Raw genomic sequence first — 56,600 nt, 5'->3', positions numbered from 1 at the left:
CGGCAAGCAAACGACCCGAAACCGAACATGTGAAGCCTCCCGTGCGTATGGCCCTCCCCGACCCGCTACATCGGTATATCAGAATGGTGACGAATTGGCACCAAATCGTGACCTATCGAACCCGGGTCACGCCTTGACGAGCACCCGTTCGGCGTCCTCGTCGTGCTGGTGAACCTTCGCGTACACGGCGAACGAGCCCACCTCGGCCACGCCCAGCAAGATCACCGGCCACACCGCGCCCGCTGCCGCGCTCAAGCCAAGGCGCTGGCCGGCCGGGCGGCGCTCGTCACCGAGACGAGCGCTGGCGACGAACACCACGACGGCCGCGATGGCCGCGGCGGTGCCGTACGCGGTCACGAGAGTGGAGACCACGATGTACCCCCTTCGTCGATTGGCTGTTGGCAAATGGGGTGCCCGCTACCGTTCCGCTCCAACCCCGCCGATCAGCCGGCGGCGGCCCGTAGCTTCTCCAGCAGTGGTTGCGCCGCCTCGGCGAGGAACCGGTCCTGCCCCTCGTCGCCGACCTGCACCAGCGCGATGTCGGTGAACCCGGCCTTCCAGTACTCGCTGACGGCCTCCACGATGGCGTCCAGGTCGGGCCCACAGGGAATGGACGACGCCACGTCCTCCGGCTTGACGAACTGGGTGGCACCGGCGAAACCGGCCGTCGTCGGCAGGTCGGCGTTCACCGACCAGCCGCCGGCGAACCAGCGGAACTGTTCGTGCGCCCGTGCCACCGCGGCACTCTCGTCGGGATCCCAGCAGATCGGGATCTGTCCGATGACCCGGGAGTCACCGGGCAAACCGGTACCCCTGCGGGCGCCGTGCCACCCGTCGACCAGGTCCTTGTCTGGCTCGACGGCGATGAGGTGCTCGACCAGCGGCGAGAACGTCTCGACCGAGCGGTCGCCCGATACGGCGGCGGCGATGGCCACGGGTACCTCGGGCAGGTCCCACAACCGGGCCGAATCCACCTCGAAGTACTCGCCCTTCCAGTCCACCAACTCGCCGGTGAACAGCTCCTTGATGATCTGGACCGCCTCGCGCAGCATGTCCTGGCGGCGCTTGATGGTCGGCCACCCCTTGCCGACGACGTGTTCGTTCAGGTTCTCGCCACTGCCCACGCCGAGCGTGAAGCGTCCGTCGGCGAGGATCTGCAGGGTGGCCGCCTGCTGGGCGACGATCGCCGGGTGATAGCGAACGGTCGGGCAGGTGACGTAGGTGAGGAGTTCGACCCGCTCGGTGGCGTGGGCTACTGCGCCCAGCACCGTCCAGGCGTTCGGGGCATGCCCCTGCGCCGAGAGCCACGGCGAGTAGTGGTCACTACTGACCTCGAAGTCGAAACCCAGCCGCTCCGCCGAAACCGCATATTCCACAAGCTGTTTCGGGCCGCTCTGCTCGGTCATGAGGGTGTAGCCAAATCGCGTCATGATTGACGCCTACCCGCGGACGGACGCGGGGAAAACTCGCTACAGGCGTTCCTTCACCGCGGCCGACAATCTGGCACCGTCGGCCTTGCCCTCGGCGGTCGCGGTCGCGGCCGCCATCACCTTGCCCATCTGCTTGAGGCCGGGCCGCTCACCGATCTCCTCGGCGACCTGAGCGATGGCGGTATCGACCAGGTTGGCCACCTCGTCGTCGTTCAGCGGCGTGGGCAGGTAGTCGTCGATGACCTGGGCCTCGGCACGCTCGTTGGCGGCCAGGTCGCCACGGCCGTTGGTGACGTAGACCTCGGCGGCCTCGCCCCGCTTGCGCGATTCGCGGGCCAGCACCTTGAGCACCTCGTCGTCGGTCAGCTCGCGGACCTTGTCACCGGACACCTCCTCGGCCTGGATCGCCGCGATCACCATCCGCAGCGTGGCCGTGGTCAGCTTGTCCCGCGCCTTCATCGCGACCGTCAGATCGGCGCGCAACTGGTCCTTGAGTTCCGACATGGCGTAGACGCTACGCCCGGCCCGGTGCACGTCGGCGGGACACGTTGTCATTCGCATCGGCTATCGACAGGATGGTGGGCATGAGCAGCGACGCCGGAGGTCTGATGCCGCCGCCGCCCGGTTACTACCCGCCACCCGGTCATCCGCCCCAGGGTTACCAAGCCCCACCGGGTTACCAAGCCCCGCCGGGTTACCAAGCCCCACCGGGTTACCAAGCCCCGCCCGCTCATTACCCTCCACCCGGATATCCGCCTGCCGGTTACTACCAGCCCCCCGGCTACCCGCCCCCCGGCCATCCACCAATGGGGCCGCCCCCGGCACTCAAGCCAGGCGTCATCCCACTGCGCCCACTGAGCCTGTCCGACGTCTTCAACGCGTCGATCACCTACATCCGCGCCAACCCCAAGGCCACCCTCGGGCTGACGACCATCGTCGTGGTGGTCGCCGAGGTGGTGGCGCTGCTGATCCAGATCGGGCCGCTGGCCGGGTCGGGTCTGCTGACGCCGTCGGCGACGGGCGGTCTCGGGCAGACCGGAACCTCCGAGATCTCCGACTCGGCGACCATCGGACTGCTGCTGTCCAGCGTCGCGGGGTTCGCCACGACCGCGTTGGCCGGCATCGTGCTCAGCGGTCTGCTCACCGTGGTGATCGGCCGCGCGATCTTCGGCTCGTCGATCGGCATCGGTGAGGCGTGGCGACGGGTCCGCGGACGGCTGTTGCCGCTGCTCGGAGTCACCGCCCTGGAGGCGCTCGGCGCCATCGTGCTGATCGGCGTCACGGCCGGGTTGATCGCGGCGGTAGGCCAGATCGCCGGTGGTCCAGCGGCGTTCATCGTCGGCGCGCTGGTGGTATTGGTGTTGGTTGCCCTGCTGGTCTACCTGTATACGATGCTGAGCTTCGCGCCGACCCTGATCGTCTTGGAGCGCATCGGGGTGATGGCTGCCATCGGCCGGTCATTCGACCTGGTCCGCCACGACTTCTGGCGGGTGTTCGGCATCCGGCTGCTCGCGGCGGTGGTCGCGGCCGTCGTCTCGGGTGCGGTGACGGTGCCCTTCAGCTTCGTCGGGCAGATCATGCTGATCGTCGGCGAGTCGACGACCACCACGGTGATCGGCGTCATCCTCGTCGGCATCGGCAGTGCCGTCGGCCAAATCATCACGGCGCCCTTCAACGCCGGTGTCGTCGTGCTGCTCTACACCGACCGCCGTATCCGGGCCGAGGCCTTCGACCTGGTGCTGCAGACCGGCGTCACCGGCGCAGTTACCTCCACCGACGACCTGTGGCTCACCCCGCACCACTGACGTGTCAACCATCGACATAGACCGCGACGCCGCGCGCGACGCCGCTCAGCACGAGCTGAGCAAGCCCGGCTATCCGCGGGGATCGCTGACCGACGAGCTGTCGCGGCTGCTCGACGACCTGGTCTTCAAGATCCTCTCCGGCGGCGCCTCGGTACCCGGTGGCTGGCTGACGATCACCGTGCTGCTGATCATCGTGGCGGTCGCCGTCCTGGTGGCGGCCCGGGTCGCCCGGCGCACGATGCGTACCGGCCGCCGCGCTGCGGGCGTGCTGTTCGAATCGGGCGAGATGACCTCGGCACAGTTCCGCGCTGCCGCCGAACAGGCTGCCGCGCTTGGCGATTGGGCCTCGGCGATCCAGCATCGCGTACGCGGCGTGGCCCGCCGGCTCGAGGAGACTGCGGTGCTCGACCCCGTACCCGGCCGCACCGCCACCGAGCTGGCCCGCGACGCCGGGGTCGCGATGCCCGGGCTGTCTGTCGAATTGCGCCGGGTGGCAGTGGCATTCAACGACGTCACCTACGGTGAGCGGCCGGGAATCGAGCCGGAGTACCTGATGGTCGCCGATCTCGATCGCCACCTGCTCGCGCACGCCGGCGCGGGCCAGCCGGTGAGCGGTGCTGCGGAGTCGGCCGACGGATGGGCCGAGGTGCGATGACCGGCGCCGCGCCCGCCCCGGTACGCAGGTGGAGCACCCTGCGCTGGGTGCTGCTGGCGGTACTGATCGTCGTCGGCGTCTCGACCGTGTCGGCATTGCTCGCAGGTCCCCGCATGGGCGGCCGGATGGATCCCGACGCCACCACGCCCGAGGGGGCCCACGCGCTCGTCGCGCTGCTTCGCGACCACGGCGCCGACGTCGTCACCGCCGACGACCTGGCCTCGGTCGAACGGTCCGCGACGGCGAACACCCTGCTGCTGGTGGCACCGACGCCGTACCGCGTCGGCGCGGAGGGGCTGCAGCGGCTGCTGGCGTTGCCGGGTGATCTGCTCCTGGTCGAACCGCTGTCCAGCACCCTGGAGGCGCTGGCTCCGCACGTGCGTACCGCGACGGCCGGGACGTTCGGCGGCGAGCCAAACTGCGACCTTCGCGAGGCCACCAGGGCGGGCCGGGTGCAGCTCGGCTTCAGCGAGACCTACGAGGCGGCCGACGGGCAGCGTGACGTGACCCGGTGCTACGACGGCGCGCTGGTCCGCTACTCCGAGGGCGGGCGAACCGTCACCGTCGTCGGGACGGCCGACTTCATGACCAATTCCGGTCTGCTGCAGGAAGGCAACGCCGCGCTCGCGATGAATCTGGCAGGCTCCCAGCCGAGGATCATCTGGTACTCCCCCAAGCGCATCGCCAACGAATCCGACGGCGCCACCTCGATCATGGACCTCATCCCGGCCCGGGTCGGCTGGATCGTCCTGCAGCTCTGTCTGACCGTCGCGTTCGTGGCGCTGTGGCGCGGCCGCAGGATGGGGCCGCTGGTCGCCGAGGATCTACCGGTGGTGGTGCGCGCCTCGGAGACCGTCGAGGGCCGCGGCAGGCTCTACCGGTCGCGGCGGGCCCGCGACAGCGCCGCGTCGGCACTGCGGGCGGCCGTGCTGAGCCGAGTCCTGCCCCGGCTGGGGCTCGGGACCGCCACCGACCCGGCTGCCGTCGTCGACAACGTGGCACGCCGCGTTCACCAGGACCCCGCCACCGTGGGCCACGCCCTGTACGGTCCAGAACCCGCCGACGACGCAGAACTCGTCGAACTCTCCCGACTACTGGACGACATCGAAAGGCAGGTCACCACCCCGTGACGACGACGGACCCGGCGCCGACCCACGAAGATGCCCGAAACGCGTTGTTGGCGTTGCGTTCCGAGATCGGCAAGGCGGTGGTCGGTCAGGACGCCGTGGTGAGCGGTCTGGTGGTCGCACTGCTCTGCCGGGGACACGTGCTCCTGGAGGGCGTGCCAGGTGTCGCCAAGACGCTGCTGGTGCGGACGCTGGCCGCGGCGTTGCAGCTGGACTTCAAACGGGTGCAGTTCACCCCGGACCTGATGCCCGGTGACGTCACCGGATCCCTGGTGTACGACGCGCGCACCGCGGAGTTCGAGTTCCGGGCCGGGCCCGTGTTCACCAATCTCCTACTGGCCGACGAGATCAACCGCACCCCGCCCAAGACCCAGGCCGCGCTGCTGGAGGCGATGGAGGAACGGCAGGTCAGCGTCGACGGCACGGCGCGGCCGCTACCCGACCCCTTCATCGTCGCCGCCACGCAGAACCCCATCGAGTACGAGGGCACCTACCAGTTGCCGGAGGCGCAGCTCGACCGCTTCCTGCTCAAGCTGAACGTACCGCTGCCGCCACGTGACCAGGAGATCGCGATCCTATCCAGGCACGCAAGGGGTTTCGATCCGCGTGACCTGTCGACGATCCGACCGGTGGCTGGTCCGGCCGAGCTCGCCGCGGGGCGCGACGCGGTGCGCCAGGTGCTGGTGGCCGACGAGGTCACGGGTTACATCGTCGACATCGCGGGCGCCACCCGGCGATCACCGGCCCTGCAGCTGGGGGTCTCGCCGCGTGGTGCGACGGCACTGCTGGCGACCTCGCGATCGTGGGCGTGGCTGTCCGGGCGCCATTACGTCACCCCCGACGACGTCAAGGCGATGGCCAGGCCCACGCTGCGGCACCGCATCGCCCTTCGGCCAGAGGCCGAGCTCGAGGGCGCGACCGCCGACGGCGTACTCGACGGCATCCTGTCCGCGGTCCCGGTACCGCGCTAGTGGTCATCACCGGCCGCGTCGGCCTGGTCGCCCTGATCTGCGTGCTGCCAATCGCCGTATCACCATGGCCCGCAACGGCCTTCGTGATCCTGCTCGGCCTGCTGCTACTGTCCGTCATCGTCGACGTGGCACTGGCGGCCAGCCCGCGGCGGTTGCACCTGCACCGGTTCGGCGACGTCACGGCGAGGCTGGGCGAGCCCGTCGATGCGGTGTTGGTCGTCGAGAACCTGGACCGTCGCCGGTTCCGTGGGGGCGTGCGCGACGCGTGGGTCCCCTCGGCGCGCGCCGAGCCCCGCAGTCACCGGCTCGACATCGCTGCGGGACAACGGGTTCGGGTCGTCACCACGCTGCGGCCCGTGCGCCGCGGCGAGCAACGCTCGGCGCTGGTGACCGCGCGGTCGGTGGGCCCCCTCGGGCTGGCGGGCCGACAGGTTTCGCGGGAGGCACCCGCGCAGGTGCGGATCCTGCCGCCGTTCCTGTCGCGCAAGCACCTCCCGTCGCGGCTGGCCAAACTCCGCGAGCTGGATGGGGCGGTACCGGTGCTGATCCGGGGCCAAGGCACCGAATTCGACTCGCTGCGGGAATACGTCGTCGGCGACGACGTCCGGTCCATCGACTGGCGGGCCTCCGCCCGGCGGGCCGACGTCGTGGTGCGGACCTGGCGTCCGGAGCGCGACCGCCGGATCGTCATCGTCCTCGACACGGGCCGCACGTCGGCGGGCCGGGTCGGCGTCGACCCCACGGCCAGCGATCCGAGCGGCTGGCCACGGCTGGACTGGTCGATGGACGCGGCATTGCTGTTGGCGGCGTTGGCTTCTCGCGCGGGTGATCACGTCGACTTCGTCGCCCATGACCGCGTGCCGCGCGCCGGCCTGTTCGGGGCGTCCCGCAGCGAGTTGCTGCCCCAGCTGGTGACGGCCATGGCGCCGTTGCAGCCCGCCCTCGTCGAGTCCGATGCCCCGGCGATGGTCGCCGCGGTGCAGCGTCGCGTCCGGCGCCGTGCGCTCGTCGTCCTGCTGACCGACCTGAACCCGTCGGCTCTCGACGAGGGGTTGATGGACGTCCTGCCACGGCTGACGGCCAAGCATCAGCTGATGGTCGCTGCCGTCGCCGATCCCCGGGTGGACCGGCTGGCGGGCGGCCGTTCCGACGCCGCCGAGGTGTACGACGCCGCGGCCGCCGAACGCTCGCGCAACGACCGCGGCGCCATCGCGAACCGGTTGCGGCGCCACGGTGTCGACGTCGTCGACGAATTGCCCGCGGACTTGGCGCCCGCGCTGGCCGACCGCTACCTGGCGATGAAGGCCAGCGGCAAGCTCTAGGCCCTGGCTAACCGGTGGGCATCACGTCCGGCGCGTCGTCGACGTCTCCGGTCTCGCCGGCGCGCGCGGCCCGGCCCCCGAAGTGCACGACGTAGGCCAGGAACCCCAGCTCGGCGGCCACCCCGATCCCCACCCGCGCAAACGTCGGCAGCGGCGACGGCGTGACGAAGGCTTCGATCACACCCGAGATCAGCAGCACGACCACGAGCCCGACGGCCACCGACACCACCGCACGCCCCTGCTCGGCGAGCACCTGAGCCCGCGGCCGGTCCCCCGGTGCCACCACCGACCAGCCCAGCCGCATCCCCACCGCGCCGGCCAGGAACACCGCGGTCAGCTCCAGCAGACCGTGCGGGGTGAGCAGACCGAGGAAGACGTCGCCCTTGCCTGCATCGAACATCAGCCCACCCACCACCCCGAGGTTGGCGGCGTTCTGGAAGAGCACGTACGGGATCGGCAAGCCGAGCAGGATTGCGAAGCCGATGCACTGGGCGGCCACCCACGCATTGTTGGTCCACACCCGCAGCGCGAAGGAGCCGGCCGGGTTCTCGCGGTAGTACGACGCGAATTGGCGGTCGACGAGGTCCGCGATGTCCGACGGGGTGCCGACGGCGGCCTGCACCTCGGGATTGCCCGCGACCCACACCCCCAGCACTGCCGCGACGGCGAAGAACACGATCGCCGACCCGAGCCACCACCGCCACGCGCGATAGGCGACGACGGGGAACGACACCGTCCAGAACCTGGCGAACTCACTCCACAGCGGCGCGTGGGCGCCCGTGACCGCCGCCCTGGCGGTCGCGACCAGCCCGGAGAGCCGGCCCACCAGCACGCCGTCGGTCGACGCGCTGCGCACCATCGACAGGTGGGTCGACACCCGCTGATACAGGTCGACCAACTCGTCTACCTCGGCGCCGGTCAGTTTGCGGCGACGCTTGACCAGGTCCTCCAGCCGGTCCCATGCGGGCCGGTGAGCCAGCACGAAGGCGTCGACATCCATCGGTCGAATCCTAGTAGCGTGACTTCTCGTGATCGCCCAGCCGGAGTCCATGGTCACCGGCGATGCCGTGGTGCTCGACGTGCAGATCGCGCAGTTGCCCGTCCGCGCGCTGGCCGCGCTGATCGACCTGGCGGTCATCGGCATCGGCTACGTCGCCGGGGTGGTGCTGTGGGCCGTGACGATCTACGACTTCGACGAAGCTCTGTCGGCCGCGGTCCTGGTCGTGTTCACCGTCCTGACCATCGTGGGCTACCCCGTCGTGTTCGAGACCGCGACCAGGGGGCGTTCGCTGGGCAAGATGGCGCTCGGGTTGCGCGTCGTCTCCGACGACGGTGGCCCGGAGCGGTTCCGCCAGGCGCTGTTTCGCGCGTTGGCGGGGTTCATCGAGATCTGGATGTTCGCCGGCGGGCCCGCGGTGATCTGCAGCATGGTCTCGGCGAAGGGCAAGCGGCTCGGCGACGTCTTCGCCGGCACCATGGTGATCACCGAGCGGGCGCCGAAGCTGCCAGCGCCCGTGCCGATGCCGCCGGTGCTCGCCTGGTGGGCGTCCTCGCTGCAGCTGTCCGGACTGCGGCCCGAACAAGCCGAGCTGGCCCGGCAGTTCCTCTCCCGCGCCGATCGCCTCGAGCCCGCCATCCGCGCGCAGATGGCGCATCGCATCTGCACCGACGTCGTGGCCCAGGTGTCGCCGCCACCGCCGCCGGGAGCGCCCGCGCCCCTGATCCTTGCCGCCGTACTGGCCGAGCGGCACCGCCGCGAGCTCGCCCGGCTGCGCCCCGACACCCCGGCTCCCACGGGGCCGCTCTGGCACCCGCCACCACCGCAGGCACCGCCCGCCCCACCACCACCACCACGATCATCACCCGGCCCGGTCCAACCAGGGGGGTTCACCCTGCCCGATTGAGTGGGACACCATTGTCTCACTTTGGCGCATCAGTGCTACATTGAGAGGCATGAGCGCACCGTTGCCGATCGAGGGTGGCCCGCGGACCAGGACCCGCCGGGCGATCCTCGATGCGGCGATGACCGTGCTGGCCACCAACCCCGGCGCCTCGCTCGGGGACATCGCAACTGCGGCCGAGGTCGGCCGCAGCACCCTGCACCGGTATTTCTCGGAGCGCTCCGACCTGTTGCGGGCGCTGGCCCTGCACGTGCACGCCATCAGCAACGCGGCCATCGCGCACGCCGAGCCGGACTGCGGCCCTCCCGTCGAGGCCCTGCGCCGCGTCGTCGAGTGTCAGCTGGACCTCGGCCCGATCGTGCCGTTCGTCTACAACGACCCGGCCCTGCTGGCGGACCCCGAACTGGCGGCCGAACTCGACACCGGCGACGAGGTGATCGTCGAGGTGCTCGACCGGGCGGCCACCCAGGGTGCCCCCGGGCCACCGGAGTGGCCCCGGCTGGTGTTCTGGGCCCTACTCAACGCCGGTTACGACGCCGCCCGCCGAGGCACCCCCCGCGTGCAGATCGTCGACGCCATCATGGCCAGCCTCACGCAGGGCACCATCAATCCCAATCAGCCGTGACGTCACCGGCTTTGCCCGAAATAGGAGCACTCGAATGTCCAGCCACCTGGACGTCAGCCCGACGTCCACCCCCACCCCGCGGCGCGCCTGGGTAGCGCTCGCGGTCCTCATGCTGCCGGTGTTGTTGATCGCGGTCGACAACACCGTGCTCGCCTTCGCCTTGCCCAGCATCGCGCAGGACTTCCGTCCCGCCGCGACCACGCAGCTGTGGATCGTCGACGTCTACTCCCTGGTGCTGGCCGCGCTGCTGGTGACCATGGGCAGCATCGGCGACCGCATCGGCCGACGTCGGCTGCTGGTGATCGGCGCCGCCGGCTTCGCCGTGGTGTCGGCCATCGCGGCGTTCGCCCCTAGCGCCGAATACCTGGTGGCGGCACGCGCGCTGCTCGGCGTCTTCGGCGCGATGCTGATGCCGTCGACGCTGTCGCTGATCCGCAACATCTTCACCGATGCGTCGGCCCGCCGGCTGGCCATCGCCCTGTGGGCCTCCTGCTTCACCGCCGGGTCGGCACTGGGCCCGATCGTCGGCGGCCTTCTGCTGCAGCACTTCCACTGGGGCGCGGTGTTCCTGGTCGCCGTGCCGATCCTGCTCCCGCTGCTGGTGTTGGCGCCGCGACTGGTGCCGGAGTCCAAGGACCCCCATCCGGGCCCGCTGGATCCGTTCAGCGTGCTGCTGACGCTGACCACCATGCTGCCGATCGTGTGGGCCATCAAGTCGACCGCGCACGACGGCGTCTCGTGGCTGGCCAGTGCCGCTCTGGTCGTCGGGGTTGGCTCCGGCGTGCTGTTCGTCCGTCGCCAGCGCCGCACTGCCACACCGATGTTGGACGTCGCGCTGTTCACCTACGGTCCGTTCTCGTCGTCGATCCTGGCCAACTTCCTGTCGATCGTCGGCCTGATTGGGTTCATCTTCTTCATCTCCCAGCACCTGCAGCTGGTGCTGGGGCTGAGCCCGCTGGCCGCCGGTCTGGTCACCCTGCCAGGTGCGGTGCTGTCGATGATCGCGGGTGTCGCCGTGGTGCCACTCGCGAAGCGCTTCGCGCCCCACGTCCTGATGGTGGTGGGCCTGGTACTCGTCGCTGCCGGCTTCGGAGCCATCCTGGCCTTCCGGCACGACCTGACGGTGGTGGCCGTCATCGTGTCGTTCGTCATCCTGGAGATCGGCGTCGGCATGTCCCAAACGATCTCCAACGACACCATCGTGGCGTCGGTGCCGCCCGCGAAATCCGGTGCGGCATCGGCAGTCTCGGAAACTGCCTACGAGCTCGGCGCAGTCGTGGGCACGGCCACCCTAGGCACCATCTTCACCGCGTACTACCGCGCCAACGTAGAGCTGCCCGGTGGCCTGACCGACCTGCAGAGCGCCGATGCCCGCGAGAGCATCGGCGGCGCAACGTCGGTCGCGCAGACGCTGCCTCCTGCGCTGAGCCACCGGTTGCTGGAGTCCGCACGGGGGGCGTTCGACGCCGGCATCGGTCCAACGGCGACCATCGCCGCCGTGCTGGTGCTGATCGCGGCGGCCGTCGTCGCCATGACGTTCCGCAACGTCAGCGCTGATGCGAGCCGACCAGCATCAGCGCCGAACCCAGCAGCGGAGCCGCCGTTCGAACGTGGTTCCACACTGTCCGCGGGGTCGGGTAGGCCTGCCATTCCCGCAACGCGTCCGCTGCGGATGGACCCGGTGGATCCAGCGCCGCCAACCGGTCATTGAGCGGCACGTTGCACGCGATGGTGACGACGTCAGCCCCGGCCGGCTACCGGGCCGGTGCCTCTGCAGGGGGCGCCGTGGGCGGCACGGCGGGCTGACTCCGCTTCACGACGGTCCCCGCGACGGTCGTCGCCGCGATGGTCAGCAGCGCGCCGAGGATCAGCGCCGAGGGCTCTCCCGGGCCCAACAGCTTGAGCTGCGTACCCAACGTGGCCGCGGCGACGGGGACACCGAGCTGGGCCGCGGCCATCACGCCCAGCGCCAGCGGCTGCCCGAAAACCCTTCCCGCACAGTGCACGAGCACCGCACCGGCCCCCAGCGCAACCCCCAGCCCGATGAACGCGGGACGTTCACCGAGCTCGCGCACCTGTAGTGAAGCCCCAAGCCAGACGAAGAACAACGGCCCGAAGAACCCCTCGGTGATGCCCAGCAGCTGGCGGGCCAGCCGGCGCGGCTCGCCGATGCCGTTGACCACCAGGCCGAGCGCGAAGCCCGCCAGCATGATCGACACGTGCGTGGAGGTGGCCACCGCAGCCAGTGCGAACAGCATCAGCAGGCTGAAGCGCAGTTCGAGGGCGAGCTGGTGCCGCTTGGAGTACTGCCGCAGCCGCTTGCGGGTGCCCCGGCGTTCGAAGTAGCGCAGGACGAGGAACAGCGCGCCACCGCACACGGCGATCACCGCGGCGCCGACGGCGGCCCGCGGCGCGCGGGAGGGGTCGATCACCAAGGGCAGCAACACGATCGAGGCCGCATCGGCGATCGCGATCTGAGCCTTGACCGAGAGCACCGGCGCCCCGGTGAGGTGGAATTCGTCGATGATCGGCAGGGCCACCGCTGCCGATGACGACGCCATCAGCACTGCGTACAGCGCCGCGTGCCCGGTGCCGAACGCTCTGGCCAGCACCACGCCCAGCACGGCGGCGACGACGCCGACCAGCACGGCCCGCGCCACCGCCTTCGGGATGCCGGCGCGCAGCGTGGTGTCGCGCACCGGAACGTGGGTGCCGACGACGAACATCACCAGCGCGAAGCCGATGTCGGCCAGGAGCGTGAAGGTGGGGTCCCCGGGGTCGACGACGCCGAAGCCGGTCCGGCCGATCACCATGCCGGCGACGAGCTCGCCGATGATCACCGGTATGCGCAGGCCGGGCACGGCCACCAGCAGCGGCCCCGCCATGCCGACCAGGACCAGCAGTGCCAGGGTGTGAAACCCGAAGCCCGACACGTCAGCTCGTCACGATTGCCACGACACCAGCCGGCACGGGATGGGGGTGTTCTCGTCGACCAGGTAGCTCGCGCAGACTCGGTGATAACCGTCGGCGATTTGCAGTGGGACGCCCTCGACGGCGTTGCCCCGCACCAGCAGGATCGGGGAGAGCTTCTTCCCGTCGGCGATCTTGGCCAGGTCGCTCTTGACGTGGGCGTTGGTGTCGGGCAGCAGCGGCAGGCCGGCCGCCCGCAGGATGTCCTTGGCCTTGCGGGGCTCGGTCTGGGCCGACTTGAGCGCGTCCACCGTCTTGGCGGTCGCCTCGGACTCGCCGACGAGGCTCAGATAGTCCGCGGCAGCGGAGTAGTCGTGATCCTCTGGTACGTCGAGCCACTTGACAGCCATCGGGACACGATAGACCGGCTGGCTGTCAGCGCGGTGTTAGCTCGGGATCCAGTTTCCGTGGAACCCAAAGGGCACCCGCTGCGGCAGCTTGATGGTGGCGACGGGGTCGCCGGCGAAGTCGGCGGCGTCCAGGATCACCAGGTCGCTTCCGTCGCGGACGGGATCGTAGACGTATCCCAGGTAGTAGCCGGATGATTCGTCGGCCGGTCCCTCCGCAGGCACGAACACGGCCTCCCCGGGCACTCCCGGTGTGGCCGCCGCGCCGAACCGGTGCGCCACCGCGCTGCCACTGGTCAGATCGTGGCGGACCAGCTCGTCCTTGCCCACCGAGACGGCGTAGCGCGCGGGCAGCCCGGCGAGCCGGTCGTCGATGCGGGGGAACTCCACCGCCCGCTCGTCGAGCCGGCTCTCCGAGACGGTGCCGGTGGACAGGTCGATCGTCCACGTCCACATCGCCGCGTCGGCGTCGAAACCACCATCATGGCGCCATAATTCGGGATAGCGTGCGGCTTGGAGGACGATGCGGTTACCCGCGTCGTAGGCGTTTGCGACGTGGAAGACGTAGCACGGGTCGACGTCGAACCAGCGGATCGGCCCGTACGGATCGTCGCGGCGCATCACCCCGAGGCGCGCGCCGTAGTCGTCGCTCCAGCGGAACGGCATGCCCCCGCTGGCGGCGGCGTCCACGTCGAACACGATCGGCAGGTCCATGAAGACGACGTGTGCTGCGGTGAGGGCGAAGTCGTGCATCATCGTCAGGGCCTTGACGTCCACCGGCCGGTCGATGGTCAGCACGCCGTCGGCGTCCACCCGGTGATAGGTGACATAGGGCTCGAAGAGGTTGCCGTAGCCGAAGAAGTGCATCTCGCCGGTGATGGGGCAGATCTTCGGGTGCGCGGTCATCGAGTCCACCAGCTTGCCACCGAAGTCGTAGGCCCCCACGGTCTCGAGGTCGTTGGTGATCTCGTACGGCAGCGAGGACTCGACGAGCGCAAGGGTCTTGCCGGCGTGGTTGACCACGTGGGTGTTGGACACCGCCGAGCGCAGGTTGCGCGTGCCGTCGGCGTTGTAGAGCGGGAAGTCGTCGTCGAAGCTATCGGTGCGCACCCAGCGGTTGCGGTACCAGGCGGCGCGGCCGTTCTCGACGCGCACGCCGTGGATCATGCCGTCACCGGTGAACCAGTGCCCGGTCGCTTGCCGCGGGTTGGGACCGTTGCGCAGGTACCAACCGTCGAGTTCCGGCGGAATGGCGCCCTCGACGGGCAGGTCGAATTCGGTGAGTTCGGCTTCGACCGGTGCATAGTTGCCGCGCTGGTAGAAGTCGCCGGTGCCAAGCAGTTCGGCCTCCGCGCGTTCGGCAGTGACGTCGGTTTCGGTCATGTCTGTCTCCCTGAGCTGAGGGGCTGATTCGTCCACCATGACACTCCAGAAGTGACATGTCAATAGTGGAATGTTGGGCGGTTCCGCTCCTACCGGCCCGATTCCTGGGAAGATGGCCTGATGTCGGCCCGCCGCCACTCCGCGCTGCTGTTCAAGCTCGCGGTCAACCGCGGTGACCCCGCTGCGCAATCGATCGTCGACGAGTTGCGCCGCGTCATCCTCGACGGCGCCGTACCCCCGGGCACCCCGATCCCGGTGGGTGAGGTCGCGGACCTGTTCGGCGTCAGCCACATCCCCGTCCGCGAGAGCCTCAAGACCCTCACCGGGGAGGGCCTGGTCGCGCACCAGGCCAACATCGGCTATGCCGTCGCGCAGCTCACCGCCAGCGAGCTGGCCGAGATGTACATCGTCCGCGAGACGCTGGAATCCGCCGCACTGTCGGCCGCGATCGTCCGCGCCACCGACGCCGACTGCGCCCACGTCACGGAGGCCAACCGGCGCCTGGAGCAGGCCGTTGCCGACGACGATCCGCATACCTATCACCGGCAGAGCCGCATCTTCCACATGGGCCTGGCCCGTCCGTCGGGGATGCTTCGCCTGATCCACATGCTCGAATCTGCCTGGAACATAACCGAACCCGTACAGGTGATGGTGCACGTCGAGCACGCGCAGCGTGCCCAGCTACACGAGGACCACCAGGAGATGCTGGCCGCGTTCCTCGCCCGCGATGCCGACCGCCTGCTGACCTCCAGCGCCGCGCACCACCGCAGGCTCAACGAGGTGGTTGCCACGCTGCCGGCGAATTCGGGGCTGGCCGACTGACCACGGCGTCGCGGTCGCGCCCAAGATATATCTTCGGCGCAACGGTCCTGCAACAACTCCCAGCTAGCTTTTGCCAATCGTCATGCACTAGTCGCACGAAGAGCAGGAGCCAGGGATGACCGACGTCAAAGAGCCGCCGCCCAGTGCCGTGGTCGCCGCGGGCGACATCGTGGAGGCTGCCGGCCATCCCGTCGGCGGCGGTCTGATCAAGGACCACTACGACCCGCGCCTGACCAACGAGGACCTCGCACCCCTGGCCAAGCAGTCGTGGTCGTCGTACAACATCTTCGCGTTCTGGATGTCCGACGTGCACAGCGTCGGCGGGTACGTCACCGCGGGCAGCCTGTTCGCGCTCGGCCTGGCCAGCTGGCAGGTGCTCATCGCGCTGCTGGTGGGCATCACGATCGTGTACTTCCTGTGCAACCTGGTCGCCAAGCCCAGCCAGCAAGCGGGCGTTCCCTACCCGGTGGTGTGCCGCAGCCCCTTCGGGGTGCTTGGTGCCAACATTCCCGCGATCATCCGCGGCCTGATCGCGGTGGCGTGGTACGGCATCCAGACCTACCTCGCGTCGGCTGCGCTGGACGTGGTGCTACTCAAGCTCTTCCCGGGACTGGCGCCCTACGCCGACGTCGACCAGTACGGCTTCACCGGTCTGTCGTTGCTCGGCTGGGGCAGCTTCACGCTGCTCTGGGTGCTACAGGCCGCCGTCTTCTGGCGTGGCATGGAGTCCATCCGCAAGTTCATCGACTTCTGCGGACCGGCCGTCTACGTCGTGATGTTCATCCTCTGCGGGTACCTGCTGTGGAAGTCCGGCTGGCACGTCAGCCTCGACCTTGGCGGTGAGAAGAAGGGCAACTCACTGGTCATCATGCTCGGCGCGATCGCGCTGGTGGTGTCCTACTTCTCGGGCCCGATGCTCAACTTCGGTGACTTCGCTCGGTACGGCAAGAGCTTCAAGGCGGTCAAGAAGGGCAACTTCCTGGGTCTGCCGGTCAACTTCTTGGTGTTCTCGCTGCTGGTGGTCATCACCGCGGCGGCGACGGTGCCGGTGTTCGGCGAGCTGATCACCGACCCGGTCGCAACGGTGGCCCGCATCGACAGCGTGACCGCAATCGTGTTGGGCGCCTTGACGTTCAGCATCGCGACGATCGGCATCAACATCGTCGCGAACTTCATCTCCCCCGCCTTCGACTTCTCCAACGTCAGCCCGCAGCGGATCAGCTGGCGGATGGGCGGCATGATCGCCGCGGTCGGCTCGGTGCTGCTGACACCGTGGAATCTGTACGGCAACCCGGAGGTCATCCACTACACGCTGGAGACGCTCGGCGCGTTCATCGGCCCGCTGTTCGGCGTGCTGCTCGCGGACTTCTACCTGGTGCGCAAGCAGAAGATCATCGTCGACGACCTGTTCACCATGTCCACGACCGCCAACTACTGGTACAAGAACGGCTACAACCCGGCGGCGGTGGTGGCGACGCTGATCGGCGCCATCCTGGCCATGGCGCCCGTGCTGCTGGGTGGCGTCTTGTTCGGCATGGCAGGTGCCGCGCAGTACAGCTGGTTCATCGGCTGCGGCGTGGCGCTGGTCATCTACTACGCGTTGGCCACCAGGGGACCGTGGCGGATGACCGCGCTGGCGCTGGCCGAGGGCGCCACGCTGGTCGACGCGGAGAACGAGTCGATCTAACCCCTGCGACACACCCGTACGGGCCGACATTCCACAACTGGAATGTCGGCCCGTAGGCTTGGTGGGTGAGCCTTCGCTTCGCGGCCCTCGGCCTCCTCGCCCAGCAACCGGGCAGCGGTTATGACCTGCTGCGCCGGTTCGAGAACTCGATGGCCAACGTCTGGCCCGCGACCCAGAGCCAGCTGTACGGCGAGCTGAACAAACTCGCCGCCGACGGGCTCATCGAGGTGGGCGAGATCGGGCCGCGGGGACGCAAGGAGTACCGGGTTACCGAGGCTGGACGTGCCGAACTGGTGCGCTGGGTGACCAATCCGCAGGACGATCCCCCCTATCGCAGCGCGTCGCTGCTGCGGGTGTTCCTCCTTGGCGAGATCCCCGCCGACCAGGCCCGCGAGTACCTGGCCGGATTCGCCGCGCACGCCGATTCCGAGTTGCAGCGCCTCCGCGAGCTACGTGATGCCCTGGCGCCGTGGGGTGACGGTGACGCCGAGTTCTTCGGCCTTGGCGCGCTGGAGTACGGCCTCGGCGCAGCGGAGATGGAGGGCCGCTGGGCACGGTCCCTGATCGCGGCCCTCGACGAGCGGCAGGGCAGGTGCCAAACCCCCTGACGCTCACCTGACGCGAACCAATGGTTGCATCGCGATAGTTTCCGATATATCGTCAACGTATCGGAAGCGCATTCGGCGTTTCCCAGCGAAGGAGACACCACCCATGAACACCCCATTCACACCCCCCAACGGCCCCTTCTCGGGCCAACCCCAGGCGACCGGCTTCGGCTTCGGTTTCGGACCCGTAGACCGCCGCGCCATCCACGAGCACCGGCGCCACGCCCGACGGGCCTTCCGCAACGAGTTCCGTGACGCGGTCCGCAGCCACGACGACGGCCATGACGGTCCGTTCGACGGCGCCTTCGGACCAGGCGGCTTCGGGCCCGGTTTCGGGCCCGGCTTTGGCCGTGCGTTCGGCGGTCCCGGCTTCGGCGGACCCGGCTTCGGTCGCGGCCCCCGCGGCGGCGGTCGAGGACGCGGCCGGGGCAGGCGTGGCGACGTCCGCGCCGCCATCCTCACGCTGCTCACCGAACGACCGATGCACGGTTACGAGATGATCCAGGAGATCGCCGAACGCAGCCAGGACCTGTGGAAGCCCAGCCCCGGCTCGGTCTACCCGACCCTGCAGCTGCTGGTCGACGAGGATCTCATCGTGGGCACCGAGAGTGACGGCAGCAAGAAGCTGTTCGAACTCACCGATGCCGGCCGGGCCGCCGCCGAGAAGATCGAGACGGCCCCGTGGGACGAGATCACCGAGGGCGCCGACCCCGGCGCCGTGAACCTGCGCAGTGCCGTCGGCCAGCTGATGGGCGCGGTCAAGCAGTCCTTCTTCGCGGCCAACCCCGAGCAGCAAAAGCGCATCGTCGACGTCGTCAACAACGCCCGCCGCGAGATCTACGGCATCCTCGGCGAGTCCGAGTAGAAGATTCCGCCAACGAATGGGGGCGCATTCGGATTGAATGCGCCCCCTTCGCGGTTGGATCACTTCATGACGACCTTTCAGCTCGGAGAATTCACCGTCGACCGCGTCGGCTTCGGCGCGATGCAGCTCCCCGGCCCCGGTGTGTTCGGTCCCCCGCGCGACCACGACCAGGCAATCGCCGTGCTCCGGCGCGCGGTCGAGCTCGGCGTCGACCACATCGACACCGCCCAGTTCTACGGTCCCGACGTGGCCAACGCCCTCATCCGCGAGGCGCTGCACCCCTACGCCGACGATCTCGCGCTTGTCAGCAAGGTCGGCGCTCGGCGCGATGCCGAGGGCAACTGGATTCCCGCGGCCGAACCCGAGGACCTGCGCGCCGACATCGAGGTCAACCTGCGCGAGCTGGGCGTCGACCAGCTGGCCGCGGTCAACCTGCGCATCCACTCCGGTGACCCGAACTCGGTTGGCCCCGTCGACCACGACCTGTTCGACCGGCAACTGACCGCCATGATCGCCGCCCGTGACGACGGTCTGATCGGCGGCATCGGCCTGTCCAGCATCAGCGCCGAACACCTGCGCATCGCGCTGGACCGCACCGAGATAGTCACCGTCCAGAACGCATACAACCTGGTCGACCGGACCTCCCAGCCGGTGCTGGACCTCTGCACCGCACACGGCATCTCGTTCGTGCCGTTCTTCCCCCTCGGCTCCGGCTTCACCGCCGAGAACCCGGTCCTCGGTCATCCGGTGGTGACCAAGGCCGCCGCGGATCTCGGGTACACCCCCGCCCAGATCGCGCTGGCCTGGACGCTGGCCGCCGCCCCCAACGTGCTGCTGATTCCCGGCACGTCCTCGGTCCGGCATCTGGAGGAGAACCTCGCGGTACGCGACATCGCACTCCCCGCCGACGTCGTCGACGCGATCTCGGCAGGCTGATCCGGGTGCCACCGTCCCCCGGCCGCCTCGACCGCATGCCCCGCGGCGGGCCCGACGCGTCCTGCCTGGACCGGCTGCTGCAGACCGACCGGCAGGAGTATCTCGACCGCGAGGACGTCGATCCGAAGGTCAAGCGAAGCGTGATCAGGGCCTTGGAGCTGACCGGGGAGTGGTTCGGCAACCACCAGAGGTTCGCTCATCTGGTGCTCGACGAGGTGGCCGAGGTTCCCGACCCGCGCATTCTCGAGCTGGGGGCCGGCCACGGCGGGCTGTCGGCGAAGGTGCACGAGATGCACCCCACCGCGCGCCTCACCGTGACCGACGTGTCGCCGGAGTCCGTGGCGGCGATCGCGGCGGGCCCACTGGGCCGCGACCCGCGTGTCGCGGTGCGCACCATGGATGCCACCGACGTCGACGCCCCCGACTCGGCCTTCGACCTGGCGGTGTTCGCGCTGTCGTTTCACCATCTGCCGCCCGCGCTGGCTTCCCGCGTGCTCGCCGAGGGCACCCGCGTCGCCGACAAGCTGGTGATCGTCGACCTGCCCCGGCCGCCGGCGCCGCTGCACCTGCTGCGGTTGGCGACGATGCTGCCGCTCGCTCCGTTCGTCCCCTTCGTGCACGACGGGGTCATCAGTTCGCTGCGCACCTACAGCCCATCGGCGCTGCGGGCACTGGCCGCACACGCCAGCCCCGACATCGAACTGGAACTTCGCGGCGGTCTCATCAGTCCGCAGGTCGCGGTGGCGTCGCGTCGCTAGGCTCGGACCATGGGTGACGGCTATGGGTGACGGCCATGGGTGACGGCCATGGGTGACGAGGTCACGCAGACCGAATACAGCCGCGAACACCGCCAGCAGTACCGGCGGAAGGTCCAGCAGAGCCTGGACGTCTTCGAGACGATGCTGGCCCAGGCCAGCTTCGAGTGCGAACATCCGTTGACGGGCATGGAGATCGAATGCAACCTCGTCGACGGTGACTATCAGCCCGCGATGAGCAACCGGGAAGTGCTTGCCTCGATCGCCGATCCGGCGTTCCAAACCGAATTGGGCGCCTACAACATCGAATTCAACGTTCCCCCGCGGCCGCTGGGGGGACGCTCCGGGGTGGAGCTCGAACGTGACGTGCGAGCCAGCCTCAACGCCGCCGAGACCAAGGCCAACTCCAACGGCGCTCACATCGTGATGATCGGGATCCTGCCGACGCTGATGCCGGAGCATCTCTCGGCGAACTGGATGAGCGAGTCCACCCGCTATCAGGCCCTCAACGACTCGATCTTCACCGCCCGCGGTGAGGACATCGTCATCGACATCAGCGGGCCCGAACGCCTGACGCTGCAGTCGGCCTCGATCGCCCCCGAATCTGCTTGTACCAGCATGCAATTGCACCTCCAGGTAGCACCGGCGGAGTTCGCGCAGAATTGGAACGCCGCCCAGGTGCTCGCCGGGCCGCAGCTGGCGCTGGGAGCCAACTCGCCGTACTTCTTCGGCCACGAACTGTGGGCCGAGACGCGCATCGAACTGTTCGCCCAGGCGACCGACACCAGACCCGACGAGCTCAAGACCCAGGGCGTGCGCCCGCGAGTGTGGTTCGGCGAGCGGTGGATCACCTCGATCTTCGACTTGTTCGAAGAGAACGTCAGGTACTTCCCGTCGCTTCTTCCCGAACTGTCCGACGAGGATCCGGTCGCCGAGTTGGCCGCCGGACGCACCCCGACGCTGTCAGAACTGCGGCTGCACAACGGCACGATCTACCGCTGGAACCGTCCGGTCTACGACGTTGTCACCGTCGACGGCGTGGCGCGACCGCACCTGCGCGTCGAGAACCGGGTGCTGCCCGCCGGCCCCACGGTGGTCGACATGCTGGCCAATTCGGCGTTCTACTACGGCGCACTGCGGGCCCTGTCCGATGACGATCGGCCCATCTGGAGCAAGCTGAGTTTCGCTGCGGCAGAACGCAACTTCCTGGCCTCGGCCCGCGACGGCATGGACGCCCGGCTCTATTGGCCCGGCCTCGGCGAGGTGACGCCCGACGAGCTGGTGTTGCACGAGCTGCTGCCCCTCGCCCACGAGGGATTGCGGCGCTGGGGCGTGTCGGCCGACGTCAGCGACCGCTACCTGGGTGTCATCGAGGGCCGGGCGAAGACGGGTCGCAACGGCTCGGCCTGGCAGATCCAGACGGTGCATGCGCTGCAGCGGCGCGGCCTGGCGCGGCCGCGGGCCCTGGCGGAGATGCTGCGGTTGTATTGCGAGCGGATGCACGACAACGAGCCCGTCCACACGTGGGACGGCCCGGACTGATTCCGGGCGTAGCGTGGAAGGCATGAGTGATTCCACCGACTCCAACGTGATGGATTGGGACAGCGCCTACCGCGGTGAGAGCACGTTTCAGGGGGCACCGCCGTGGAACATCGGCGAGCCGCAGCCCGAACTCGCCGCGCTGATCGCCGCCGGCAAGGTCACCGGTGAGGTGCTCGACGCCGGCTGCGGATACGCCGAGTTGTCGCTGGCGCTGGCAGCCGACGGGTACACCGTCGTCGGCATCGAGCTGACGCCGACGGCGGTGGCGGCCGCCAGGAGGGCCGCCCTGGACCGCGATCTGCCCAATGCGACGTTCGTGCAGGACGACATCACGACGTTCACCGGTTTCGACGGCCGTTTCGACACGATCATCGACTCGACGCTGTTTCACTCGCTACCCGTCGAGGGCCGCGAGGGGTACCAGCGTTCGATCCACCGGGCGGCCGCCCCCGGCGCCCGGTACTACGTGCTGGTGTTCGCCAAGGGCGCGTTCCCCGCCGAGCTGCAAGAGAAACCCAACGAGGTCGACGAGGCCGAACTTCGTGCGGCAGTGGGCAAGTACTGGGAGATCGACGAGATCCGCCCGGCGTTCATCCACGCCAACATGCCGTCCGGACAGAATGCACCCTTTCAGCTGCCGCCGCATGATCGCGACGAGAAGGGCCGGATGAAGATGCCGGCATTCCTGCTCTCGGCGCACCGGGCCGCCTGAGGTCAGTCAGCGCCGAGGTCCCGACGGAATCCGTTGGCAATCACCAGGTGTCGAGGTCTAAGCTCGTCGGTCGAGGACAGTCCAAGACCCAGCAGCGCGGAGTCGATGCCGCTACGAATGATGTCCAGCACGTTCTCGACGCCCGCCTGGCCGCCGGCGGCCAGCCCCCAGAGGTAGGCCCGGCCGAGCATCACCGCACGGGCGCCCAACGCCAGGGACTTCACCACGTCGCTGCCGCGGCGGATCCCGCCGTCGAGCACGATCTCGACCTGCGCCCCCACCGCCTCGGCGATCGCCGGGAGCGCGCGGACCGGCGCGGGGGTGCCGTCGAGGTTGTTGCCCCCGTGGTTGGAGACCGAGATGGCGGTGACACCGGCGTCGACGGCGCGACGGGCGTCGTCGACCCGCATCACGCCCTTGAGCATGAACGGCCCGCCCCACTGCTCGCGCAGCCAGGCGATGTCATCCCACGTGGGTAGCGGGGTCTGCATCCATTCGCCGTACGCGCCAAAGAACGTCGGCGCCGGACCACCGTCCTGAGCGAGGTTGGGCGCGGTCAGGTCTGGCACTCGGCCCGTCCTGGCGAAGTCCAGCAGCCAGCGCGGCCGGGTGATGCCCTCGGGCGCGAACCGCAGCATGGCCCGCAGATCCATCTTCTCCGGGATCTTCGGGCTGCCCCAGTCCCGCCCGCTGGAGAACGACCAGTCCGACGTCATGATCAACCCGACGGCGCCGGCGGCCCTGGCGCGCTCCATGCGTGCCAGCAGCTTGTCCCGGCCGCCGGTCCAATACATCTGGAAGAACGTCTGCGGGTTGGCGGCCGCCACCTCCTCGACGGGCTTGGAGGCGAAGGACGACAGGCTGATCGCGGTGCCGCGGGCGGCGGCCGCGCGGGCCACGGCCACCTCACCATCGGGATGCACGGCCTGTACGCCGGTCGGGGAGATGAAGACCGGTAGCGAGATCGCCTGTCCCATCACCGTCGTCGCCATGTCGCGCTTGGCGGACAGCCCCGCCACATGAGGCGCGAAACCCAGTTCGCCGAACGCTGCGATGTTGTCCGCCACCGTGAGTCCACCTTCGGAACCTGCGACCAGCGCGCTGTAGACACTGCGCGGCAACCGCTTGCCGGCCCGTCGCTGAGCCTCGGCGACCGTCTCGAACCAACCGGTCCTCGCCATCATCAGTAGACCCCGCACATGCCGTCGATCGACACCTCTTCGACGAGGGCCTCCTCGACGAGAACCTCTGCGGCGGTGCCGTCTTCGCGATCATCCCGAGTGGTCATCGCACTCCTCCAAGTCTGCCGGACACCATCACGCTAGGACACCGGGTGCCGCGGCACACTCACCGAACGGGTAGTCACCCACCCATCCGGGCGGGCCACCGATCACACCCGTTCGGGGCACGCGCAACGACCCGCCACCGACATAGCGTCGTCGGACGGGAACCATCGACGAAGGGGCATGGCCATGACCGCTCGCCCACGGACTGGCACGTTCCGCTCCCCGCTCACGCGGGTGACGCGTCGCGCCGGGCCGCACCTGCAGCATCGCAATCCAACGACGCTGTGCGCCAACCGGATCTGCGCCGTCCGCATCGACGGTGTGCTGACCATCGAACACGATCTGCACCCCGAGGAGATCTCCGACGAACTCGCGGTGCTATTGGCGACCGAGCTCGACGACACCGGTGTGCTGCGCGGGCAGACGGAGTTCGAGCACGTGTTCACGGGCATCGTGCAGACCACCGGCGACGGGGAGGCCGACGACGCGTGGCTGCGGTTCTACCGCAACTCCCTGGACCGCCTCGAACACGGCACGGCCGCCTTCGCCCCGATCCACGAGCACGCCGCATCGCTGGTTGTGGGACGCGAATTGACCGATTTGGGTTCGTGTTTCGGGTTCTTCCCGCTGCGCATGGCAAAGGCGGGCCTGACCGTCACCGCGTCGGATCTCAGCCATGCAACGATGGCCCTGCTCGACCGGATGAGCGGACGCCTCGGCCGGCATCTGCGTACGGTCACCTGCAATGCACTCGACGTCCCGTTGCCGGACGGATCCGCCGACACCGTCACCGTGCTGCACCTGCTGGAACACCTCGACGCCGCGACCGCCGGCGCGGTGCTGCGCGAGGCGGTGCGGTTGGCCCGCCGGCGGGTGATCGTCGCGGTGCCGTTCGAGGAGCTACCGCGGGCCTGCTACGGGCACGTCCAACGCTTCGACGAAGCGACGCTGCGACTGATCGCCGACGCCTGGTGCACTGCCGGCCTGCGGGCCGGAGTCCACCAGTTCCACGGCGGCTGGCTGGTTCTCGACCGCTAGATCAATCCGCGCTTGCTGGCCGCGTAGACCGCCTCGGCCCGTCGGGTGACCTCGAGCTTGCGCATGATGTTGCTGACGTGGAACTTCGCGGTGGTGGCCGAGATGTAGAGCCGCTCCCCAATCGCGATGTTGGACAGGCCCGTCGCGAGCAACCGCAGCACCTCCAGCTCCCGGTCGGTCAGCTGCTGGCGGTGCTCGGAGCGCCCGGACATGGCCCGGACGACGGCGGCCGCGCTGCGGGAGTCGAATGCGCTGTCCCCGGCCGAGATGGCCCGGATCGCGCGGACCAGTTCCGTCGTGTCGACGTCCTTGACGACGTAACCGCGGGCCCCGGCATGCACGGCGCGGACCACCAGATCCTCGTCGAGGAACGTGGTCAGCACCAGCAGCCCGACTCCCGGGTGGGCCGCAGAGAGCTTGCCGCACAACGAGAGTCCCTCGAAGTCCGACCCGGCCGACAGCTTGAGATCCAGCAGCACAACGTCGGGGACCATCGCCCGCACCACCGCCTCGGCCTCCGCTTCGGAGGACGCCTCGCCGACCACGACCAAGCCCTCCTCGCGTTCCAACACCGAGCGCAGCCCCTCGCGCAGGATGGCGTGATCGTCGACCAGGACCAGTCTGATGGTTCCCGTGGTGATGTCGGTGGTCATGGCCGGACCTCTTCTCCTGGGGTGCGAACACCCTCTCGGCGCGGGGTGGGCACCGTGGCGACCACCCGGACGCCCCCGATGCGCGAGCGCCGAACCTCCAAGGTGCCACCGTGTTCACGGGCGCGGGCAAGCATGTTGGCCAACCCCCGATGGTGACCGTCGACGTCGGTGGCCTCCGACAATCGCAGCATCATCCGAAGTTTCTCGGGCTCGCCGACACCGTCGTCGGCGATCGACAGCGTGACCCCGCCGCGACCGTAGTTCAACCGGACGATCGCCCTGCTGGCCTTCGCGTGCACTGCGGTGTTGAACAGTGCCTCGCCCGCGATACGCAGCAGCGCGTGCTCCACGTCGCCGGGCAGTTCTACTGGCGTGCCAACGACCTTCGACGTCACCCGCAGATCCTCGGGCATGTGCACCGTCGCAAGCTGATCGAGCATCTCGGGCAGGCTGGATCGCCGGGCGTCACCGGGGTGGTTCAGCGCGTAGATCGCCGAACGCAGCTGTTCGACCGCCGAGCGGCTCAGATCCTTGGCCAGGTCCAGCCGATCGATCAGATCGGCCGAGACGGGCTGGCCTTCGAGCTCGCTGCGGCAGACCTCGATCTGCATGCCCGCCGACAACACCGTCTGGGCCACGCTGTCGTGCAACTCGCGGGCGATGCGGTGCCGTTCCGAGTCGAGGACCTGGTGGCGTTGCGCGACGCCGAGTTCGCGCTGGGTGGCCTGCAATTCGGCGTTGCGCGCTTCCGACTCGGCGAGCAGCGCCTGGGACTTGCTGAACAGTGCGCAATTCTGCAACGCAACCGCGGTCTGGCTGGACAGGATGCGCATGACGACTTCGTCGGAACCGTCCAGGGGCCGGCTGCGTGGGGTCCACGCGGCGAATGCACCGATGACGTCGCCGTCGAGTTCGATCGGGACGTGCGCGTGCTGGCGTTCGATGACCGGGAGGCGAAACTGTGCGAGCTGACCCCGCAGGATGTCGTTGAGCCGGTTGAGCACGGCATCGGGAAGGTGCGGACCGGGATCCACGGCCCCCGACAGCCCCTCGAACGCATACGCCACCCCGGCGGAGTCGAGGATCAGATGCCGCGGGCTGGCCTCGGGCAGCGCGCCGTCGGCCAGCGCCAGCAGCACCCACTCGGCGTCGAGGTGCGCGCGGGCCGCCTCGGCGACGGCGCGCAGCAGGTTCTCCGGGCCCTCGATGGTCTGCACCAGCGCGCGCGAGATCGTGTCGAAGGCCGCCACCACGCGATCCAACCGCTGTGTGGTGAGCCGCAGTTCGGAGTAGAACGTGCCCTTGCCCGAGCGCAGCCCGGTGAGCCGCTCGAGGTCCGGGACGCGGGACAGTTCGGAGGTCACATCGCCGTCCGGAACAGCGCCAGCATCAGCGTCTCGTCGGCGGCCCGCGGGTTGGTCGTCATGCAGGCATCCTGCAGCGCCGCCGCCGCGAGCCGGGGCAGGTCGTCGTCGCTGACCCCCAGCTGAGCCAGCCCGCGCGGCACCCCCACCTGGACCGCCAGCCGTTCGATGCGGTCGGCGAGGGCCAGCGCTGCCTCGGCGGCGGGGGCACGGGGGTCGACCAGGCCGAGATACGCAGCGATGTCCCGGTAGGGCTGCGGATCGACCTCGGCGTTGAACCGGATGACGTGGGGTAGCAGCACACCGTTGATGACCCCGTGCGGCAAATCGAGCAGGCCGCCCACCTGATGGCTCATCGCATGCGCCGCACCGAGAATGGCGTTGGTGAAGGCCAGCCCGGCCTCCAATGCCGCCTGCGCCATCAGGATTCGGGACGCCATGTCCGACGGTCGCTCCATGGTGCACACCAGGTTGTCGGTCACCATCTGTACGGCGCGCAGCGCGTGGTGGTCGGTGAGCTGATTGTGCCCCAGCGAGACGAACGCCTCGATGCCGTGGGTCAGAGCATCCAATCCCGTTGCAGCATTGAGCCATTCGGGCATCGTGGTGAGCAGGCGCGGGTCGATCACCGTGATGTCGGGGACCAGCGAGCGGCCCAGGATGGTGATCTTGGTGTTCCGCGTGGTGTCGGTGACGATGCAGAACTGCGAGACGTCGGCACCCGTCCCCGACGTCGACGGCACCACGACCAGCGGCGGGATCGGCATGGGCGCCTTGTCGACGCCCTCGTAGTCGAGGATGTTGCCCCCGTTGGCGGCCAGGATCGCCACGCCCTTGGCGGCATCGATCACCGAACCGCCACCGACGGCCAGCAGGACGTCGCAGCCGTTGGCCCGATAGACCTCGTAACCCGCGGCGATCTCGTGATCCTTCGGGTTGGGCGTGAGCTCGCTCCACACCCTGACCTCGACGCCCTGCTCGGCCAGATGCCCGATCATCTCGTCGACCCAGCCCGCGGCGATCAGCCCGGGATCGGTGACGAGCAGCGGTCGCAGGGCGCCCAGTCGCAGGGCGGCGTGCGCGGCCTCGACCATCGAGTCGAGCCCGAACACGATCTCCGGGGCGTGGAACTTCAGCACGCGGGTGGCGGTCAGCCCGCCGGAACCACGCTCCCGTCCCGGGAACGGCTCCAGAGCCGCCGGCGGGTGCCATGCTCGCTCCGCTTCCAGCTTCGCCACGATCCTGCCTCGACTACCGGCCGCCGGGCTCACCGGATGTGACCCAGGCGACATTCCTGATGTCAGCGTACGACCTCCGCAGGGCGGGGCCAACCAGGCACTCACGACGGCCCCGGGGCGGCGAATTCGAGGGCTGCCCGCTCCAGCCCGCGCAGGTCGCGCACCACCCTGACCCGATGGCAGAACTCGGCGTAGGCCGGAAGGTCGCAGCTACCCAATCCCCAGGAGTATCTGGGTTCCGGTGTCAGCCATACCGTCTCGCGCGCCCGCCGGGTGATCTCCTCGAACGCGGGCAGATTGGCGTCGTTGGAGTTGTTGCGGCCGTCACCGAGCACCACGACGGTGGTGCGGCGCGTCACCGCCGAGGAGTGTTCGGCGAGGAACTCTCCGAACACGCTGCCGTAGTCGGAGTTCGCGTCGGTGTCGACGACGTCGCCCCCGAAGATCAGCCCCAGCGCACGTTCGTTCGAGTAGTCACGGAACAGCTCGGTGGTCTCGGCGACCTTGGCGACGAATGCGAACGACCGCACCTGGGTGAACAGCTCCTGTAGGCCGTGGACCAGGCTCAGGGTGAAGCGCGAGGTAGCCCGCACCGAGAGGCTGACGTCGGCGAGCACAACCAGCCGGGGCCGGTCCTCGGCCCGGCGCACCGTCACCGGTGCGAATGGGATGCCGTCGAAGCGCATGTTGCGGCGCATGGTCCGGCCCGAGTCCACCCGGCCCGCCGCGGCGGTGCGCCGCCGGTGGGTCAGGGACCCGTGCAGGCTGTGCGCCAGCCTGCGCAGCGAGTCCTCCAACTCGGCTCGCTCCGCCTCGCAGGCCCGGTCGGAGGTGGACAGCGCCGCCTCCCGGCGCTCACGCGTCTCGACGACCTTGTTCTCCAGGGCCAGCAACGCCTCGAGGTGGCGCTTGAGCAGCTCCGGCAGATTCTCCAGCACCCCGGTCAACCGGCGCCGCAGCGCCGCGGCATCCGACTCGTCGCCGTCGGCGCCGACGTCGTCGAGCGCCTGTAGCCAGCCCAGCAGGGCGTCCTGTTCGGCAATGGTCAGGGTGGCGTCGACGCGGGTGCCCGTCCGCGCGGACAGATTGCCGGGCAGACCTGCGCCGTGCAGCCGGTCGGCGGACAGCTCGACGCGATGGCCGTTCTCGTCGGGCCCGGCACCCTGTTTGGACAGCACGATCTGATCGGTGAGCGCCGCCAGGTCGATCTTGTTCGCCTCCTGGTGCAGGTTGTACTGCTGCGCCAGATCCTCCTGCTTGAAGTACTCCCGGATGCTGCTTGGCTTGCCGTGTTCATGGCCTTCCTGCGGCTCGTCGCTGGGCTCCTCCGACAGCGTGAACGAGTCGAGTTCACCGGCGTCGACGAGGTCGTCGTGCGCGTGCCCGTGCCCGTGCCCGGCACCGTCGTCACCGATGCGCACCAGCGCGAAGAACGCCTCGAAGATCTCGTCGAACGTCGACTCGTCGCGCTGATCCTTGACCAGCGCGGCCCGTAGGGCGGTGTGCAGGACGGTGCGCGAGGTGAGCACCCCGGGCTGCGCGGCGCACCGCATGGCGTCCAGCGCCTCGGGGATGGACACGCGCATCCCCGCGAGGCGCAGGATCCGCACGAAGCGGTGCAGGGTCGCCTCCACGGCGGCCTAGAACGGCCTGCGGCGCGCGGGCGAGGCGACCTTGGCCGGTGTGCCGTAGTAACCGTTCGTGAACCGGCCCGGTTGGTCCTTGGCCAGGCGCGCGGCCTTGCCGTCCGGCTCGTCGTGGTCGTGCGGGTGGTCGTGAGAGTGCGGGTGGTCGTGACCGTGCGGATGGTCGTGCTCGTGTCCGTTGTGACCGTGCTGGTGCAGCGCCACGGGCACTTTGGCGTTCGGATCGACCAGGTGCGGCAGGGCGTCCAGCGCCTTGCGGAGGTCCTTGTCGTACTTGACCACCACCGACACGGTGTCGGCGAGCACCGTGGCCGAAAGCTCGTCGACCCCGAGGACCGCAAGCGTGCGGGCCCAGTCGATGGTCTCCGAAATGCTCGGCGCCTTGCGCAGATCGAGCTCGCGCAGACCGCGCACCACGTCGACGAGTTGAGCGGCCAACGCCTCGGTCAGCCCGGTGTCCTTGGAGCGGACGATCTCCAGCTCGCGTTCGGCCGAGGGATAGTCAAGGAACAGGTGCAGGCAGCGGCGCTTCAGCGCGGCGGCCAGGTCGCGGGTGTTGTTCGACGTCAGGATCACGTACGGCGCCTGCTTGGCGGTGAATGTACCGATCTCCGGAACCGAGACCTGGTATTCCCCAAGCAGTTCCAGTAACACCGCCTCCAATGCCTCGTCGGCACGGTCGATCTCGTCGATCAGCAGTACCACCGGCTCCGTTGAGCGCACGGCCTCCAGCAGGGGCCGTGGGGCCAGGAACCGGTCGGAGAAGAACACGCTCTCCTGCTTGCCAATTCGGTCCACTGCCTCCTCGAGACCGTCGGCGTCGGCCACGATCTGGCCGATCTTCTCGCGGAGCATCTGGGTGTACAGCAGTTGCTTGCCGTAGTCCCACTCGTAGAGCGCCTTGGTCTCGTCCTGTCCCTCGTAGCACTGCAACCGCAGCAGACGACGGCCGGTGGCCGCCGCCAGCGCCTTGGCGAGTTCGGTCTTGCCCACCCCGGCGGGACCTTCGATCAGGACCGGCTTCTCGAGGCGAGCCTGCAGGAAGACCGTGGTGGCGAGTCGCTCGTCGGCGATGTAACCCTGGCCGGCGAGCGCCTCGCGCACCTCCTGCACGGAGTCGAGCATCAGCTCAGCAGTTCGTCGAGGTCGCCATTCATGCAGTGCTCGACGACGGGGCGGACGAGGTCGAACGTGCACTCCTTGGCGTTGCCGGGGGTGCAGGCGTCGCCGAGGACGTGGTTGGTGATCCGGTCGACGTCGGCCTTGTCGCCCTTGATCACGGGGGCATTCTCGTAGAACTTGGTGGGGCCCTGGCCAAGTCGGTTCTTGGTGTAGCTGTCCTGCTTGACGTCGGTGAACTTCTCGATGATGTTCACGTCACGCAGCAACCGGATGGCAGCGGCCAGCGCGGCGTCGGCCGCTTGCACGTCGGTCATGCCGTAGGTGTCCACGCCCATCGCCTGAGCGATGTCGGCGAAGCGCTTGTAGGCCACCGGCATGTTGAAGGCCCATACCCGCGGCAGCGCGATGGCGTTGTTCAACCCGTGGTGGGTGTCGTAGAACGCGCTGACCGCATGCGAGATCGAGTGAATGATGCCGAGACCGCCGGAGTTGAACGCCTGTGCGGCAATGTACTGCGCGTACATCATGCCCTCGCGGCCCTTGAGGTCCTGGCCGTTCCAGGTGGCCTCGCGCAGGTTCTCGGCGGTCAGCTTGATGGCACGGATTGCATTGCCAAGCGACGGTTCGAAGTTCAGCCGCGAGACGTACGGTTCCGACGCGTGGGCCAGCACGTCGAAGCCGCACTGCGCGGTGTAGTCGACGGGGCATTCGTAGTAGAGGAACGGGTCGTCGATCGCGAGCGTCGCCACCGACGCGTCGTCGAACGCCACGTACTTGTGCGGGTTGTCGGGATCGGTGGTGGTATCGGTGATGACGTAGGCCCACGAGGTCTCCGATCCCGTGCCCGCGGTGGTGGAGATCGCGATGTGCGGCGGGTTCTTCGGGTTCTCGCTCATGTTGAAGCCCTCGAAGTCGTTGACGTTGCGACCGTCGTGGGCGACCGAGATGCGCGCACCCTTGCAGGCGTCGTGGGTGGACCCGCCGCCAATCGAGATGAAGCTGTCGCACTCGTGTTCCTGGTAGAGCTTCACCGAGTCCATGACGTTGTAGTCCTTGGGGTTGGACTCGACCTTGTCGTAGACCACGACCTCCAGCCCGTGCCACTTCAGCGACTCGGCCATGTTGTGCACGATGTCGGTGCCGCGCAGACCCGAGGACATCAGCAAGGTCCTCTTGAAGCCCATCTTGAGCGCTTCGGGGCCCACCATCTCGTGGGCGCCCGGCCCCATCATGGCGCGGGGAAACGGGTGAAACTCCTTGATGGGGAAGGGCTTGAGTAGGTCTTCGACCTTCATGACTGTTCCTCTCGTCTGGGACGCGTGCTGCGCGTGACCATCAAGGTAGGCACGCGGGTGTGACGCAGGGAACAGTGCGAGGTGAAGTTCGAATGCTCGGGCAGCACGAGTCCGGACGACCGGACAGTGCCTGCCTGCCCGGTCGGGTAGGGCCGTTGGACCCTCCCCGTATCGTCGGGGTCAGACGGAGGTGGTGACGGTGGCCAGCGCCTCCGCCAGCAGCCCGAGCTCGTCGTCGGTGACGTCGACGTGGGGCGAGACCCGCAGCGCCGGACGCGTCATCTCCCGCGGCGCCCGCGCGACACCGGCATGGGTGGTGACGATGCCGCGCTCGGTGATCAGCCTGGCGCGCACGTGCTCCGGGTCGACTCCATCGGGTGGGAGCAGCGTGGTGATGGCACTGGGTTCGTCTACGGGTTCCACCACCAGCCAGCCGGCCAGGTTGGCCAGCACGGTGCGGGTCATCGCTCCAACGTCGGCGAGCCGGCTCGCGACGCGCTGCGGCCCCGCAGCCACGTATTCCCCGAGAGCCAGCGAAAAGCCAACCTGGGCAGCCACGTTCACCTCGGCGTTGGCCAATCCAGCCAGCGTCTGCTCGCTGAGCAACCCCGGGCGGACGGCGAGCATGCCGACACCGCGCGGGCCGGCCGTCCACTTGCGCGACGACGTGTACACCGCGTCGGCGCCGAAGTCGGTGCAGTCCAGGTGCGCGAACGCCTGGGCGGCGTCGACGACGACCGGAACCTCGTACTCGCGACACGCCGCGGCCAGCGCGGCAACGGGTTGTACGGTGCCGCGGTGGCTGCCAAGCGGGGTGAGGTGCACCAGCCCCGGCCGGTCCTGGGCCAGCGCCCGCGCGGCCTCGTCGGGATCGAGCCGGCCGGAGCCGTCCACGGGCAGCGGCGTCACGCCGAAGCCGTGCCGGGCCAGAGCGAACAGGTTCGGGCCGTACTCGCCGGGGATGCACGCCACCGTGCGCTCACCCGGCCAGTCCCCCAGCAACAGGTCGAGGCCGTGGCTGGACCCGGTGGTGAACACGACGTCGGCGGCGCCGAACCCGGTCAGGGCCCCGGCAGCCGCACGCCCCGCTTCGAGGACGGGCGCAGCGGCTTGCGCCGCGACGTATCCGCCGACCTCGGCTTCGTGTCGCGCGTGGGCAGCCGCCGCCTCGATCACCGCGAACGACTGCCGCGAGCAGGCGGCGCTGTCCAGGTGCACGCCGGCGGCCACCGGCCGGGCGGCCCGCCAGGCGGCCGCCCACTCGGGCACGCCGGTCACTTGACGGCCAGCGACAGACCGAAGTCGCCGTCCCGATCGGTCCACCACTCGATGCGCCGCAGCCCGGCGGCGGCCAACTCGCCTGCCACGCCGTCGGGACGGAACTTGCAGGACACCTCGGTCAGCATCTCCTCACCGGCGGCGAAGTCGACGGTCATGTCGAGATCGCCGACGTGCACCCGCTGCGCCGTGGTGGCGCGCAACCACATCTCGATGCGTTCCTCGTCGGGGTTCCACCGGGCGACGTGCTCGAAGGCCTCGACGTCGAAGTCGGCGTCGAGTTCGCGGTTCACCACGGCCAGCACGTTCTTGTTGAAGCGCGCGGTGACGCCGGCCGCGTCGTCGTAGGCACGCTCCAGCCGTCCGACGTCCTTGACCAGGTCGGTGCCCAGCAGCAGGGCGTCGCCGGGTTGCAAGCAATCGGCCAGCGCACCGAGGAAGTCGGCCCGCGGCCCCGCGGTGAGGTTGCCGATGGTCGAGCCGAGGAACACCATCAGGCGACGGCCGACCGCCGGGATCTTGCCGAGGTGCTCCTCGAAGTCGCCGCAGACGGCGTCGATCTCGATGCCCGGGTACTCGGCACCGATTGCGGCGCCGGCCGATTCGAGGATCGTCGCGTCGACGTCGAAGGGAATGAATCGCCGCAGCGTGCCGCTCTCGCGCAGCGCGTCGAGCAGGATCCTGGTCTTCTCCGAGGTACCGCTGCCCAGTTCCACCAGGGTGTCGGCACCCGAGCCAACTGCGATGTCGGCCGCTCGGGCGCGCAGGATCGCGGCCTCCGTCCGGGTCGGGTAGTACTCCGGCAGCCGGGTGATCTGATCGAACAGGTCGCTGCCAACCGAATCGTAGAACCACTTGGGCGGCAACGACTTCGGCGATCCGGCGAGACCCTGGCGGACGTCCCGCCGGAGAGCCTCCGCGGCGGAGTCGGCGGCGAGGTAGTTGGACAGCGAGACCGTCATGACGATCCTTCCAGTGGAGTCAGTTCGATGCGGAGCAGGTCGTCGACCTCGACGAGGTGACGGTCGGGCAGATCCTCCCACGCGGGGTCGTCGTCGTAGGGTTCGCTTGCCAGCACCACCCCGCGGTCGGTGCGCAACATCGACAGCGTGTCACCCCAGGTGGTGGCCAGTAGGCGAGAACCGTTGGCCGCCAGGATGTTCAGTCGCGCACCGGGATCGTCCTCGCCGACCTCGGCGATGGTGGCGCCGAGTGCATCGAGTCCCCTCTCGAAGATCAGCGCCGCCAACACCGCGCTATCGACCACGGACTCCGCACTCGACGACGGTGGCAGTACCGCCCGGTCGACGACCCCGTTGTGCGAGAGCAACCACAGGCCGTCGGTGAACGGCGCCGACGCCGAAGGTTCGATCGGCATGCCGATGGTGGCCGAACGCACCGCGGCCACGATGCATCCGCTTCGGATCGCGGGCGCCACCGAGGCGAAGGACGCGTCACCCCACAGTGGGGCAGCGCTGCGCCACCGTCTCGGCACGTCGGCGTCGAAGAATCCGGCGCCCCAGCCGTCGGCGTTGACCAGTCCGTGCTTCTGGCGGCGCGGCGCGTAGGACTGCACCAGCAGGGCGTGGGGTGGGTCGAGCATCAACGATGCCAGCGATGCCGGCTCCCCCAGCCAGCCCAGGTGACGGCACAAGGTCAGGCCTCCCTGCTGGTCGCACGAGCGCTCATCACGCGTCCCAGGCGAGCCGCACGCCGGAGAAGATCTGCCGCCGGATCGGGTGGTCCCAGTTGCGGAAGCTCGGCCGCAGGATGCTCGGGGCCACTGACCAGGCTCCCCCGCGAAGGACCTTGTAGTCGCCGTCGAAGAACGGGCTGGAGTACTGCTCGTAGAGCATCGGCGTGAACCCCGGCCACGGCCGCAGCGGTGAGGTGGTCCATTCCCAGACGTCACCGAGCATCTGCTCGGCGCCATAGGCCGACGCGCCGGCCGGGTAGGCCCCCACCGGCGCGGGGCGCAGCGCGTCCCCGCCCAGGTTGGCCAGCGCCGAGGTGGGTTCGCTGTTCCCCCAGGGGAACCGGCGACGGGTCTGGGCGACCGGATCCCAGGCGCAGGCCTTCTCCCACTCCATCTCCGTCGGTAGCCGCGCCCCCGCCCACGCCGCGTACGCCTGCGCCTCGAAGAACGTGACGTGCTGCACGGGCTCGTCGGCGGGGATGTCCTCGACGTGACCGAAGCGCGTCCGCGTGCCGTCCGGGTTCCAGAACTTCGGCGCTTCCAGACCCGCTTCCCGACGATGAGCCCAGCCGCGTTCGGACCACCAGTGCGGCTGCCGGTACCCGCCGTCGGCGATGAAGTCGCGCCATTCCCCGTTGGTGACGGGCACCCGGCCGATGCGGAACGACTCCACGTCGACGACGTGGGCGTCGCGTTCGTTGTCCAGCGACATGGGCTCGTCGGCCGCCGTCACGCCGAGCACGAACGGTCCACTCGGCACGGGCACCGACGTGCCGGCCACCCCGTCGCGGCCCGCCGGCAGCGGCGCGCCGAACCCCAGGATCGGCGGACCGGTGCGGATGCTCAGCGCCTGCAGCATCGTCTCGTCGTGCTGGTTCTCGTGGCTGACGACCAGGCCGAATGCGAACGCGGGGTCCACGCTAGTGCCGTCCTCGGTCGGCAACGCGTCCAGAGCATCGAGCGTCTTGGCACGCACGGTGCCACAGAACGTCCGCGCATCCTCGGGCGGCAACAGCGGCAAGTTCACCCGGCTGGCGCGGGAGTGCTCGAAGGCGTCGTAGAGCCGCTCGACCGGCGTGGGCAGTAGCCCGGGGCGCCGGGGATCGTTGCCCCGAAGTAGCCAGAGCTCCTCCTGCCAGCCGATGTGCGCCAGATCCCACACCAGCGGGCTCATCAGCGGGTCGTATTGACGCAGCAGCTCGACGTCGTCCAGCTCGACCAGTCGCAGCGTCCGTTCCCGCGCCAGGGACAGATCCCTGGCCAGTGCCTCCCGGGTGATCACGCGCCTCCCGCCACTCGCGTCACGGCGGCGCGGACGCCGGCCGCAGCCACCAGGTCGGCGAAGTCGTCGGCCGCGCTCCTACCCCGCTCCACCTGAGTCGACAACCGCTGCATCGCCTCTTGCAATTCCCGCGGCGCCAATTCGGCGGCGGTCCTGACGCAGCGCAGGGCGGATGCCTGCAGGGCCGGGTCGGCGAGTCCGACCCGTGCCGCGCGGTCCCATGCGGTGGCGACGGGTTCGGTGGCCTCGGCCGCGACGTCGGCGGCACCGGCGTCGTCGAGCAGCGCGGCGAGGGTGAAGACCACCGCGGGCCAGACGTCGTCCGGGGTGCTGTCGAGGTAGCGGATCTCGAGGAAGCCCCGCGGCCGCACGGGCGGGAACAGCGTGGTCAGGTGGTAGTCGAGGTCGGCGCCGGTGGGGCGGCGGCCGCCAAGCAGGACCCGGCCGTCGGCCCAATCGGCGAAGGGCACCACCTCGGTCATGGGCACGGTCTCCGGCCCCTGCACCAACATCACGGGCGCCTTCAACGCGTAGCGCACCCAGTCCTCGGCGGGATCGTCGCCGCTGGATCCGAGCACCGGCCCACAGCGCGCGGAGTCGAGCTGGCTCCATACCCGCTGCCGGGTGCTGCGCCAGCCGGAGAACTCGGCGCCCAGCAGCGGCGAGTTGGCCGAGATGGCGATCATCGTCGGCCCGAGGGCGTGGGCCAGCCGCACCCGGCGAGCCCAGCCGTCGCGTGGCCCGGCATCGAGGTTCAGCTGCACCGACGCGGTCGACGTCATCATCGCCGCGCCCGCCTCGGTGGTGCCGCTGGCAGTGAAGAATTGTTCCATGGCGCGGTAGCGATCACCCGGGTTGACCCGCTGGGGTGGCCGCAGGGGATCGGCGCCGAGCAGCACCAGCCCCAGCCCCTGCCGGGCGAAGGCCTCCGCGAGCACGGCCCGGTCGGCCTGCATGCCCTCGATCGCGGCAAGCACCGAGTCGGCGGGCAGACCGGACAACTCCACCGCACCACCCGGCTCGACCGTGATGGCACTGCCGGAGGGCAGCGGGGGGACGCGAGCGATGACCTCGGTCAGCTCGTCCCAGGACGGACGACGCGTCGCGTCGGTCAGGTCATAGCAGTGGGCCTCGACCTCGAGGCCCACCCGGCCGACCGACCCATCCTTCAGACATTCGCGCGCGATGCGCGCGGCGGCGTCGTCGGCGTCGGCGAGTTCTGCCCGCGCCGGGTCGTCGGGCCGGGTGTCACACGAGTTCGCCAAGGTGGTCATGTCAACCATCCCTCCGATGAGCGGCAGCGCGCAGTTGGCCTTCGGGTGCCCGTGCCCCACCCATCTTGAGAGAGGACACCGACAAAGTCGTCCGGATTTCCGGTGACGGTTCTCCGACGGAAGGCGATCCGGCCCGCGGCTACTGACCCAACGTGTTCTGCATCGCCCCAGCCAGCACGTTCACCGCAGGTCCGCCGTTGCCAGGCTGACACACTTTCGCTTGCAGCAGAACGTTCTCGCGCAGCCTGGTTTGAACGAAGCATCGTCGATCGGTACCCGCTTCCTGCTTCACCCACACCGCATCGGTGGCCGTTGGCGCAGAACCGGAGAACGTCCACACCTGGGTGGTGAAGTCCTCCAGGTGCATCGCCGTGGTCTGCCCGGCACAGCCGACGGTCCGGTCGGTGATGCGATGGAAGGCCCGGGTGGCGGCATCGGTGGTGGCGAAGACGCCCACGGCCTGCTTGACCAGGTTGGTGTCGTCGTTGGCCGCGCGCTGGGCGACTGCTCCGTTGAACGACGCGAGATCGGGATCCTCGAAGACCTCGGGCAACCCGATGTCGGCCCAGTCGTTGCACGCCGGCGCGTCGACGTAGTAGCCCTGAAAGGGGGCGGTGAACGTGGACTCCCAGGTCATCGGGGCGCCGACGATGTTGCCGACCGACCCCTTGCCGAGCACGGCGTAGGACACCACGCCGGGGTCCGACGGGCGAGCCCGAGCGACGGGTGCAGCCACGGTTGCGAGCACCACACCCACCCCGAGGGCGGCGACGGTTCGGGCTCGCCGGCCGCCGGTCGCCTGCATCAGACCTTGGCCGACAGCTCGACGTCGATGTTTCCGCGAGTGGCCTTCGAGTACGGGCAGAAGGCGTGGGCCTTGTCCATCAACTCCTCGGCCGCACCTTGCTCCAGCCCGGGCAGATAGCCGATGAGATGCGCGGTCAGGCCGTAGCCACCCTCGGAGTCCTTGCCGAAGCCAATCTGCGCGGTGATGCCGCTGGCATCGTCGATCGCGATCTTCTCGTTCTTGGCGACTAGTCGCAGTGCCCCGAGGAAGCATGCCGACCAGCCTGCCGAGAACAGCAGTTCGGGGTTGACACCCTCACCGCTGCCACCCATCTCCTTGGGCGGGCGGGTGTCGAGGTCGATCTTGCCGTCGGCGGACGTCACGTGGCCGTCGCGACCGCCGCCGGTTGCCGTGGATTCTGCCGTGTAGACGACTTCGATGCTCATGCCCCCGATCATGCCAGCTGTCCGGGCCCGCACACCGGGCCGTGCGAGACGGCTAGAAGATCGTCACCGTGCAGTACGTGCGCGGCGGGGACGGATAGGGCCACGCGTATCGGCCGGCCGTGGCGGGGCACGCCCGCTGATCGCGAACGTCCAGACGCTGGGTGACCTGGACGAGCAGACCTTGCTGGCCGCGCTGGGCGCAGTCGGCCAGTTGGAGCATCCCGATGGGCATGTCCATGACGTAGCAGTGATCGGCCACCAGGTTGGGCACCAGGCAGAGCCGGGCCGTCGCCTGATCGGCGAATTGCGTTGGGATGTGCTGGTATTCGTTGCTCGGGCACGATCCGGAGGCGTCGGCCACCGCGCCAACCGTGTAGCTCGGGTCCGCGGTGCACGCTACCTTGTCCGCGCTCAACTCCTCCGGTGACTTGGACGGGATCGCCACGCAGTCGCCGACCGAGAACACCTTCGCCAGTCCGCGCTCGGGTTCCTGGGCATGCAGGGAACACCCGCTGGTGACTGCGAGCAGGACCACGCCGACGACTGCAACCAGCACCAATTTGCCTGCTGACACGCGCGTCATGGTTAGGGACACTCTCACGAGCGCGAGCGCGACGCCACTCTATCCCCAAAGTTCTCAATGGTCTCACAGACCACATGAGAATAACAGGATTGGGATTCACACCGGCGTGTCGGGTGTCATCAGCCACCCGACCGTGAACGTAGCGACGCTTCTCTCGCTCGCAGCGTCGCCACGTTCACGGTCGCGGCCGAGGGCTCGATCAGCCGTTGGCCTTGGCGCGAACGCCCTCCTCGACCTTCTTGCCCAGATCGGGGTCGACGTTGCGCCAGTACTCGAACACCCGCGAGAGCACCGGCTCCTTCACACCCTTGGACACGTGACCAATGATGTTGGAGGCCAGCCGTTCCCGCTGGTCGTCGTCGAGCACTTCGCGGACCAGAATGCCCGCTTGACCCCAGTCGTCGTCCTCGGCCCGCAGCGTGTAGGCCGACCTGACCATGTCACCGTCGGACACCCAGTGCGCCTCGGCGGCGCGCTTGGGATCCGCGACGGGACCGCCCATCGAGTTGGGCGCGTACACCGGATCGGTAGCGAGCTTGATCCGCATCGCCCCGTCCTTGGAGTAGGCGTTGACCTCGACCTTGGGCTCGTTGACCGGGATCTGCTTGTAGTTGACCCCGAGCCGGGCCCGGTGCGCGTCGGCATAGGAGAAACCGCGGGCCAGCAGCATCTTGTCCGGGCTCAACCCGGTGCCGGGCACCACGTTGTTCGGCTCGAACGCCGCCTGCTCGATCTGGGCGTGGTAGTCGACGACGTTGCGGTTCAGCGTCATCTTGCCGACGTCGATGAGCGGATAGTCCGCGTGCGGCCAGACCTTGGTCAGGTCGAACGGGTTGTACCGGTAGGTCTTGGCGTCCTCGAACGGCATGATCTGGACCTTCAACGACCAGGTCGGGAAGTTGCCATCGGCGATCGAGTCGAACAGGTCCCGCTGGTGGTAGTCACCGTCCTCGCCGGCAATCAGGTCCGCGTCCTCCTGGGTCAGGAAGTCGACGCCCTGGTCGGTCTTGAAGTGATACTTCACCCAGGACAGCTCGCCGGCGGCGTTGATCCAGCTGTAGGTGTGGCTGGAGTAACCGTTCATGTGCCGCCAACTCTTGGGGATGCCGCGGTCCCCCATCAGCCAGGTCACCTGGTGCGCCGACTCCGGGACCAGGGTCCAGAAGTCCCACTGCATGTTGTGGTCGCGAAGGTTGTTGGCTGCCATCCGTTTCTGGCTACGAATGAAGTTCTGGAACTTCATCGGATCGCGCAGGAAGAACACCGGGGTGTTGTTGCCGACCATGTCGAAGTTGCCCTCGGACGTATAGAACTTCAACGAGAAGCCACGCGGGTCACGCCAGGTGTCTGGGCTGCCCCGCTCACCCGCCACGGTGGAGAATCGGGCGACCATCTCCGTCTTTGCGCCGGGCTGCAGGAACGCCGCCTTGGTGAACCGACTGACGTCATTGGTCACCTCGAACGTCCCAAATGCGCCGCCGCCCTTGGCATGTGGCTGGCGCTCCGGGATGCGTTCACGGTTGAAGTTGGCCATCTGCTCGATCAGGTAGTGGTCCTGAAGCAGGATCGGGCCGTCCGGGCCGACGGTCAACGAGTGCTCGACGCTGGGTACGGGTGCGCCCCCGTCGGTCGTTGCGAATTTCTCCGACATGTACCTACTCATCTCCTCGTGGTCGCGGCCGCTCGGGCTGGGTCGCGGTTGTCGCAAGTACACCACTGCAGCACGCATACCCACGAGGGATTGGTCTCTATCGCGAAGTCACCCCCGGATCAGCGACCGGGCGGCGGCGCGGGGAGCGAACCCGGCCCCTGGCCTCCGGGACCACCGGGGCCGAACCCACCGGGGCCTGATCCACCAGGACCACCGGGGCCGAATGAGCCGGGACCGAAACCGCCGGGGCCCCCGGGCCAGTCCGGCCAGTCTCCGTGGCGCATCATCTCGCCACCGTCACGTCCTCGGCCGCCGTCATGTCCTCGGCCGCCGTGGTGTCCACCGCCGACGCTCGCGCCGAGCACGAAGCCGCTGAAGAAGATCACCGCCACGATGAAGACCGAGCCCGCGGCGATGCCGACCGAGGCCGCCACGACGGTGAGCCTGGAGTGCCGTCGCCGATCTACGACGGGAGTCGTCACGACGGCGGGCTGAACCGGTTCGCGGACGGAGGTGTCCACCGGCGTGGTCACGGGTTCTGGGGACGCTGATTCGCTCATACTGCCCATGATGACGACGCCGTCGATGCGCCAGTGAGGAATCCCCTATGAAGAGGCTATGAGCGCATCAGCGCGGTGGCCCGCTCGGAGTCTGCGTCGACGGCGTCTGCGGCGACATCGGGAATTCCGGGAAGATGTTCGGCAGCTGGAAGGTCGGTCCGTTCGGGATGACGATGCCTGGGCCCGGGCGCTCGAACTGGCCACGCGGCATCGGCACCATCATCGGCCCGCCCTGCTGGGTGCCGGCCACGCCGCCATCGGGCGCGCGCGGGGCTGTCTCCCTGCCGAAGTAGAAGCCCGAACCGAAGAGCACGGCGACGATGACGAGGGACCCCGCCACGATGCCGACCCATGCGGCGACCTTGTTCAGGCGGCTCGGCCGGTCGTGCGGAGGAGGTGGCGGCGGATACGCGTAGCCCTGGACGTGCTGGGAGTAGGGCTGCACCTCCGGCATCACCGCCGTATGGGGGCCGGTCGGCGCTTCACTCGGGTAGTCCACTGGTTCGCTCATGGCTCCATGATTGTCACCCCTCGACGGGCGGCTCATCAAATTCCCCGTTGCGTGGCGAGTCGTAGAGGTTTGCCGATCGACAACCGGGATACGCCCAACGAATGGAACCGCAGAACGATCCGCCAGCGACGCCCAAGGATGCCACCAAGACGACGGAGGAGCAGCGCGAGATTCAAGACGAGTTCGACCGCCGCAACGAGGATCCCGGCGCGCCGGGCGGCCACCTGGATCGCCACCAGGTGGCCGACGAGACCTAGCGCATGAAGATGCCGTCGGCCTGACCGACCGGCGACACCCCCTCGGTTGGAGCCGGACACACGTTGAGCGGCAAGCCGATCCGCGTTGCCGCGAACGTCGTCGGCTGTCGATGACCCGCTACTCGTCGCCCCCGCCACTGGCGGAGCCGCTCTTGTTGCTCGACGACGAGCCGTGCGCGCCGGCGGTCGAACCGCTGGAGCTGACACCCGCCGAGGCGGACTCCGAGGTCCCGCTCTTGGTGGCGCCCGTCTGAGTGCCGGTCGACGTGGAGCTGCTCGACGGCTTCGAGGTGCCCGTCGTGGAATCCTTGGCCGACGCGTTCGTCGTCGACCCCTTGGCACCCGAGGTGGTCTCGGTCGCCGACGTGGTTGCCTCGGATTCGGCACCGTCGGACGTCGCACCCTTGGTCGAGGTCGTCGAAGTCGGGGTCGTCGAGGTCGGGGTCGTCGAGTTCGGGGTCGTCGAGGTCGGGGTCGAGGTGGCCGTATCCGTGGCCGACGTAGTAGTCGGCGACGTCGTCGAATCCTGGCTAGTGGCAGTCTGTTCGGTCGACGTCGTCGAGGCCTGCTTCGATGCCGTGTTGGCCGCCGCCGTCTTGGCCTGCGCGGCCACCGTCGACTCCGTCGAGGTGGTGGTCACGTCGGAGGTGGCCGCGTCGGCAGTCGCCGTCAGCGCGGCTGCGGTGGTGGTGGCGCTATCCGCCGTGGCGATCGAACTGGACAGGTTCAGCCCGGCTAGCGGGGGCAGCTGCGACGCGCCCTTGCCATCCCAGCCATCTCCGAGCAACACCCCGATGGTTTGCGACAGGCCCTCCAGCGCCCCGAGCGGACCGATCGCGTTGCCGGCGATCGGCAGGGTGATGGGCAGGCCGGCGATGGTCGCGGTCACGTTCATGCCGACGCTGTTGAAGATCGACCCGCCGGGGACGCTGATCGATCCGCTCGGACCGTTGTATGGACCCACCGAGACGCTGCCCGTGGAGAGCAGGCCGCCGAAGGCGATGTCGAGCGAATTCAGGGTGGTGTTCTGGAAGAGGCCAGACGAGTTGAGAAGGGGGGTCAGCGCGGAGACGTCGAGGGTCGCACCGTTGAAGAACGAACCCACGACGCGAGCCGGCGCATCGACCAGCTCCTGGAACGCGGTCGTCGTGTCGCCGACTTGGAGCGCGCTCACGATCGCCGTCACGCTGTTCAGGAACGCCACCACCGGGCTGACGACCGGCCCGACGGCGCCCATCAGAACACCACTGAGCGGCGATGCCGCCACCTTCAGGAGGCTGGTGACGAGGCCGGCATCGACGTTCGGCGACAGGAACTGCGGGAGCAAGCCGAGCATGACACCGTGTATGCCGTCCACCGTGTGCGCAATCGCCGCGTTGAAGATCGCGTCGCTGGCGTTGACGCCGGTGACACCCGATCCAACTGTCGAGACGTCGTTGGCGATCTTGCCGAGCACGTCCCCGATGCTGGACGGGTCGTTCAGCAGCTCGCGAAGGTAACCGACCTGGTTGACGATGGCCTGCTGCAGGCCGACGCCGGGAGCCAGCAAGAAGTTGTTGGTCAACGTCGAGGCATTGCCGGAGGCGGTCTCGAACGCGTCCCGCCACGCCGCCAGGGGGTCCCACCCCGCGCTCAACCGCACCGCAGCGGTCTCGACCCGGTGCTCGAGCGTCGGCAACACCGGATTGATTCCCGGCGCGGCCACGATCGCGCCCGCCGTGGCGAGAGCGGCGCCGGCACCGACCCACTGGCGGACGGACGACTGCCTCGTGTCGACGGTTGTGCAGGGCTGAGCGGCGAGTTGCACGACGCCTCCAGTTGGTCTCGGACGAGCGGATGGACAGCGTGAAATTATCGAATTCGTCGCAAACATGTGACCAAAATCCGAATCGAACTATGGACATCGCTGCACGTCAAAGGCATAGCTACTGACGAGTAACAAGTAAACGGCTGTTCACGCGGGAATTCTCACTCGGTGCGCAAAGTCGGATCGGCACCGAATCGAATCACCACGTCGCACCCCCCGGGCCGCTGCCGCCCGCGACGGTCAGCCTCCTCGCTCGGCGGCCTGCCGTTCAGCCAACGCCGTCCTGATCAGATCGGCCGCCGCCGTGGCCGCCTCAAGCGTTCGGGCCTTGGCCAGGTCCTCCGGCGCCGACGGCACCTGCCACTGCGCGACCGGGGCGATCTCCCCATCGAGGAACTGCCGGCGGCAGAGGCTTCGCTGCACCTTGCCGCTCGAGGTGGTGGGGATCGACGAACGGTCGACCAGGACGACCGAATGCACCGCGACGGCGTGGTGACTGGAGATGGCCGCGCGGATGCTGGGCAGGAGTTCGGCGAGTTCGGCGGCATCGATCCGGCGGTCGAGCTCCTGAACCACGACGAGCCGTTCGAGGGTACCCAGTCCCGGGGTGATCGCGAAGGCTGCGCCCCGGCCGGACGCGAGCGCCGGATGACACTCCTGCACGACGAATTCGATGTCGTTCGGGTAGTAGTTGGCGCCACCGATCACGATGAGGTCCTTGCACCGGCCCGTGATGAACAGCTCACCCCCGCGCAGGAAGCCAAGATCGCCGGTTCGCAGGAAGGGTCCCTCCGACGTCTCGGCGACGAACGCCGAGAACGTCTGCTCGGTCTGCTCGGGTCTACGCCAAAAGCCCTGCGCGACACTGGGTCCAGCGAGCCAGATCTCCCCGATCCGGTCTACGTCGCAGTGCCGCCGGGTGACGGGATCGACGATCGCGAGCCGCTGGCCACCCCGCACCCGGCCACAGCCGACCACCTCCATGGCCGAGTCACTTCCCGCTGGCGCGTCGACGACACGGTCCTCGCCGAGAGCCTGCCGATCGACGTGTTCGACCAGCGGCAGGGCGGCATTGGACCCTCCAGACACCAGCAGCGTGGCCTCGGCGAGTCCGTACACCGGCATGAACGCCTGCGCCCGGAAACCCGCTGGCGCGAAGGCTTCGGCGAATGCGCGCAGGGTGGCTGCTAGGACGGTTTCGGCACCGTTCATCACCGTGGTCAGGCTCGAGAGGTCCAGCGCAGCACGCTCTTCCGGGGTGCTGTGTCGTACGCAGGCGTCGTAGGCGAAGTTCGGTGCGACGGTGTAGGTGGCGCGGTGTCGCGAGATGGCCTCCAACCATCGCATGGGGCGCTTGATGAAGGCCGTCGGCGACATCAAGTGAGTGGTGCACCCGATGTCGAGCATCGACAGGTTGGCCCCGATGAGACCCATGTCGTGATGCGACGGCAGCCAGAAGACGCTGATCGCGGTGTCGTCACCACCCCAGGCCTCGCGGATCGCCGCGAGATTGTGCAGCAGGTTGCGGTGCGAGACCATCACCCCCTTCGGGGCGGCGGTGGAACCGGAGGTGTACTGCACCATCGCGGTCGTCTCGGGCTCGATTCGGGGGTGCACCCAGTCCAGGGCGGCGTCGTCGACGATCTCATCGGTCAGCAGCCACTGCAGGTTTCGCCCCTCGCCCACGGTTTCCAACGCGCCAGTGATCTCGCCGTGGGTGGCGCTGATCCCGAGGGCGAACAGCGCATTCGCGTCGGGAACCACCGCCGAGAGTCGGGGCGCCAACCGCTCGTGCACGGGAATCGCGACGGCGCCTGCATAGAGGCAGCCGAAGTATCCGGCGATGTGATCCAGACCGGGACGGCACAGCACCAGCACCCGCTCCCCGGCGGCGCCCTGTCGCCGCAGCGTGGCGGCGATCGCCCTTGCCTTGACGTCCAACTCGCGGTACGTCAGCTGGGTGCGGTTCTCGTCATCACCGTCATAGGAGAAGCTGAACGCCACCTTGTCCCGGTAGACCTCGGCCCGCCGGCGAAGCAGGTCCACGAGGGTCGGCACGGGCGACACGTCATCTCCCGACATCTACTGCCCACTCCCTCGATGACGGCGCCTAATGTGCTGTGCCACGCCAACACTCGATGGGTTGGCTCGAGCGAGGATACCGGAGACGGTCAGGGCTTGAACGGGTTCACCGCGAACTGGATCACGCGGTACGGCGCATTGTCGGCCTGCGGCGCGGTGTTCCACTGGCTGACGAACACCCGCAACTCGTCCAGCGTGGACCCCGGAGAGAGGTAACCGCCGTAGGGCTGGGCGAGCCGGTTGTCCCCGGGCGGCGGCAGCTCGTCGGTCTGGTCCGGCCACGCCGCGGCGAAGACCACCGTCGTCACCGGTGCGGTGCCGAGCTCCGTGGGCGCATTCGCCACGCGGACCTCCATGTTGCCGGTGCTCGCGTTGAAGTACGACAGCACGGTCTTCCCGTCGACCTGGCGGATGTTCATCTCCCCCACTCGGTCGCCCCACAACGGTGTCGGCGTCTTGCCCCAACCCGCGGTCGACGACCAGGGCTGCCAGCTCGACCGGTCGGTGAAGCCTCCAGGCGTAGCGCGATACAGCTCGACGGGCCCGCTGCGGTCGAAGTCGTTGGCGACCACGTACACCCAGCCGCTCGCCGAGTCCGGGGTCGGGATGGGGTCGTAGTATCCGCTGATCTGAGACTGTCGGCCGCCGGCGTAGTCCGCGGGGCGCTGCGAGTTCGGCACCGTGGGCCAATTGCCTTGCGCCGCCGACGCCTTCACCAATCGCGACGAGGCGGGGACCAAGTCCTTGGTGGTGGTCACCAGCAGGTAGTTCTCGCGGTTGATCGACACGATGCCGGCCGGCAGCTGCGAGGATCCCGGCGGCGTCGGGTCGGCCAGCAGCGGCCGGTCCGTCCCGGTGACGCCGTAGTACCGCACGCCCGACGCATCGTCGACGGAGTCCATGTCCACGTGCAGGGCCACCGGCGAGAAGTGCGGGCCGAAGGCCACTCCCTGACCTGCGAAGCTGTCGCCACACACCTGCAGCAGCCCGCTCGGGAACTCCATGAACTCACAGAGGTCGGTCGCCCCGATGCCGTAATCCCGTGTCGGGGTTCCGGTTCCGGCGGTCGGCCCGATCAGCACCACCTGCCCTGGGGCCAGCGGCCCCAGCACCGGACGGGGCACGGGCGCGGGCGGATCGGCGGCTGCCGGAGCGGCAAGCACCCCGGCGGCCACCAGCATCACCCCGAACGTGGAGTATGGGCACGCCGATCGGCGATACGCCGTAGCGGAAGTCCACACTCGGCGGCCCGGTGGGTCAGAGTTCGGCGGCGAGCAGCTCGGCGATCTGGATGGTGTTGAGCGCCGCGCCCTTTCGGAGGTTGTCACCGGAGACGAACAGCGCGAGGCCACGTCCGTCGGGGGCGCCGGGATCCTGCCGGATGCGGCCGACCAGCGAGTCGTCGGCACCGGCGGCGGCCAGCGGCGTGGGCACGTCCACGTACTTCACGCCCGGCGCGGCGGAGAGCAGTTCGCGAGCGCGCTCCGGGGTGATCGGCCGGGCGAACTCGGCGTTGATCGACAGCGAGTGTCCGGTGTAGACCGGCACCCGCACGCACGTTCCGCTGACGAGCAGGTCCGGAATGCCGAGGATCTTGCGACTCTCGTTGCGGAGCTTCTGATCCTCGTCGGTCTCACCCGAACCGTCGTCGACCAGGGAGCCGGCCAGCGGCACCACGTTGAACGCGATCGGTGCGACGTACTTGTTCGGCGCGGGGAAGCTCACCGCCGATCCGTCGTGCACCAGCTTCTCGCTGTCCTCGACCACCGCGCGCGCCTGACCGTATAGTTCCTCGACGCCGGCCAGCCCGCTGCCGGAGACGGCCTGGTATGTCGACGCGATCATCCGGACCAGGCCGGCTTCGTCGTGCAGCACCTTGAGCACCGGCATGGCGGCCATCGTGGTGCAGTTGGGGTTGGCGATGATGCCCTTCTCGAGAGACCTGGCGCGGTTGGCGACATCTCTTTCGAAGTTGACCTCCGACACCACCAGCGGCACGTCGGGATCCTTGCGCCAGGCCGAGGAGTTGTCGACGACGACGGCGCCGGCCGCCGCGAACCGGGGCGCCTGCACGCGCGACATCGTCGCGCCCGCGGAGAACAGGGCGATGTCGAGCCCACTGGGGTCGGCCGTCTCGGCGTCCTCGACCTCGATCTCCTGGCCACGGAACTGCAGCTTCTTGCCCTGCGACCGCGAGGACGCGAAGAACCGCACGCTGTCGGTGGGAAAGTCGCGTTCCTCCAACAGCCTTCGCATGACCTGACCGACCTGGCCGGTCGCGCCGACCACTCCTACCGAAACCATCTACTTCACCCGTCGCTTCGCTCGCCACATGTCTAGATGCCCGTTCCCGCGTACACGATCGCTTCTTCCTCGCCGCCGAGGTGGAAGGCCTCGTGCAGTGCCGACACCGCCTTGTCCAGCTCGGTGTCCTTGACCAGCACCGAGATTCGGATCTCGGAGGTCGAGATCAGCTCGATGTTGACGCCGACGGCGGCAAGCGCCTCGCAGAACGTCGCGGTGACGCCCGGGTGGCTGCGCATTCCCGCGCCGACCAGCGACACCTTGCCGATGTGGTCGTCGTAGAGCACCTGGGTGAACCCGATCTCATTCTGCAGCGACGTCAGCTTCTCCACCGCCCCGGGCCCGTTGTCCCGCGCACACGTGAAGGTGATGTCGGTCTTGCCGTCCTCGACCTTGCTGATGTTCTGCAGCACCATGTCGATGTTGACGTCGGCGTCGGCCACCGCGCGGAACACCTTCGCGGCGTAGCCGGGCACGTCGGGCAGCCCGACGACGGTGACCTTCGCCTCGCTGCGGTCGTGCGCGACCCCGGTGAGGATGGCGTCTTCCATTCCGATGTCCTCCATCGATCCTTTGACGAGCGTGCCTGGCTTGTCGGAGTACGACGACCGGACGTGAATCGGAACGTCGTAGCGGCGGGCGTATTCCACGCAGCGCAGCATCAGCACCTTCGCTCCGCAGGCCGCCATCTCGAGCATCTCCTCGAAGCTGACGGTGTCCAGGTGCCTGGCGTTGGGCACGATGCGCGGGTCGGCGGTGAAGATGCCGTCCACGTCGGTGTAGATCTCGCACACGTCGGCGTTCAGCGCGGCGGCCAGTGCGACGGCGGTGGTGTCCGATCCGCCGCGGCCCAGCGTCGTGACGTCCTTGCTGTCCTGGCTGACGCCCTGGAAGCCGGCGACCAGCACGATCAGTCCCTGATCCAGCGCGGCGCGCAAGCGGCCCGGCGTGACGTCGATGATCTTGGCGTTGCCGTGCGTGCCGGTGGTGATGACGCCGGCCTGCGACCCGGTGAACGACCGCGCCTCGGCGCCCAGGGAGTGAATGGCCATCGCGACCAGCGCGTTGGAGATCCGCTCACCGGAGGTCAGCAGCATGTCCATCTCGCGGGGCGGCGGCGCCGGGCTGACCTGACGTGCGAGGTCGAGCAGGTCGTCGGTGGTGTCGCCCATGGCGGAGACGACCACGACGACGTCGTGACCCGCCTTCTTGGTTTCGACGATGCGCTCGGCGACGCGACGGATCCGGTCGGCGTTCGACACCGAGGATCCGCCGTACTTCTGTACGACGAGCGCCACTATTCGCCCTTCCGTTTCGGCGTGGAGATCCCACCAAGGATAAGGGGTGTGCGCACCCGGTTTTCCCCTCTGCCCGCCGGTAGCGTGACACGCGTGAGCAACCGGCTGGCCGATACCTCCGTACCGATCCACGAGCCGATCGCCGCCCGGTGGAGCCCAAGGGCCTTCGACCCGGCGGCGACGGTCACCGCCGAGCAGCTGTCGGCCGTCTTGGAAGCGGCCCGCTGGGCGGCGACCTGGGGGCGTCGGCAGCCCGTGCGGTTCGTGGTCGGAACGCGTGGAGACGAGACGTTCGACGCCCTGGCAGGGACGCTGAAGCGGGGCAACTGGTACGCCACGGCCGCGGGTGCGCTGATCCTCGTGTGCGCAGACCAGGGGCCCGACGAGACGACGGCGCTGTACTCCGGGGTAGACGCGGGGGCCGCGATCGCCAACGCCAGCATCGAGGCGGTGGCGCGGGGCCTCGTCGTGCACCCGATGGCGGGTTTCGACGCCGACGCGGCACGCACCACGTTCGGCATTCCCGACGAGGTACGACCGATCGCGGTCCTGGCGGTCGGGACCCTCGGCGACTACGCGACGGCCGACGAGGCGATCGTCGAACGGGATTCCCAGCCCCGGGAGCGGCTGCCGCTGGACCAGGTGGTGTTCGCGGGCAGCTGGGGCACCGCGTTCACGCCGGGCACGCCTTCGCCAGCTGGGCGATCTGAACCTGGAACTGCTCGTTGAAAGCCGTGACGACCATCGCCGCCGGCGGCGCGCCGGCGCCCGGGGCGGTGTGCTTGCTCTGGGCGTCGTAGTCGAGCCGGGCCCTGACCAACCGGTCCGCGGTCTGTGCCGCATCGCGCGCCGGTCCGACGAGATCCTTCGCCGAGACCTTCGCCGCCCGGTCCGCTAGACCGTCGACCCAGGCCCGGTAGTCCAGTTCGCTGGGCTCGGTCGCCGCCTCGTAGGACCCGGGGGCCGGCTCGTGCGTCTTGGCGTTCATCGCTTCGATCTGAGCCTTGTTGAAGGACAACAGTTCTCGTACCGGAGCGCAGTCCGCCGACGACGGCCCCCGGAAGAAGAGCCACCAAATTCCACCGCCCACGACGAGGGCGACCAGCACCACCACCGTCGTCACCGGGCGCACGCGTTTCACCCCACGATGCTGGCACGAGCGCCGGGCAGCACCGTTCACCGCCGAGGTTTACCCGCGCGCAACACCAGAATCCTGTCTACGTAACAGAAACATTGGTTACTGCCAGTGATCGGCCCGCAGGGCCGCACCACTCAGGAGATGCAATGGACACAGGAACCACGGCCTTCATGCTGTGCTGCATCATCGGCCTCACGCTGATGATTCCCGGCCTCGCGCTGTTCTACGGCGGCATGGTCTCGGTCAAGAGCTCGACGAACATGATGATGATGACGTTCGGCGCCGTGGCCGTCGTCGGCGTGCTGTGGGTGCTGTTCGGTTTCTCGATGGTCTTCGGCACCAGCTACGGCGGCTTCGTCGGCAGCTTCACCGAGTTCGCGGGCATGAAGGACCTGCTCGAGTCGCAAACCACCATCTCCGGTCTGCAGGTGAGTTTGTTCGCGCTGTTCCAGGCCCTGTTCGCCGCCATCACGGTGGCGCTGGTCTCTGGCGCGGCAGCCGACCGGATGAAGTTCAGCGCCTGGATGGTCTTCGCGGCGGTGTGGGCCGTGCTGGTGTACTTCCCCGTCGCACACTGGGTGTTCGCCTTCGACGGCGTGGCGACCAAGGACTCGGTCGGTGGCTGGATCGCCAATAGCCTCAAGGCCATCGACTTCGCCGGTGGCACCGCGGTGCACATCAATGCCGGCGCCGCCGCGCTGGCCGTGGCGATCGTGCTGGGCAAGTCCGCTTCGTGGGGCACGCTGCGCAAGCCGCACAACGTCCCGTTGACCCTGCTGGGAGCCGGTCTGCTGTGGGCCGGTTGGTATGCGTTCAACGGCGGTTCCGCACTCTCGGCCGGCAACTCGGCGGCCATCGTCATGGTCACCACCTTCGTCGCGACCTGCGCGGCGACGCTGGCCTGGCTCGCGGTGGAGAAGCTCAAGGACGGTCACGTCACCGGCGTCGGCGCCGCGGCGGGCGCCATCACCGGCCTGGTCGCCATCACCCCGGCGTGCGGCTCGGTCACTCCCGTCGGCGCGATCATCCTCGGCCTCATCGCCGGGGCGATCTGCCCGTTCGCGGTCGGTCTCAAGGAGCGGTTCGGCTACGACGACACCCTCGACGTCGTGGGCGTGCACCTGGTCGGCGGCGTCATCGGCACGCTGATGATCGGATTCCTGGCCAGCTCGAGCATGCCCAACAAGGTCGACGGGCTGTTCTACGGCGGCGGTTTCGACCAGCTGTGGCGCCAGGCCGTCGCTGCCGGCGCGGTGATGGTCTATTCGTTCGTCGTCGCCTACGTCATCGCCTTCGCGATCAAGAAGACGATGGGGATCCGGGTCGCTCCCGAGGACGAGGAGACCGGCATCGACGCCAAGCTGCACCGCGACGCGGCCTACGAGCTCCAAACCGCATGACGAGCGCTCGCGCGAGGAAGAGTTCAGCACTGACGAGCGCTCGCGCGAGGAAAGGTTCAGCACTGACGAGCGCTCGCGCGAGGAAACGTCGGCACTGAAACCGGCCCCGGTCGGCGCGGTTCGCCCCGCGCCGACCGGGGCTTCTCGCGCTGCGCGCAGTTTCCCATCGTGATACTTTGATTCCCAGTAAGAGACAAGGACGGATACATGACCACCCCCGACCCACTCAGCCTCGCTGACCTCGCCAGGGCGGCGGGCACGACGTTCATCCTGGCGCTGTTCGTGGACCTGCGCGGCAAGCCGTGCGCGAAGTTGGTGCCGGTCGAGGCCGTCGATGCCCTGCAGACAGAGGGAGTCGGGTTCGCCGGATACGCCGTCGGCGCCATGGGCCAGGAGCCCAAGGATCCCGACCTGATGGCGATCCCCGACCCCAACTCGTTCACCCCCATCCCCTTCGTCAAGGAGGGTTTGGCGCTGGTGCACTGCGACCCGCACGTCGAGGGCAAGCCCTGGCCGTTCGCGCCGCGCAACATCCTCAAGTCGCTCATCGCGCGCGCCGCCGACGCCGGCTTCGAGCCGATGGTGGGCGCCGAGGTGGAGTACTTCCTGCTCAAACGTGACCAGGACGGCACGCTGGTCACCGCGGACGTCGCCGACGACGCCGCCCAGCCCTGTTACGACGCTCGCGGCGTGACCCGGATGTACGACCACCTGACCACCATCTCGACGGCGATGAACCAGCTCGGGTGGTCGAACTATGCCAACGATCACGAAGACGGCAACGGGCAGTTCGAGCAGAACTTCCAGTACGCCGAGGCGCTGACCACCGCCGACCGCGTGATCACCCTGCGCTACCTGCTGTCGATGATCGCCGCCGAGCGCGGCATGATCGCCACGTTCATGCCCAAGCCCTTCGGTGATCGAACGGGAAGTGGTCTGCACCTTCATCTTTCGCTCACCAGCAATGGCGCGGCAATCTTCCCCGGCGATCCGGCCTCGGACGGGCACGGCCTTGGCCTGTCTCCGACCGCGTACTCGTTCGTGGCGGGCATCCTCGATCACGCGTGCGCGCTGCAGGCCGTGGTCGGGCCGACGGTCAACTCCTACAAGCGAACTGGCGCGCTCACGACCGCGTCCGGGGCCTCCTGGGCACCCAGGCACCCGACCTATGGCGGCAACGACCGCACGCACTACATCCGCGTGCCGGACGGCCAACGGGTCGAACTGCGGGGCGGCGACGGGTCGGCCAACCCCTACCTCGCGATCGCCGCGGCGCTCGGCGCGGGTCTCGACGGGATCGCCCGCAAGCTCGACCCGGGCCCCGTCGGCGCCGCCTCCGACGGTGCGCGGCCGCTGCCCGCGACGTTGTTGCACGCCGTGGACGACCTGGTGGTCGACGACGTCATCACCGGTGTCCTCGACGCCGTCGGCGACGGGGTCGCCACCTACTTCGCCGACCTCAAGCGCGAGGAGTTCTTCGCCTACCACGGCACCGTCAGTCCGTGGGAGGTGCAGCAGTACCTCACCGCATTTTGACCACGCGAGACCTCAAGGGAGACAGAAGATGTGCGGAATAGTGGGGTTGCACCTGCGCAACCCCGAGCTGTATCCACGGCTCGGTGAGCTGCTCACCGACATGCTGTGCGAGATGTCCAACCGGGGCAGCGACTCCGCCGGCGTCGCCGTCTACGGCGATCCGGTGTGGACGCCGCCGGGCCGCGGGTGCGTGTCGCTGCTCGACGTCGGCGCCGATCCCGCCACCATCGAGGCCGCCGTCGGTGCCGAACTCGGTTCCGCCGTCGTGGTCACCATGGTCGGTGACACCCACCTGCTGACTGCCGACACCGACTCGGAGTCGCTGCTCGCCGCGGCCAGGACGGCCTACCCCACGGTGCTGGTCGCCGGTTTCGGCGCCGACCTCGCGGTACTCAAGGGCGTTGGCGACCCCGCGACGCTGACCGACTCCTGGGGGCTGGCCAAGGCCCAGGGCTGGCAGGGCGTCGGGCACACCAGGATGGCCACCGAGTCGGCGGTCACCCCGTCGGGTGCCCATCCGTACGCCGTCGGCCCCGAGCAGTGCCTGGTGCACAACGGCTCCTTCGCCAACCACGCCACCATCCGTCGCGAATTACAGGCCGCCGGTGTGCACTTCGACAGCGAGAACGACACCGAGGTCGGTGCGCGATTCGTGGCGAGCCGGCTTGCCGAGGGCCGCGACGTGGAGACCGCACTGAAGGAACTCTGCGCCACGTTCGACGGCTTCTACACCCTGCTGGTGTCCAACCGCGACTCGTTCGCCGTGGTGCGCGATGCCATCGCCTGCAAGCCCGCGGTGATCGCCGAGACCGCCGACTGGGTGGCCATGGGCAGCGAGTACCGCGCGCTGTCGGGCCTGCCCGGCGTCGCCAACGCGACGATCTGGGAACCCGAACCCGAGGTGGTCTACGCATGGACGAGGTGACGACCTTCGATCTGCAACACACCTCGCTGCGTGACGTCAACGCCGCCCTGCACCAGTCCGGTCTCGATGGTGAGTACGTCATCGCCAACCCAGCGGGCGCACACAACGTCGCCGTCGGCCTGAACGCCGACGTGAAGGTCACCGTGCGTGGCCACGTCGGGTACTACGCGGCGGGGATGAACCAGCGAGCCGAGATCACCATCGAGGGCAACGCCGGCACCGGAGTCGCCGAGAACATGATGAGCGGCACCGTCTGGGTCAAGGGCAACGCCTCGCAGTCCGCGGGCGCCACCGCCCACGGGGGTCTGCTGGTCGTCGATGGGAATGCTGCTGCGCGGTGCGGTATCTCGATGAAGGGCGTGGACATCGTGGTGGGTGGCGACATCGGCCACATGAGTGCCTTCATGGCGCAGGCCGGCCGACTCGTCGTCCGCGGCGACGCCGGTGATGCCCTTGGTGACTCCATCTACGAGGCGCGCATCTACCTGCGCGGCCAGGTCAAGTCCCTCGGGGCCGACTGCGTCGCCAAGGAGATGCGGCCCGAACACCACGAGGAGCTGGGCCAGCTGCTCAAGGCCGCGGGCTACGGCGACGACGACACCGCCGCCTACACCCGCTACGGCTCGGCCCGAACCCTCTATCACTTCCACGTCGACAACGCGTCGTCCTACTGAGGAACATCTGATGTCATACGAAACCGCCGACGCCCGAGCACGATTGGGCCTTCGCGAGTCCGCCACGTTCGACCGCACTGCCATTGCGGCCATTCAGCGCGCCGCCGAGACCGGCATCTACGACATCCGCGGCTGGGGCGCCAAACGCCGGCTTCCCCACTTCGACGACCTGCTGTTCCTCGGCGCGTCGATGTCGCGGTACCCGCTGGAGGGCTACCGCGAGCGCTGCGACACCGACGTGGTACTCGGCGGCCGCAACGCCAAGCATCCCCTGCACCTCGACATTCCGGTGACCATCGCGGGCATGTCGTTCGGTGCGCTTTCCGGGCCGGCGAAGGAGGCCCTCGGCAGGGGTGCCAGCGAGGTCGGTACGTCGACCACCACCGGCGACGGCGGCATGACGCCCGAGGAACGCGGCCAGAGCAAGTACCTGGTGTACCAGTACCTGCCATCGCGGTACGGGATGAACCCCGACGACCTGCGCCGGGCGGACGCCATCGAGGTCGTGCTCGGCCAGGGCGCCAAGCCCGGCGGTGGTGGAATGCTGCTGGGGCAGAAGATCTCCGAGCGCGTCGCTGGGATGCGCACGCTGCCCGAGGGCATCGACCAGCGCTCGGCGTGTCGCCATCCCGACTGGACCGGCCCCGACGATCTCACCATCAAGATCAACGAACTGCGCGAGATCACCGACTGGGAGAAGCCGATCTACGTCAAGGTCGGCGCCTCCCGCACCTACTACGACGTCAAGCTGGCCGTGCACGCCGGCGCCGACGTCGTCGTGGTGGATGGCATGCAGGGTGGTACCGCCGCCACCCAGGAGGTGTTCATCGAACACGTCGGCATCCCGACCCTCGCGGCGATTCCCCAGGCGGTGCAGGCACTGGCCGAACTCGGCGTGCACCGCAGCGGCGACCGGGAGGTCCAGCTCATCGTCTCCGGCGGCATCCGCAATGGGGCCGACGTCGCCAAGGCGATGGCACTCGGAGCCGATGCCGTCGCGATCGGCACC

The 56,600-nt window shown here is 68.8% G+C and carries 57 protein-coding genes and 1 pseudogene (2 of these 58 only partly in view); 24 read left to right on the top strand and 34 right to left on the bottom strand.

Annotated elements, in window-relative coordinates; all coding sequences use genetic code 11:
* From SBI80_RS09365 to SBI80_RS09350, 4 genes are all read right to left on the bottom strand, one after another.
* A protein-coding gene (locus tag SBI80_RS09365) for a CHAP domain-containing protein (RefSeq protein WP_318974180.1) crosses the window boundary here: on the bottom strand, positions 1-29 show its 5' end (the start). It extends 544 nt beyond the left edge of the window; 29 of the gene's 573 nt are visible here — the first part of the coding sequence; its start codon is at positions 27-29; its stop codon lies off the left edge, out of view.
* 97 nt (positions 30-126) lie between these two features.
* Positions 127-372, bottom strand: a complete 246-nt coding sequence (locus SBI80_RS09360; protein WP_318974179.1) for a hypothetical protein — start codon at positions 370-372, stop codon at positions 127-129.
* A 71-nt stretch (positions 373-443) separates the two neighbouring features.
* A complete protein-coding gene (locus SBI80_RS09355) occupies positions 444-1,430 on the bottom strand; it encodes an LLM class F420-dependent oxidoreductase (RefSeq protein ID WP_318974178.1) in 987 nt (328 codons plus the stop codon).
* Positions 1,431-1,469: 39 nt separating this feature from the next.
* Positions 1,470-1,934, bottom strand: a complete 465-nt coding sequence (locus SBI80_RS09350) for a GatB/YqeY domain-containing protein (protein WP_318974177.1) — start codon at positions 1,932-1,934, stop codon at positions 1,470-1,472.
* Between the two features lie 71 nt (positions 1,935-2,005).
* Between SBI80_RS09350 and SBI80_RS09345 the strand changes: the two genes are divergently transcribed.
* The 5 genes from SBI80_RS09345 to SBI80_RS09325 are packed head-to-tail and all read left to right on the top strand — an operon-like array spanning position 2,006 to position 7,310.
* Positions 2,006-3,235, top strand: coding sequence for a DUF7847 domain-containing protein (locus SBI80_RS09345; protein WP_413232681.1), 1,230 nt, complete (start codon positions 2,006-2,008; stop codon positions 3,233-3,235).
* Position 3,236: 1 nt separating this feature from the next.
* Positions 3,237-3,890, top strand: a complete 654-nt coding sequence (locus tag SBI80_RS09340; protein ID WP_318974175.1) for a DUF4129 domain-containing protein — start codon at positions 3,237-3,239, stop codon at positions 3,888-3,890.
* Positions 3,887-5,020, top strand: a complete 1,134-nt coding sequence (locus tag SBI80_RS09335; RefSeq protein WP_318974174.1) for a DUF4350 domain-containing protein — start codon at positions 3,887-3,889, stop codon at positions 5,018-5,020. Before SBI80_RS09340 ends, SBI80_RS09335 begins: the two co-directional genes overlap by 4 nt.
* Positions 5,017-5,988, top strand: a complete 972-nt coding sequence (locus SBI80_RS09330) for an AAA family ATPase (protein ID WP_318974173.1) — start codon at positions 5,017-5,019, stop codon at positions 5,986-5,988. Before SBI80_RS09335 ends, SBI80_RS09330 begins: the two co-directional genes overlap by 4 nt.
* Positions 5,988-7,310 carry a DUF58 domain-containing protein gene (locus SBI80_RS09325; protein WP_318974172.1) on the top strand — a complete coding sequence of 441 codons (1,323 nt, stop codon included), beginning with the start codon at positions 5,988-5,990 and terminating at the stop codon, positions 7,308-7,310. The genes SBI80_RS09330 and SBI80_RS09325 overlap by 1 nt, the downstream gene beginning before the upstream one ends.
* Before the next feature lie 7 nt (positions 7,311-7,317).
* Here SBI80_RS09325 and SBI80_RS09320 read toward each other — a convergent pair whose 3' ends face one another.
* Positions 7,318-8,310, bottom strand: coding sequence for a stage II sporulation protein M (locus tag SBI80_RS09320; RefSeq protein ID WP_318974171.1), 993 nt, complete (start codon positions 8,308-8,310; stop codon positions 7,318-7,320).
* A 28-nt stretch (positions 8,311-8,338) separates the two neighbouring features.
* On the opposite strand from SBI80_RS09320, the gene SBI80_RS09315 reads away from it, so the two are divergent.
* From SBI80_RS09315 to lfrA, 3 genes and pseudogenes are all read left to right on the top strand, one after another.
* On the top strand, positions 8,339-9,214 hold the full coding sequence (locus SBI80_RS09315) for an RDD family protein (RefSeq protein WP_318974170.1): 876 nt from the start codon (positions 8,339-8,341) through the stop codon (positions 9,212-9,214).
* Positions 9,215-9,263: 49 nt separating this feature from the next.
* Positions 9,264-9,836 carry a TetR/AcrR family transcriptional regulator gene (locus SBI80_RS09310; protein ID WP_318974169.1) on the top strand — a complete coding sequence of 191 codons (573 nt, stop codon included), beginning with the start codon at positions 9,264-9,266 and terminating at the stop codon, positions 9,834-9,836.
* A 34-nt stretch (positions 9,837-9,870) separates the two neighbouring features.
* Positions 9,871-11,379, top strand: a pseudogene (gene lfrA, locus SBI80_RS09305) (efflux MFS transporter LfrA); the annotation flags it as partial.
* Between the two features lie 4 nt (positions 11,380-11,383).
* Here the strand turns inward: lfrA and SBI80_RS28225 are convergent.
* The 4 genes from SBI80_RS28225 to SBI80_RS09290 are packed head-to-tail and all read right to left on the bottom strand — an operon-like array spanning position 11,384 to position 14,536.
* Positions 11,384-11,554, bottom strand: a complete 171-nt coding sequence (locus SBI80_RS28225; RefSeq protein WP_413232680.1) for an anthrone oxygenase family protein — start codon at positions 11,552-11,554, stop codon at positions 11,384-11,386.
* 36 nt (positions 11,555-11,590) lie between these two features.
* A complete protein-coding gene (locus tag SBI80_RS09300) occupies positions 11,591-12,721 on the bottom strand; it encodes a cation:proton antiporter (RefSeq protein ID WP_413232691.1) in 1,131 nt (376 codons plus the stop codon).
* 57 nt (positions 12,722-12,778) lie between these two features.
* Positions 12,779-13,156 carry a hypothetical protein gene (locus tag SBI80_RS09295; RefSeq protein ID WP_318974166.1) on the bottom strand — a complete coding sequence of 126 codons (378 nt, stop codon included), beginning with the start codon at positions 13,154-13,156 and terminating at the stop codon, positions 12,779-12,781.
* Positions 13,157-13,192: 36 nt separating this feature from the next.
* Positions 13,193-14,536 carry a carotenoid oxygenase family protein gene (locus tag SBI80_RS09290; RefSeq protein ID WP_318974165.1) on the bottom strand — a complete coding sequence of 448 codons (1,344 nt, stop codon included), beginning with the start codon at positions 14,534-14,536 and terminating at the stop codon, positions 13,193-13,195.
* 120 nt (positions 14,537-14,656) lie between these two features.
* Here SBI80_RS09290 and SBI80_RS09285 point away from each other — a divergent pair, with 120 nt between their 5' ends.
* From SBI80_RS09285 to SBI80_RS09250, 8 genes are all read left to right on the top strand, one after another.
* On the top strand, positions 14,657-15,358 hold the full coding sequence (locus SBI80_RS09285; RefSeq protein WP_318974164.1) for a GntR family transcriptional regulator: 702 nt from the start codon (positions 14,657-14,659) through the stop codon (positions 15,356-15,358).
* Positions 15,359-15,473: 115 nt separating this feature from the next.
* Complete coding sequence (locus SBI80_RS09280) at positions 15,474-17,045, top strand: NCS1 family nucleobase:cation symporter-1 (protein WP_318974163.1); 1,572 nt, start codon at positions 15,474-15,476, stop codon at positions 17,043-17,045.
* A gap of 65 nt (positions 17,046-17,110) precedes the next feature.
* Complete coding sequence (locus tag SBI80_RS09275) at positions 17,111-17,653, top strand: PadR family transcriptional regulator (RefSeq protein ID WP_318974162.1); 543 nt, start codon at positions 17,111-17,113, stop codon at positions 17,651-17,653.
* Positions 17,654-17,756: 103 nt separating this feature from the next.
* On the top strand, positions 17,757-18,515 hold the full coding sequence (locus tag SBI80_RS09270; protein WP_318974161.1) for a PadR family transcriptional regulator: 759 nt from the start codon (positions 17,757-17,759) through the stop codon (positions 18,513-18,515).
* 66 nt (positions 18,516-18,581) lie between these two features.
* Positions 18,582-19,451 carry an oxidoreductase gene (locus SBI80_RS09265; RefSeq protein ID WP_318974160.1) on the top strand — a complete coding sequence of 290 codons (870 nt, stop codon included), beginning with the start codon at positions 18,582-18,584 and terminating at the stop codon, positions 19,449-19,451.
* A 35-nt stretch (positions 19,452-19,486) separates the two neighbouring features.
* Positions 19,487-20,209, top strand: coding sequence for a class I SAM-dependent methyltransferase (locus SBI80_RS09260; RefSeq protein WP_318974393.1), 723 nt, complete (start codon positions 19,487-19,489; stop codon positions 20,207-20,209).
* Positions 20,210-20,257: 48 nt separating this feature from the next.
* A complete protein-coding gene (locus SBI80_RS09255) occupies positions 20,258-21,748 on the top strand; it encodes a glutamate-cysteine ligase family protein (protein WP_318974159.1) in 1,491 nt (496 codons plus the stop codon).
* A gap of 49 nt (positions 21,749-21,797) precedes the next feature.
* On the top strand, positions 21,798-22,460 hold the full coding sequence (locus tag SBI80_RS09250; protein WP_318974392.1) for a class I SAM-dependent methyltransferase: 663 nt from the start codon (positions 21,798-21,800) through the stop codon (positions 22,458-22,460).
* A gap of 2 nt (positions 22,461-22,462) precedes the next feature.
* Here SBI80_RS09250 and mftD read toward each other — a convergent pair whose 3' ends face one another.
* Both mftD and mftA read right to left on the bottom strand, forming a co-directional pair.
* Positions 22,463-23,641, bottom strand: coding sequence for a pre-mycofactocin synthase MftD (mftD, locus tag SBI80_RS09245; RefSeq protein ID WP_318974391.1), 1,179 nt, complete (start codon positions 23,639-23,641; stop codon positions 22,463-22,465).
* A gap of 2 nt (positions 23,642-23,643) precedes the next feature.
* Positions 23,644-23,748 (bottom strand): mycofactocin precursor MftA, encoded by a 105-nt coding sequence (gene mftA / locus SBI80_RS09240; RefSeq protein WP_318974158.1) that lies wholly within the window; start codon positions 23,746-23,748, stop codon positions 23,644-23,646.
* Positions 23,749-23,932: 184 nt separating this feature from the next.
* Between mftA and mftM the strand changes: the two genes are divergently transcribed.
* A complete protein-coding gene (gene mftM / locus SBI80_RS09235) occupies positions 23,933-24,784 on the top strand; it encodes a mycofactocin oligosaccharide methyltransferase MftM (RefSeq protein WP_318974157.1) in 852 nt (283 codons plus the stop codon).
* Here mftM and SBI80_RS09230 read toward each other — a convergent pair.
* From SBI80_RS09230 to SBI80_RS09150, 17 genes are all read right to left on the bottom strand, one after another.
* Positions 24,781-25,437 carry a MadR family response regulator transcription factor gene (locus SBI80_RS09230; protein WP_318974156.1) on the bottom strand — a complete coding sequence of 219 codons (657 nt, stop codon included), beginning with the start codon at positions 25,435-25,437 and terminating at the stop codon, positions 24,781-24,783. The genes mftM and SBI80_RS09230 overlap by 4 nt on opposite strands.
* A complete protein-coding gene (locus SBI80_RS09225; RefSeq protein ID WP_318974155.1) occupies positions 25,434-26,801 on the bottom strand; it encodes a MadS family sensor histidine kinase in 1,368 nt (455 codons plus the stop codon). Before SBI80_RS09225 ends, SBI80_RS09230 begins: the two co-directional genes overlap by 4 nt.
* A complete protein-coding gene (locus SBI80_RS09220) occupies positions 26,798-27,994 on the bottom strand; it encodes an iron-containing alcohol dehydrogenase (protein ID WP_318974390.1) in 1,197 nt (398 codons plus the stop codon). The genes SBI80_RS09225 and SBI80_RS09220 overlap by 4 nt, the downstream gene beginning before the upstream one ends.
* Before the next feature lie 146 nt (positions 27,995-28,140).
* Positions 28,141-29,673, bottom strand: a complete 1,533-nt coding sequence (locus SBI80_RS09215; RefSeq protein ID WP_318974154.1) for a VWA domain-containing protein — start codon at positions 29,671-29,673, stop codon at positions 28,141-28,143.
* 6 nt (positions 29,674-29,679) lie between these two features.
* Positions 29,680-30,810: an AAA family ATPase gene (locus tag SBI80_RS09210; RefSeq protein WP_318974153.1), complete on the bottom strand. Its 1,131-nt coding sequence runs from the start codon at positions 30,808-30,810 to the stop codon at positions 29,680-29,682.
* Positions 30,810-32,102 (bottom strand): NDMA-dependent methanol dehydrogenase, encoded by a 1,293-nt coding sequence (gene mdo, locus SBI80_RS09205; protein WP_318974152.1) that lies wholly within the window; start codon positions 32,100-32,102, stop codon positions 30,810-30,812. The genes SBI80_RS09210 and mdo overlap by 1 nt, the downstream gene beginning before the upstream one ends.
* Before the next feature lie 180 nt (positions 32,103-32,282).
* Positions 32,283-33,371 (bottom strand): ergothioneine biosynthesis PLP-dependent enzyme EgtE, encoded by a 1,089-nt coding sequence (gene egtE / locus SBI80_RS09200; protein ID WP_318974151.1) that lies wholly within the window; start codon positions 33,369-33,371, stop codon positions 32,283-32,285.
* Positions 33,372-33,376: 5 nt separating this feature from the next.
* Positions 33,377-34,342 carry an L-histidine N(alpha)-methyltransferase gene (egtD, locus tag SBI80_RS09195; protein ID WP_318974150.1) on the bottom strand — a complete coding sequence of 322 codons (966 nt, stop codon included), beginning with the start codon at positions 34,340-34,342 and terminating at the stop codon, positions 33,377-33,379.
* Positions 34,339-35,034 carry an ergothioneine biosynthesis protein EgtC gene (gene egtC, locus SBI80_RS09190; protein WP_318974149.1) on the bottom strand — a complete coding sequence of 232 codons (696 nt, stop codon included), beginning with the start codon at positions 35,032-35,034 and terminating at the stop codon, positions 34,339-34,341. Before egtC ends, egtD begins: the two co-directional genes overlap by 4 nt.
* 34 nt (positions 35,035-35,068) lie before the next feature.
* Positions 35,069-36,358 carry an ergothioneine biosynthesis protein EgtB gene (gene egtB / locus SBI80_RS09185; RefSeq protein ID WP_318974148.1) on the bottom strand — a complete coding sequence of 430 codons (1,290 nt, stop codon included), beginning with the start codon at positions 36,356-36,358 and terminating at the stop codon, positions 35,069-35,071.
* A complete protein-coding gene (egtA, locus tag SBI80_RS09180) occupies positions 36,355-37,641 on the bottom strand; it encodes an ergothioneine biosynthesis glutamate--cysteine ligase EgtA (protein WP_413232679.1) in 1,287 nt (428 codons plus the stop codon). The genes egtB and egtA overlap by 4 nt, the downstream gene beginning before the upstream one ends.
* A 130-nt stretch (positions 37,642-37,771) precedes the next feature.
* Positions 37,772-38,437, bottom strand: a complete 666-nt coding sequence (locus SBI80_RS09175; RefSeq protein ID WP_318974146.1) for a sensor domain-containing protein — start codon at positions 38,435-38,437, stop codon at positions 37,772-37,774.
* Positions 38,437-38,865 (bottom strand): organic hydroperoxide resistance protein, encoded by a 429-nt coding sequence (locus SBI80_RS09170; RefSeq protein WP_318974145.1) that lies wholly within the window; start codon positions 38,863-38,865, stop codon positions 38,437-38,439. Before SBI80_RS09170 ends, SBI80_RS09175 begins: the two co-directional genes overlap by 1 nt.
* Before the next feature lie 52 nt (positions 38,866-38,917).
* Complete coding sequence (locus tag SBI80_RS09165; RefSeq protein WP_413232678.1) at positions 38,918-39,439, bottom strand: hypothetical protein; 522 nt, start codon at positions 39,437-39,439, stop codon at positions 38,918-38,920.
* Between the two features lie 208 nt (positions 39,440-39,647).
* Positions 39,648-41,099 carry a catalase gene (locus tag SBI80_RS09160; RefSeq protein ID WP_318974143.1) on the bottom strand — a complete coding sequence of 484 codons (1,452 nt, stop codon included), beginning with the start codon at positions 41,097-41,099 and terminating at the stop codon, positions 39,648-39,650.
* Positions 41,100-41,218: 119 nt separating this feature from the next.
* Positions 41,219-41,659: a hypothetical protein gene (locus SBI80_RS09155; RefSeq protein ID WP_318974142.1), complete on the bottom strand. Its 441-nt coding sequence runs from the start codon at positions 41,657-41,659 to the stop codon at positions 41,219-41,221.
* A 67-nt stretch (positions 41,660-41,726) separates the two neighbouring features.
* Positions 41,727-42,170 carry a hypothetical protein gene (locus SBI80_RS09150; RefSeq protein WP_318974141.1) on the bottom strand — a complete coding sequence of 148 codons (444 nt, stop codon included), beginning with the start codon at positions 42,168-42,170 and terminating at the stop codon, positions 41,727-41,729.
* 101 nt (positions 42,171-42,271) lie between these two features.
* On the opposite strand from SBI80_RS09150, the gene SBI80_RS09145 reads away from it, so the two are divergent.
* On the top strand, positions 42,272-42,427 hold the full coding sequence (locus SBI80_RS09145; protein ID WP_318974140.1) for a hypothetical protein: 156 nt from the start codon (positions 42,272-42,274) through the stop codon (positions 42,425-42,427).
* 118 nt (positions 42,428-42,545) lie between these two features.
* Here the strand turns inward: SBI80_RS09145 and gjpA are convergent, their stop codons facing one another.
* The 5 genes from gjpA to SBI80_RS09120 all read right to left on the bottom strand — a co-directional run bounded on the left by gjpA (position 42,546) and on the right by SBI80_RS09120 (position 49,918).
* Positions 42,546-44,234 (bottom strand): outer membrane porin GjpA, encoded by a 1,689-nt coding sequence (gene gjpA, locus SBI80_RS09140; RefSeq protein ID WP_318974139.1) that lies wholly within the window; start codon positions 44,232-44,234, stop codon positions 42,546-42,548.
* A 240-nt stretch (positions 44,235-44,474) separates the two neighbouring features.
* On the bottom strand, positions 44,475-46,292 hold the full coding sequence (locus SBI80_RS09135) for a fatty acyl-AMP ligase (protein WP_318974138.1): 1,818 nt from the start codon (positions 46,290-46,292) through the stop codon (positions 44,475-44,477).
* Positions 46,293-46,405: 113 nt separating this feature from the next.
* The gene (locus SBI80_RS09130; protein ID WP_318974389.1) at positions 46,406-47,497 is read right to left on the bottom strand and encodes a DUF4185 domain-containing protein; all 1,092 of its coding nucleotides are present in this window, start codon (positions 47,495-47,497) and stop codon (positions 46,406-46,408) included.
* 76 nt (positions 47,498-47,573) lie between these two features.
* On the bottom strand, positions 47,574-48,620 hold the full coding sequence (locus SBI80_RS09125) for an aspartate-semialdehyde dehydrogenase (protein ID WP_318974137.1): 1,047 nt from the start codon (positions 48,618-48,620) through the stop codon (positions 47,574-47,576).
* Positions 48,621-48,652: 32 nt separating this feature from the next.
* Complete coding sequence (locus SBI80_RS09120) at positions 48,653-49,918, bottom strand: aspartate kinase (RefSeq protein WP_318974136.1); 1,266 nt, start codon at positions 49,916-49,918, stop codon at positions 48,653-48,655.
* Positions 49,919-50,011: 93 nt separating this feature from the next.
* Between SBI80_RS09120 and SBI80_RS09115 the strand changes: the two genes are divergently transcribed.
* On the top strand, positions 50,012-50,647 hold the full coding sequence (locus SBI80_RS09115; protein ID WP_413232677.1) for a nitroreductase family protein: 636 nt from the start codon (positions 50,012-50,014) through the stop codon (positions 50,645-50,647).
* Here the strand turns inward: SBI80_RS09115 and SBI80_RS09110 are convergent.
* Positions 50,592-51,059 carry a hypothetical protein gene (locus tag SBI80_RS09110; protein ID WP_318974134.1) on the bottom strand — a complete coding sequence of 156 codons (468 nt, stop codon included), beginning with the start codon at positions 51,057-51,059 and terminating at the stop codon, positions 50,592-50,594. The two genes, SBI80_RS09115 and SBI80_RS09110, sit on opposite strands and share 56 nt — an antisense overlap.
* 143 nt (positions 51,060-51,202) lie before the next feature.
* Between SBI80_RS09110 and SBI80_RS09105 the strand changes: the two genes are divergently transcribed.
* The 5 genes from SBI80_RS09105 to SBI80_RS09085 all read left to right on the top strand — a co-directional run.
* Entirely contained in the window at positions 51,203-52,456 is a 1,254-nt protein-coding gene (locus tag SBI80_RS09105; RefSeq protein ID WP_318974133.1) for an ammonium transporter, read from the top strand.
* A gap of 207 nt (positions 52,457-52,663) precedes the next feature.
* Positions 52,664-53,992, top strand: a complete 1,329-nt coding sequence (gene glnT / locus SBI80_RS09100; RefSeq protein ID WP_318974132.1) for a type III glutamate--ammonia ligase — start codon at positions 52,664-52,666, stop codon at positions 53,990-53,992.
* 28 nt (positions 53,993-54,020) lie between these two features.
* On the top strand, positions 54,021-54,917 hold the full coding sequence (locus tag SBI80_RS09095; protein ID WP_318974131.1) for a class II glutamine amidotransferase domain-containing protein: 897 nt from the start codon (positions 54,021-54,023) through the stop codon (positions 54,915-54,917).
* The gene (locus tag SBI80_RS09090; protein ID WP_318974130.1) at positions 54,905-55,591 is read left to right on the top strand and encodes a GltB/FmdC/FwdC-like GXGXG domain-containing protein; all 687 of its coding nucleotides are present in this window, start codon (positions 54,905-54,907) and stop codon (positions 55,589-55,591) included. Before SBI80_RS09095 ends, SBI80_RS09090 begins: the two co-directional genes overlap by 13 nt.
* Before the next feature lie 10 nt (positions 55,592-55,601).
* Positions 55,602-56,600, top strand: the 5' portion of a protein-coding gene (locus SBI80_RS09085) for an FMN-binding glutamate synthase family protein (protein ID WP_318974129.1). Its footprint extends 351 nt past the window's final position; only the first 999 of its 1,350 coding nucleotides appear in the window; the start codon lies at positions 55,602-55,604; its stop codon lies off the right edge, out of view.

This window comes from Mycolicibacterium sichuanense, from assembly GCF_033741125.1.
Classification (GTDB): Bacteria; Actinomycetota; Actinomycetes; order Mycobacteriales; family Mycobacteriaceae; genus Mycobacterium.
The sequence above is the reverse complement of the archived record's forward strand: the minus strand, read 5'-3'. Positions and strand labels throughout refer to the sequence as shown.

Bases quoted from the DNA above. Each gene is read 5' to 3' on its own strand.
- SBI80_RS09355 (WP_318974178.1), bottom strand. From the start codon at position 1,430: ATGACGCGATTTGGCTACACCCTCATGACCGAGCAGAGCGGCCCGAAA.
- SBI80_RS09350 (WP_318974177.1), bottom strand. From the start codon at position 1,934: ATGTCGGAACTCAAGGACCAGTTGCGCGCCGATCTGACGGTCGCGATG.
- SBI80_RS09345 (WP_413232681.1), top strand. From the start codon at position 2,006: ATGGTGGGCATGAGCAGCGACGCCGGAGGTCTGATGCCGCCGCCGCCC.
- SBI80_RS09335 (WP_318974174.1), top strand. From the start codon at position 3,887: ATGACCGGCGCCGCGCCCGCCCCGGTACGCAGGTGGAGCACCCTGCGC.
- SBI80_RS09320 (WP_318974171.1), bottom strand. From the start codon at position 8,310: ATGGATGTCGACGCCTTCGTGCTGGCTCACCGGCCCGCATGGGACCGG.
- SBI80_RS09310 (WP_318974169.1), top strand. From the start codon at position 9,264: ATGAGCGCACCGTTGCCGATCGAGGGTGGCCCGCGGACCAGGACCCGC.
- SBI80_RS09300 (WP_413232691.1), bottom strand. From the start codon at position 12,721: ATGGCGGGGCCGCTGCTGGTGGCCGTGCCCGGCCTGCGCATACCGGTG.
- SBI80_RS09295 (WP_318974166.1), bottom strand. From the start codon at position 13,156: ATGGCTGTCAAGTGGCTCGACGTACCAGAGGATCACGACTACTCCGCT.
- SBI80_RS09290 (WP_318974165.1), bottom strand. From the start codon at position 14,536: ATGACCGAAACCGACGTCACTGCCGAACGCGCGGAGGCCGAACTGCTT.
- SBI80_RS09285 (WP_318974164.1), top strand. From the start codon at position 14,657: ATGTCGGCCCGCCGCCACTCCGCGCTGCTGTTCAAGCTCGCGGTCAAC.
- SBI80_RS09280 (WP_318974163.1), top strand. From the start codon at position 15,474: ATGACCGACGTCAAAGAGCCGCCGCCCAGTGCCGTGGTCGCCGCGGGC.
- SBI80_RS09270 (WP_318974161.1), top strand. From the start codon at position 17,757: ATGAACACCCCATTCACACCCCCCAACGGCCCCTTCTCGGGCCAACCC.
- SBI80_RS09265 (WP_318974160.1), top strand. From the start codon at position 18,582: ATGACGACCTTTCAGCTCGGAGAATTCACCGTCGACCGCGTCGGCTTC.
- SBI80_RS09260 (WP_318974393.1), top strand. From the start codon at position 19,487: ATGCCCCGCGGCGGGCCCGACGCGTCCTGCCTGGACCGGCTGCTGCAG.
- SBI80_RS09255 (WP_318974159.1), top strand. From the start codon at position 20,258: ATGGGTGACGAGGTCACGCAGACCGAATACAGCCGCGAACACCGCCAG.
- SBI80_RS09250 (WP_318974392.1), top strand. From the start codon at position 21,798: ATGGATTGGGACAGCGCCTACCGCGGTGAGAGCACGTTTCAGGGGGCA.
- mftD (WP_318974391.1), bottom strand. From the start codon at position 23,641: ATGGCGAGGACCGGTTGGTTCGAGACGGTCGCCGAGGCTCAGCGACGG.
- mftA (WP_318974158.1), bottom strand. From the start codon at position 23,748: ATGACCACTCGGGATGATCGCGAAGACGGCACCGCCGCAGAGGTTCTC.
- mftM (WP_318974157.1), top strand. From the start codon at position 23,933: ATGACCGCTCGCCCACGGACTGGCACGTTCCGCTCCCCGCTCACGCGG.
- SBI80_RS09230 (WP_318974156.1), bottom strand. From the start codon at position 25,437: ATGACCACCGACATCACCACGGGAACCATCAGACTGGTCCTGGTCGAC.
- SBI80_RS09210 (WP_318974153.1), bottom strand. From the start codon at position 30,810: ATGCTCGACTCCGTGCAGGAGGTGCGCGAGGCGCTCGCCGGCCAGGGT.
- mdo (WP_318974152.1), bottom strand. From the start codon at position 32,102: ATGAAGGTCGAAGACCTACTCAAGCCCTTCCCCATCAAGGAGTTTCAC.
- egtD (WP_318974150.1), bottom strand. From the start codon at position 34,342: ATGACGGTCTCGCTGTCCAACTACCTCGCCGCCGACTCCGCCGCGGAG.
- egtA (WP_413232679.1), bottom strand. From the start codon at position 37,641: ATGGTTGACATGACCACCTTGGCGAACTCGTGTGACACCCGGCCCGAC.
- SBI80_RS09175 (WP_318974146.1), bottom strand. From the start codon at position 38,437: ATGCAGGCGACCGGCGGCCGGCGAGCCCGAACCGTCGCCGCCCTCGGG.
- SBI80_RS09170 (WP_318974145.1), bottom strand. From the start codon at position 38,865: ATGAGCATCGAAGTCGTCTACACGGCAGAATCCACGGCAACCGGCGGC.
- SBI80_RS09160 (WP_318974143.1), bottom strand. From the start codon at position 41,099: ATGTCGGAGAAATTCGCAACGACCGACGGGGGCGCACCCGTACCCAGC.
- SBI80_RS09155 (WP_318974142.1), bottom strand. From the start codon at position 41,659: ATGAGCGAATCAGCGTCCCCAGAACCCGTGACCACGCCGGTGGACACC.
- SBI80_RS09150 (WP_318974141.1), bottom strand. From the start codon at position 42,170: ATGAGCGAACCAGTGGACTACCCGAGTGAAGCGCCGACCGGCCCCCAT.
- SBI80_RS09145 (WP_318974140.1), top strand. From the start codon at position 42,272: ATGGAACCGCAGAACGATCCGCCAGCGACGCCCAAGGATGCCACCAAG.
- SBI80_RS09130 (WP_318974389.1), bottom strand. From the start codon at position 47,497: ATGCTGGTGGCCGCCGGGGTGCTTGCCGCTCCGGCAGCCGCCGATCCG.
- SBI80_RS09125 (WP_318974137.1), bottom strand. From the start codon at position 48,620: ATGGTTTCGGTAGGAGTGGTCGGCGCGACCGGCCAGGTCGGTCAGGTC.
- SBI80_RS09105 (WP_318974133.1), top strand. From the start codon at position 51,203: ATGGACACAGGAACCACGGCCTTCATGCTGTGCTGCATCATCGGCCTC.
- glnT (WP_318974132.1), top strand. From the start codon at position 52,664: ATGACCACCCCCGACCCACTCAGCCTCGCTGACCTCGCCAGGGCGGCG.
- SBI80_RS09095 (WP_318974131.1), top strand. From the start codon at position 54,021: ATGTGCGGAATAGTGGGGTTGCACCTGCGCAACCCCGAGCTGTATCCA.
- SBI80_RS09090 (WP_318974130.1), top strand. From the start codon at position 54,905: ATGGACGAGGTGACGACCTTCGATCTGCAACACACCTCGCTGCGTGAC.